At 71.3% G+C, this 55658-nt stretch carries 58 protein-coding genes and 3 pseudogenes (1 of these 61 running past the window's edge); 31 read left to right on the top strand and 30 right to left on the bottom strand.

The annotated features are described in order from the left end of the window. The 3 genes in view from ALI22I_RS12855 to ALI22I_RS12845 are tightly spaced (at most 29 nt apart) and all read left to right on the top strand, a layout consistent with a single transcriptional unit that may run on beyond the window. On the top strand, positions 1-175 hold the 3' end of the coding sequence (locus ALI22I_RS12855) for a GntR family transcriptional regulator (RefSeq protein WP_077005709.1). The gene continues 596 nt to the left of window position 1, outside the view; the window shows 175 of its 771 coding nt (coding positions 597-771); its start codon lies off the left edge, out of view; it ends in the stop codon at positions 173-175. Next, the gene (locus ALI22I_RS12850) at positions 172-1473 is read left to right on the top strand and encodes a PTS transporter subunit EIIC (protein ID WP_077005708.1); all 1302 of its coding nucleotides are present in this window, start codon (positions 172-174) and stop codon (positions 1471-1473) included. Before ALI22I_RS12855 ends, ALI22I_RS12850 begins: the two co-directional genes overlap by 4 nt. A gap of 29 nt (positions 1474-1502) precedes the next feature. Next, on the top strand, positions 1503-1772 hold the full coding sequence (locus ALI22I_RS12845) for an HPr family phosphocarrier protein (protein ID WP_077005707.1): 270 nt from the start codon (positions 1503-1505) through the stop codon (positions 1770-1772). 187 nt (positions 1773-1959) lie between these two features. On the opposite strand, the gene ALI22I_RS12840 is transcribed toward ALI22I_RS12845, so the two are convergent. The 6 genes from ALI22I_RS12840 to ALI22I_RS12815 are packed head-to-tail and all read right to left on the bottom strand — an operon-like array spanning position 1960 to position 7922. Further along, positions 1960-2811, bottom strand: a complete 852-nt coding sequence (locus ALI22I_RS12840) for a shikimate dehydrogenase (RefSeq protein WP_077005706.1) — start codon at positions 2809-2811, stop codon at positions 1960-1962. 2 nt (positions 2812-2813) lie between these two features. Further along, positions 2814-4037 (bottom strand): endolytic transglycosylase MltG, encoded by a 1224-nt coding sequence (mltG, locus tag ALI22I_RS12835; RefSeq protein WP_077005705.1) that lies wholly within the window; start codon positions 4035-4037, stop codon positions 2814-2816. Further along, positions 4034-4546, bottom strand: coding sequence for a Holliday junction resolvase RuvX (ruvX, locus tag ALI22I_RS12830; protein WP_077005704.1), 513 nt, complete (start codon positions 4544-4546; stop codon positions 4034-4036). Before ruvX ends, mltG begins: the two co-directional genes overlap by 4 nt. Continuing rightward, positions 4533-7205 (bottom strand): alanine--tRNA ligase, encoded by a 2673-nt coding sequence (gene alaS, locus ALI22I_RS12825; RefSeq protein ID WP_077005703.1) that lies wholly within the window; start codon positions 7203-7205, stop codon positions 4533-4535. Before alaS ends, ruvX begins: the two co-directional genes overlap by 14 nt. 55 nt (positions 7206-7260) lie before the next feature. Further along, entirely contained in the window at positions 7261-7530 is a 270-nt protein-coding gene (locus ALI22I_RS12820) for a hypothetical protein (RefSeq protein ID WP_077005702.1), read from the bottom strand. Continuing rightward, positions 7527-7922 carry a DUF948 domain-containing protein gene (locus tag ALI22I_RS12815; RefSeq protein WP_077005701.1) on the bottom strand — a complete coding sequence of 132 codons (396 nt, stop codon included), beginning with the start codon at positions 7920-7922 and terminating at the stop codon, positions 7527-7529. Before ALI22I_RS12815 ends, ALI22I_RS12820 begins: the two co-directional genes overlap by 4 nt. Positions 7923-8235: 313 nt before the next feature. Between ALI22I_RS12815 and ALI22I_RS12810 the strand changes: the two genes are divergently transcribed. From ALI22I_RS12810 to ALI22I_RS12790, 5 genes are read left to right on the top strand one after another with little or no spacing between them, the layout of a single operon-like run. Continuing rightward, positions 8236-9618, top strand: coding sequence for a pyridoxal phosphate-dependent decarboxylase family protein (locus ALI22I_RS12810; protein WP_077005700.1), 1383 nt, complete (start codon positions 8236-8238; stop codon positions 9616-9618). Continuing rightward, positions 9615-11291 carry an IucA/IucC family protein gene (locus tag ALI22I_RS12805; RefSeq protein WP_077005699.1) on the top strand — a complete coding sequence of 559 codons (1677 nt, stop codon included), beginning with the start codon at positions 9615-9617 and terminating at the stop codon, positions 11289-11291. The genes ALI22I_RS12810 and ALI22I_RS12805 overlap by 4 nt, the downstream gene beginning before the upstream one ends. Continuing rightward, positions 11288-11866 (top strand): GNAT family N-acetyltransferase, encoded by a 579-nt coding sequence (locus ALI22I_RS12800; RefSeq protein ID WP_077005809.1) that lies wholly within the window; start codon positions 11288-11290, stop codon positions 11864-11866. The genes ALI22I_RS12805 and ALI22I_RS12800 overlap by 4 nt, the downstream gene beginning before the upstream one ends. Then, the gene (locus tag ALI22I_RS12795; RefSeq protein WP_077005808.1) at positions 11863-13143 is read left to right on the top strand and encodes a lysine N(6)-hydroxylase/L-ornithine N(5)-oxygenase family protein; all 1281 of its coding nucleotides are present in this window, start codon (positions 11863-11865) and stop codon (positions 13141-13143) included. Before ALI22I_RS12800 ends, ALI22I_RS12795 begins: the two co-directional genes overlap by 4 nt. Next, positions 13136-14881, top strand: coding sequence for an IucA/IucC family protein (locus ALI22I_RS12790; RefSeq protein ID WP_077005698.1), 1746 nt, complete (start codon positions 13136-13138; stop codon positions 14879-14881). The genes ALI22I_RS12795 and ALI22I_RS12790 overlap by 8 nt, the downstream gene beginning before the upstream one ends. Positions 14882-14931: 50 nt before the next feature. On the opposite strand, the gene ALI22I_RS12785 is transcribed toward ALI22I_RS12790, so the two are convergent. Continuing rightward, the gene (locus ALI22I_RS12785) at positions 14932-15657 is read right to left on the bottom strand and encodes an SAM-dependent methyltransferase (protein ID WP_238598333.1); all 726 of its coding nucleotides are present in this window, start codon (positions 15655-15657) and stop codon (positions 14932-14934) included. 44 nt (positions 15658-15701) lie between these two features. Further along, positions 15702-17048 carry a replication-associated recombination protein A gene (locus tag ALI22I_RS12780; protein ID WP_077005696.1) on the bottom strand — a complete coding sequence of 449 codons (1347 nt, stop codon included), beginning with the start codon at positions 17046-17048 and terminating at the stop codon, positions 15702-15704. Between the two features lie 90 nt (positions 17049-17138). On the opposite strand from ALI22I_RS12780, the gene ALI22I_RS12775 reads away from it, so the two are divergent. Genes ALI22I_RS12775 through ALI22I_RS12760 form a run of 4 tightly spaced genes read left to right on the top strand, consistent with a single transcriptional unit; the run spans position 17139 to position 19393 of the window. Further along, positions 17139-17867 carry a type VII secretion target gene (locus ALI22I_RS12775; protein WP_077005807.1) on the top strand — a complete coding sequence of 243 codons (729 nt, stop codon included), beginning with the start codon at positions 17139-17141 and terminating at the stop codon, positions 17865-17867. Then, a complete protein-coding gene (locus ALI22I_RS12770; RefSeq protein WP_077005695.1) occupies positions 17867-18871 on the top strand; it encodes a CHAP domain-containing protein in 1005 nt (334 codons plus the stop codon). Before ALI22I_RS12775 ends, ALI22I_RS12770 begins: the two co-directional genes overlap by 1 nt. Next, complete coding sequence (locus ALI22I_RS12765) at positions 18868-19146, top strand: YbaB/EbfC family DNA-binding protein (RefSeq protein ID WP_238598332.1); 279 nt, start codon at positions 18868-18870, stop codon at positions 19144-19146. Before ALI22I_RS12770 ends, ALI22I_RS12765 begins: the two co-directional genes overlap by 4 nt. 1 nt (position 19147) lies before the next feature. Next, positions 19148-19393 carry a hypothetical protein gene (locus ALI22I_RS12760; protein WP_077005694.1) on the top strand — a complete coding sequence of 82 codons (246 nt, stop codon included), beginning with the start codon at positions 19148-19150 and terminating at the stop codon, positions 19391-19393. Positions 19394-19433: 40 nt separating this feature from the next. Here ALI22I_RS12760 and ALI22I_RS12755 read toward each other — a convergent pair whose 3' ends face one another. After that, on the bottom strand, positions 19434-20192 hold the full coding sequence (locus tag ALI22I_RS12755) for an ESX secretion-associated protein EspG (protein WP_077005693.1): 759 nt from the start codon (positions 20190-20192) through the stop codon (positions 19434-19436). A 54-nt stretch (positions 20193-20246) separates the two neighbouring features. Between ALI22I_RS12755 and ALI22I_RS12750 the strand changes: the two genes are divergently transcribed. Then, positions 20247-21014: a helix-turn-helix transcriptional regulator gene (locus ALI22I_RS12750; protein ID WP_077005692.1), complete on the top strand. Its 768-nt coding sequence runs from the start codon at positions 20247-20249 to the stop codon at positions 21012-21014. Here ALI22I_RS12750 and ALI22I_RS12745 read toward each other — a convergent pair. From ALI22I_RS12745 to ALI22I_RS12725, 5 genes are read right to left on the bottom strand one after another with little or no spacing between them, the layout of a single operon-like run. Then, on the bottom strand, positions 20941-21504 hold the full coding sequence (locus tag ALI22I_RS12745) for a hypothetical protein (RefSeq protein WP_077005691.1): 564 nt from the start codon (positions 21502-21504) through the stop codon (positions 20941-20943). The genes ALI22I_RS12750 and ALI22I_RS12745 overlap by 74 nt on opposite strands. A gap of 11 nt (positions 21505-21515) precedes the next feature. Next, on the bottom strand, positions 21516-22154 hold the full coding sequence (locus ALI22I_RS12740; RefSeq protein WP_077005690.1) for a hypothetical protein: 639 nt from the start codon (positions 22152-22154) through the stop codon (positions 21516-21518). Further along, positions 22147-22413, bottom strand: a complete 267-nt coding sequence (locus ALI22I_RS12735) for a WXG100 family type VII secretion target (protein ID WP_077005689.1) — start codon at positions 22411-22413, stop codon at positions 22147-22149. The genes ALI22I_RS12740 and ALI22I_RS12735 overlap by 8 nt, the downstream gene beginning before the upstream one ends. Next, positions 22410-23576: a PPE domain-containing protein gene (locus tag ALI22I_RS54630; RefSeq protein ID WP_077005688.1), complete on the bottom strand. Its 1167-nt coding sequence runs from the start codon at positions 23574-23576 to the stop codon at positions 22410-22412. The genes ALI22I_RS12735 and ALI22I_RS54630 overlap by 4 nt, the downstream gene beginning before the upstream one ends. Then, positions 23573-24031 (bottom strand): hypothetical protein, encoded by a 459-nt coding sequence (locus ALI22I_RS12725; RefSeq protein ID WP_077005687.1) that lies wholly within the window; start codon positions 24029-24031, stop codon positions 23573-23575. The genes ALI22I_RS54630 and ALI22I_RS12725 overlap by 4 nt, the downstream gene beginning before the upstream one ends. A 102-nt stretch (positions 24032-24133) precedes the next feature. Between ALI22I_RS12725 and ALI22I_RS12720 the strand changes: the two genes are divergently transcribed. The 4 genes from ALI22I_RS12720 (at position 24134) to ALI22I_RS12705 (ending at position 27881) form a co-directional block, all read left to right on the top strand. After that, positions 24134-24739 carry a uridine kinase gene (locus tag ALI22I_RS12720; protein WP_238598331.1) on the top strand — a complete coding sequence of 202 codons (606 nt, stop codon included), beginning with the start codon at positions 24134-24136 and terminating at the stop codon, positions 24737-24739. A 30-nt stretch (positions 24740-24769) separates the two neighbouring features. After that, the gene (locus tag ALI22I_RS12715; protein ID WP_077005685.1) at positions 24770-25207 is read left to right on the top strand and encodes an SRPBCC family protein; all 438 of its coding nucleotides are present in this window, start codon (positions 24770-24772) and stop codon (positions 25205-25207) included. Between the two features lie 113 nt (positions 25208-25320). Further along, positions 25321-26628, top strand: a complete 1308-nt coding sequence (locus ALI22I_RS12710) for an MFS transporter (RefSeq protein ID WP_077005684.1) — start codon at positions 25321-25323, stop codon at positions 26626-26628. Between the two features lie 137 nt (positions 26629-26765). Continuing rightward, positions 26766-27881, top strand: a complete 1116-nt coding sequence (locus ALI22I_RS12705) for a lytic polysaccharide monooxygenase (protein ID WP_077005805.1) — start codon at positions 26766-26768, stop codon at positions 27879-27881. 27 nt (positions 27882-27908) lie between these two features. Here ALI22I_RS12705 and ALI22I_RS53560 read toward each other — a convergent pair whose 3' ends face one another. From ALI22I_RS53560 to ALI22I_RS12685, 4 genes and pseudogenes are all read right to left on the bottom strand, one after another. After that, positions 27909-28685: an energy-coupling factor ABC transporter ATP-binding protein gene (locus ALI22I_RS53560; protein WP_077005804.1), complete on the bottom strand. Its 777-nt coding sequence runs from the start codon at positions 28683-28685 to the stop codon at positions 27909-27911. Positions 28686-28700: 15 nt separating this feature from the next. Further along, positions 28701-29294: pseudogene (gene cbiQ / locus ALI22I_RS53555) on the bottom strand (cobalt ECF transporter T component CbiQ); the annotation flags it as partial. Positions 29295-29341: 47 nt separating this feature from the next. Then, complete coding sequence (locus ALI22I_RS12690; RefSeq protein WP_077005683.1) at positions 29342-29659, bottom strand: PDGLE domain-containing protein; 318 nt, start codon at positions 29657-29659, stop codon at positions 29342-29344. Then, entirely contained in the window at positions 29656-30345 is a 690-nt protein-coding gene (locus ALI22I_RS12685) for an energy-coupling factor ABC transporter permease (RefSeq protein ID WP_077005682.1), read from the bottom strand. Before ALI22I_RS12685 ends, ALI22I_RS12690 begins: the two co-directional genes overlap by 4 nt. Before the next feature lie 140 nt (positions 30346-30485). Between ALI22I_RS12685 and ALI22I_RS12680 the strand changes: the two genes are divergently transcribed. The 9 genes from ALI22I_RS12680 to ALI22I_RS12640 all read left to right on the top strand — a co-directional run bounded on the left by ALI22I_RS12680 (position 30486) and on the right by ALI22I_RS12640 (position 41312). Then, positions 30486-30824: a DUF6247 family protein gene (locus ALI22I_RS12680; protein ID WP_077005681.1), complete on the top strand. Its 339-nt coding sequence runs from the start codon at positions 30486-30488 to the stop codon at positions 30822-30824. Positions 30825-30826: 2 nt separating this feature from the next. After that, positions 30827-31081, top strand: a complete 255-nt coding sequence (locus tag ALI22I_RS12675; protein ID WP_077005680.1) for a hypothetical protein — start codon at positions 30827-30829, stop codon at positions 31079-31081. 57 nt (positions 31082-31138) lie between these two features. Beyond that, a complete protein-coding gene (locus ALI22I_RS12670; RefSeq protein WP_077005679.1) occupies positions 31139-33622 on the top strand; it encodes a DEAD/DEAH box helicase in 2484 nt (827 codons plus the stop codon). 94 nt (positions 33623-33716) lie between these two features. Continuing rightward, entirely contained in the window at positions 33717-36665 is a 2949-nt protein-coding gene (locus tag ALI22I_RS12665; protein ID WP_077005678.1) for an AfsR/SARP family transcriptional regulator, read from the top strand. Between the two features lie 177 nt (positions 36666-36842). Then, entirely contained in the window at positions 36843-37151 is a 309-nt protein-coding gene (locus tag ALI22I_RS12660) for a hypothetical protein (RefSeq protein ID WP_077005677.1), read from the top strand. A 36-nt stretch (positions 37152-37187) separates the two neighbouring features. Then, positions 37188-38027 carry a LytR/AlgR family response regulator transcription factor gene (locus tag ALI22I_RS12655; RefSeq protein WP_202970945.1) on the top strand — a complete coding sequence of 280 codons (840 nt, stop codon included), beginning with the start codon at positions 37188-37190 and terminating at the stop codon, positions 38025-38027. Then, positions 38024-38425, top strand: coding sequence for a DUF485 domain-containing protein (locus tag ALI22I_RS12650; RefSeq protein ID WP_077005676.1), 402 nt, complete (start codon positions 38024-38026; stop codon positions 38423-38425). The genes ALI22I_RS12655 and ALI22I_RS12650 overlap by 4 nt, the downstream gene beginning before the upstream one ends. Next, positions 38422-40143 carry a sodium/solute symporter gene (locus ALI22I_RS12645; protein WP_077005675.1) on the top strand — a complete coding sequence of 574 codons (1722 nt, stop codon included), beginning with the start codon at positions 38422-38424 and terminating at the stop codon, positions 40141-40143. The genes ALI22I_RS12650 and ALI22I_RS12645 overlap by 4 nt, the downstream gene beginning before the upstream one ends. Before the next feature lie 5 nt (positions 40144-40148). Beyond that, the gene (locus ALI22I_RS12640) at positions 40149-41312 is read left to right on the top strand and encodes a histidine kinase (RefSeq protein ID WP_077005803.1); all 1164 of its coding nucleotides are present in this window, start codon (positions 40149-40151) and stop codon (positions 41310-41312) included. 16 nt (positions 41313-41328) lie between these two features. Here the strand turns inward: ALI22I_RS12640 and ALI22I_RS12635 are convergent, their stop codons facing one another. Both ALI22I_RS12635 and ALI22I_RS53550 read right to left on the bottom strand, forming a co-directional pair. After that, positions 41329-41583, bottom strand: a complete 255-nt coding sequence (locus ALI22I_RS12635) for a hypothetical protein (RefSeq protein ID WP_083751673.1) — start codon at positions 41581-41583, stop codon at positions 41329-41331. A gap of 103 nt (positions 41584-41686) precedes the next feature. Then, positions 41687-42028, bottom strand: a pseudogene (locus ALI22I_RS53550) (transposase); the annotation flags it as partial. A 418-nt stretch (positions 42029-42446) separates the two neighbouring features. On the opposite strand from ALI22I_RS53550, the gene ALI22I_RS12625 reads away from it, so the two are divergent. The 3 genes from ALI22I_RS12625 to ALI22I_RS12615 are packed head-to-tail and all read left to right on the top strand — an operon-like array spanning position 42447 to position 45451. Next, entirely contained in the window at positions 42447-43292 is an 846-nt protein-coding gene (locus tag ALI22I_RS12625) for a metallophosphoesterase family protein (protein WP_077005673.1), read from the top strand. Further along, complete coding sequence (locus ALI22I_RS12620; RefSeq protein ID WP_077005672.1) at positions 43289-43948, top strand: 4'-phosphopantetheinyl transferase family protein; 660 nt, start codon at positions 43289-43291, stop codon at positions 43946-43948. Before ALI22I_RS12625 ends, ALI22I_RS12620 begins: the two co-directional genes overlap by 4 nt. A gap of 24 nt (positions 43949-43972) precedes the next feature. After that, positions 43973-45451, top strand: coding sequence for a glutamate-cysteine ligase family protein (locus ALI22I_RS12615; RefSeq protein WP_077005671.1), 1479 nt, complete (start codon positions 43973-43975; stop codon positions 45449-45451). A gap of 23 nt (positions 45452-45474) precedes the next feature. On the opposite strand, the gene ALI22I_RS12610 is transcribed toward ALI22I_RS12615, so the two are convergent. Genes ALI22I_RS12610 through ALI22I_RS12600 form a run of 3 tightly spaced genes read right to left on the bottom strand, consistent with a single transcriptional unit; the run spans position 45475 to position 46878 of the window. Next, on the bottom strand, positions 45475-45876 hold the full coding sequence (locus tag ALI22I_RS12610) for a hypothetical protein (protein WP_077005670.1): 402 nt from the start codon (positions 45874-45876) through the stop codon (positions 45475-45477). A gap of 41 nt (positions 45877-45917) precedes the next feature. Beyond that, positions 45918-46325, bottom strand: a complete 408-nt coding sequence (locus ALI22I_RS12605; protein ID WP_077005669.1) for a hypothetical protein — start codon at positions 46323-46325, stop codon at positions 45918-45920. Between the two features lie 4 nt (positions 46326-46329). After that, complete coding sequence (locus ALI22I_RS12600) at positions 46330-46878, bottom strand: TetR/AcrR family transcriptional regulator (RefSeq protein ID WP_179118209.1); 549 nt, start codon at positions 46876-46878, stop codon at positions 46330-46332. A 46-nt stretch (positions 46879-46924) separates the two neighbouring features. On the opposite strand from ALI22I_RS12600, the gene ALI22I_RS12595 reads away from it, so the two are divergent. After that, the gene (locus tag ALI22I_RS12595) at positions 46925-48556 is read left to right on the top strand and encodes an AMP-dependent synthetase/ligase (protein WP_077005667.1); all 1632 of its coding nucleotides are present in this window, start codon (positions 46925-46927) and stop codon (positions 48554-48556) included. On the opposite strand, the gene ALI22I_RS12590 is transcribed toward ALI22I_RS12595, so the two are convergent. The 5 genes and pseudogenes from ALI22I_RS12590 to ALI22I_RS12565 form a co-directional block, all read right to left on the bottom strand. Continuing rightward, a complete protein-coding gene (locus ALI22I_RS12590; RefSeq protein WP_077005666.1) occupies positions 48520-49284 on the bottom strand; it encodes a DUF998 domain-containing protein in 765 nt (254 codons plus the stop codon). The two genes, ALI22I_RS12595 and ALI22I_RS12590, sit on opposite strands and share 37 nt — an antisense overlap. Before the next feature lie 72 nt (positions 49285-49356). Beyond that, complete coding sequence (gene idi, locus ALI22I_RS53545) at positions 49357-49935, bottom strand: isopentenyl-diphosphate Delta-isomerase (protein WP_077005800.1); 579 nt, start codon at positions 49933-49935, stop codon at positions 49357-49359. A gap of 75 nt (positions 49936-50010) precedes the next feature. Continuing rightward, positions 50011-50217 (bottom strand): annotated as a pseudogene (locus ALI22I_RS54625) (AMP-binding enzyme); the annotation flags it as partial. 292 nt (positions 50218-50509) lie between these two features. After that, positions 50510-51583 (bottom strand): 3-dehydroquinate synthase II family protein, encoded by a 1074-nt coding sequence (locus ALI22I_RS12570; RefSeq protein ID WP_077005665.1) that lies wholly within the window; start codon positions 51581-51583, stop codon positions 50510-50512. A 31-nt stretch (positions 51584-51614) separates the two neighbouring features. Beyond that, positions 51615-52412, bottom strand: coding sequence for a 2-amino-3,7-dideoxy-D-threo-hept-6-ulosonate synthase (locus ALI22I_RS12565; protein ID WP_077005664.1), 798 nt, complete (start codon positions 52410-52412; stop codon positions 51615-51617). Between the two features lie 247 nt (positions 52413-52659). On the opposite strand from ALI22I_RS12565, the gene ALI22I_RS12560 reads away from it, so the two are divergent. Beyond that, a complete protein-coding gene (locus ALI22I_RS12560) occupies positions 52660-53616 on the top strand; it encodes a LysR family transcriptional regulator (protein ID WP_238598338.1) in 957 nt (318 codons plus the stop codon). Between the two features lie 30 nt (positions 53617-53646). Here the strand turns inward: ALI22I_RS12560 and ALI22I_RS12555 are convergent, their stop codons facing one another. Together ALI22I_RS12555 and ALI22I_RS53535 are read right to left on the bottom strand one after the other, a co-directional pair. Further along, a complete protein-coding gene (locus tag ALI22I_RS12555; protein ID WP_077005662.1) occupies positions 53647-54087 on the bottom strand; it encodes a hypothetical protein in 441 nt (146 codons plus the stop codon). Continuing rightward, complete coding sequence (locus ALI22I_RS53535; RefSeq protein ID WP_238598330.1) at positions 54084-55544, bottom strand: hypothetical protein; 1461 nt, start codon at positions 55542-55544, stop codon at positions 54084-54086. The genes ALI22I_RS12555 and ALI22I_RS53535 overlap by 4 nt, the downstream gene beginning before the upstream one ends. Between the last annotated feature and the right edge of the window lie 114 nt (positions 55545-55658).

Below are 55658 nucleotides of genomic sequence, written 5' to 3'. Positions count from 1 at the left end.
CGTTCGGACCGGCAGCCCGCTCCTCGTCTTCCGCCGGGTCTCCAGCTCGCAGAGCAGGCCCGTCGAGGACATGACGTCCTGGTACCGGGGCGATCTCTACCAGGTGACCATGCAATTGGACCGGACCGTCCCGGATTCCGGCCCACACCACTCCGCCAAGGGAGGTACCACATGAGCGCCAGCGCACCTCAGGCGACCGGCGGTCGTGAGATCAAGGGACTGGCCGGTCTCCAGCGCTTCGGTCGCAGCCTGATGCTGCCGATCGCCGCGCTGCCCGTCGCCGCTCTCCTGCTGCGACTCGGCCAGGACGACATCCTCGGCAAGGACTTGCTGGGCTGGAACGCGGTCGCCAGTGTCGTCGGCGGGGCGGGCAACGCGCTGTTCGCGAACCTGCCGCTGCTGTTCGCCGTCGGTGTGGCCATCGGCTTCGCCAGGCGCGGTGACGGTTCCACCGCGCTGGCCGCCGTGGTCGGCTTCGTGGTGACGGAGGCCGTGTTCAAGGCGATGTCGCCGCTCGTGCTGCCGCTGCCGGCCGACGCGGCCGCCGACGCCAAGCAGGAGATGATCAACTACTCGGTGCTGACCGGCATCGTGGTCGGTCTGATCACGGCCGTGCTGTGGCAGAAGTACCACCGCATCAAGCTGCCCGCGTACCTGGCCTTCTTCGGCGGCCGGCGGTTCGTGCCGATCATGGTCGCGGGCGTGATGATCCCGGTCGGCGTGGTCATGGGCCTGATCTACCCGTGGTTCGACGCGGGCCTGACCTCGGTCGGCGAGGCGATCTCCGGCAGCACGATCATCGGCGCGGGTCTCTACGGCACGATCAACCGCCTGCTGATCCCGCTGGGCCTGCACCACATCCCGAACACGTTCATGTGGCAGGTCTTCGGCGAGTACGAGGGCAAGACCGGCGACATCCAGCGGTTCTTCGCCGGCGACCCGACCGCGGGCACGTTCATGACCGGCTTCTTCCCGATCTTCATGTTCGCGCTGCCGGCGGCGGCGCTGGCCATCGTGCACACCGCCCGGCCCGCGCAGAAGAAGATCGTCGCGGGCATCATGGGCTCGGCGGCGCTGACCTCGTTCATCACGGGTGTGACCGAACCGCTGGAGTTCGCGTTCATGTTCGTGGCGTGGCCGCTGTACGTGATCCACGCGGTGCTCACCGGCACCTCGCTGGCCATCAGCAACGCGTTGGGCATCCACGACGGGTTCGGGTTCTCCGCCGGTGCCATCGACTACGCCCTCAACTTCGGCATCGCGACCAAGCCCCTGCTGCTCCTGGTGCTCGGCGTGATCTACGCGTTCATCTACTACTTCCTGTTCCGCTTCGTCATCACCAAGTGGAACCTGAAGACTCCGGGACGCGACGCGGACGACGACCCGGAAGCCGACCCGAGCGTGGTCGAGAGCAACGTCGAAGAGAGCGACAAGGGCGACAAGGAAGACCGACAGGGCGCGACGGCGTCCTGACGGCGGACTGAAGGACGAGAGGACGGATCATGCCTGAGCGACGGGTCACCGTGGCGAGCAAGGTCGGACTGCACGCACGCCCTGCCGCACTCCTGGCGAAGGCGGCGGCCGGGCAGCCGGTGAAGATCACCATCCGCAAGGACGACGGCCAACCGGTCGAGGCGGCGAGCGTGCTGGGGCTGATGACGCTCGGCGCGATGCACGGCGACGAGGTCGTCCTGGCCGCGGACGGCGACGGCGCGGACGCCGCGCTGGAGGCGATCGCGGAGATCATCGCCACCGACCTCGACGGGGGCTGATCCCCTCAGCACGACGGCTGGGCCCTGCTCGCACTTCCGCGAGCAGGGCCCAGTGACGTGCACGGGGTTGCCCGAACGCGGGACTCACGCGTTCTGAGCGTTCAACTCGGGTGTTCTGAACGTTGGACACGCGTGTTCTGGGCGTTGGACACGCGCGTTCCCAACGTTGGACACGCGCGGGGTGGGGCTAGATGGGGAGGGGGAGGAGGTTGTTGGTGGCGGTGCGGAGGGCTTGGCGCATCGCTTCGCGGGGGGCCGGGTGGCCGGTGAACTGCTCGGACTGGCCGAAGGCCTGGTGCAGGAGCATGTCCAGGCCTGTGGCGAGGGTGCGGCCCTGTTTTTCCACCGCGTAGGCGAGTGGCGTCGGCCAGGGGTGGTAGATGACGTCCAGCACGCACGGGGCCTCGGCCAGGGCCGCGGCGATGGGCTCGGTGGCGGCCGGTGGCACGGTGCTGACCAGGACGTCCGACGACGCGGCGAGAGCGGCGAAGTCGGCGGTGTCCCACGTGACGACGTCCAGGGCCAGGCCGAGGCGGAACGCGCACGAGTCGGCCTCGGCGGCATGCGACACCGAACGCACCACCAGGGACACCTCGCGAACGCCGACCGACGCGAGGGCCACCAGTGCCGCCGTGGCGGTACCGCCGGCGCCCAGCAGAACGGCATGGGTGCCCGAGGTGAAGCCGCAGGAGGCGCGGAGTGCTCCCAGGATGCCGTCCACGTCGGTGTTGTCGGCCCGCCAGCCGTCGGCCGTCGGCACCAAAGTGTTCGCGGCGCCCACCTCGACGGCGCGCGAGGTCGCGGTGGTGGCGACGGCCAGTGCCGCGCGCTTGTTCGGCATGGTCACCGACAAACCCGCCCACGACGGGTCCAGGCCCGCGACCAGCCCGGCGACACCGGACGCCTCGCACTCGACCCGCGTGTAGGTCCAGTCGGACAGGCCCAGTGCCGCGAACGCGGCGTTGTGCAGCACGGGCGACAGGGAGTGGGCCACCGGCGAGCCGATGACCGCCGCACGGCGCGGCGCGGTCGGCGTCACGGTCAGAAGACGCCTTCCGCCCGAGCCTTGTCCACCGCGGCGTTGTGCTCCGGGAACGTGTTGTTGAAGCACGTCGTGCCGTCCTTGTTGCACTTCACGAAGTACAACCACGCACCGGCTTCGGGGTTGATCGCGGCGGTGATCGCCTCACGGCCGGGCGAGCCGATCGGCGTCGGTGTCAGGCCCCGCACGCCCGCGCTGTAGGTGTTGTACGGCCCGGACCTCTGCCGGTCCTCGTCGTCGGTGGTGATCCTCGGCCGGTCCAGCTTGTAGTTGACCGTGGAGTCCAGCTCCAGCAGTTGCCCCACCGCGAGCCGGTTGTAGATCACCCGGGCGATCTTGCCGAAGTCCTTGGTCAGGCCTTCCTTCTCGACCAGGGAGGCGACGACCAGCACCTCGTACGGCCGGAAACCGGTCTTGCCCGAACCGCTCGGGATGCCGTAGCCCTGCAACCGGGTCAGCGAGGTGGCGATCACGCTCTTGAGCAGCTCGGCGGCGTTCGCGCCCGGTTTGAGGTGGTACAGGCCCGGCACGATGAAGCCTTCGAGCCGGTTCTCCTTGGGCGCGCCGGTCACGTCCGCCAGCGCCCAGTCCGGGATGCCGAGGGCGGCCGGGTCGGCATTCTCCGCCGCGTCGCGCAGCTCCTGCGGCGTCACGCACTTCTTCGCGCCGTCCAGCTCCACGCACGACGCGTCGGACAGCATCGACAGGATGCCCTTGGTGATGCTGCCGTCCAACGCGGTGATGTCGTGCAGCACGTTGCCGCCCTTGACCTCCAGCGGCACCACCTTGGCCGCCGGGTCCACCATCCGCGTCACCGCGGCCGCACCGGACATCTTGGTCTTCATCAGGTAGAAGCCGGGCTGGATGGCGGTGACCCGCGCGTCCTCCGCGCCCGCCTCGGTGAACGCCCGCGCGCTGGCCACCACGCCCTGGTCGTACAGCGTGGTCGCGATCGAGGACACCAGGTCGCCGTCCTTGACCTCGACCACCACGTCGGTCTCGCCCGCGCCCGCGAAGTCGTCGTACGAGCCGATACCGCTCAACGTCCGGTACCCGTAGTACGCGCCGACGCCGCCACCGGTCAGCACCAGCGCCACGACGACCCACAGGATCGTCCGCTTGCGTCTGCGCTTGGCCCGACGGGCCGCGGCGTCGCTCTTGCCGCGCGCACGCTCGTCGTGGCGTGCGTCGGGGTCGGCGAACAACCCGAGGTCGTCGTTCACGAGCCGTCCTTAGCTCCGGGGGCTCGCTCCGCTGCGGATCGAGCCACTTGTCGCGCCCGTGCGTCCAGCCAGGATTGCAGGATCTCGACCGCTGCGGCCTGGTCGACGACGGCGCGTTGCTTCTTGCCTCGCACACCCCGCTCGGCGAGCACCCGGCTCGCGGTCACGGTGGTCAGCCGCTCGTCGGTGAGCCGCACGGGAACCGGGGCGACGAGCTCGGCCAACGCCGCAGCGTACGCCGCCGCCGCCTCCGCCGCCGGCCCGTGTTTCCCGGCCAGCGTCCGCGGCAGGCCGACCACGACCTCGACCACGTCGTGCTCGGTGACCAGACCGGTCAGGTCCGCCAGGTCCCGACCGTTCTTCACGTCACGCGCCAGGGTAACCAGTGGCGTCGCGAGAAACGCCCCCGGATCGCTCAAGGCGACCCCTACCCGCACCGCGCCGACGTCGACGCCCAGCCTCCGACCGAGGCCGGGATCGTCGACGCCGGCACGATCAGCGCTGCTCAACGGCGCGGTCCACCTCGTTGCGCAGGGCGGTGATGGCGTCACCGACACCGCTCGGGTTCGTGCCGCCACCCTGGGCGAGGTCCGGCTTGCCGCCGCCACGACCGCCCACGGCCGGGGCGAAGGCGGGCACCAGCTTGCCGGCGGCCAGCCCCAGGTCGCGGGCGGCGGCGGTGGTGGCCACCACGAAGCTGACCTTGTCGCCGTCCGGGGCGAACAGGCCGACCACGCCCGGCTTGGCGCCGAGCCGGTTGCGCACCTCGCCGGCGATGGTCCGCACGTCGGCGCCCGACGTGCCCTCCGGCAGCACCAGGGCCACCAGGGACACGCCGCGCACGTCCAAGGCCTGGTCGGCCAGCGAGCCGGCGTTGGCGACGAGCTGGGCGGACTTGACCTTCTCCAGCTCCTTCTCGGCCACCCGCAACCGCTCCACCAGGGCCTCGACCCGGGCGGGCACCTCGGCGTCGGGCACCTTCAGCATGGCGGCGACGTTCTGCACCAGGGCCCGTTCCTGGGCCAGGTACTTGAAGGCCTCGATGCCGACGTAGGCCTCCAGCCGGCGCACGCCGGAGCCGACGGACGACTCGCCGATCACCGTGATCGGGCCGATCTGGGACGAGTGCTCGACGTGCGTGCCACCGCACAACTCGCGCGACCACGGCCCGCCGATCTCGACCACGCGCACGGTCTCGTCGTAGGTCTCGCCGAACAGGGCGACGGCGCCCATCTCCTGGGCACCGCCCATGTCGGTGTAGACGACCTTGACCGGCAGGTCCTTGCGCACGGCCAGGTTGGAGACCTCTTCGATCTCGCTGCGGGTCTCCTCGGACAGGCCGCCGGTCCAGGCGAAGTCCAGCCGCAGGTAGCCCGGCTTGTTGTACGAGCCGCTCTGCAGGGCGGACGGGCCGAGCACCTGGCGCAGGGCGGCGTGCACGACGTGCGTGCCCGAGTGGCCCTGGCGGGCGCCGACGCGCCACTCCGGATCGACCCTGGCCTCGACGTGCTCGCCCTCGGCGATCTCGCCGCTGACCACGCGCACCTGGTGCACCCACAGCTTGCGGGACACCTTCTGGACGTCCACGACCTCCAGCTCGGCGCTACCGGAGACGATCACGCCGGCGTCGCTCTCCTGGCCGCCGGACTCGGCGTACAGCGGCGTGCGGTCGAGCACGACCTCGACGATGTCGCCCTCACGAGCCGACTTGACCCGCTTGCCGTTGCTGACGATGCCGCGCAGGGTGGCCTCGCTGGCCAGCTCCTGGTAGCCGGTGAACTCGGTGGCTCCGAGTTCCAGCAGCTCCCGGTACACGGTCTGGTCGCCGTGGCCGGTCTTCTTGCCGGCGGCGTCGGCCTTGGCCCGGGCGCGCTGCTCGGCCATCAGCTTGCGGAAGCCGTCCTCGTCCACGGTCAGGCCGGCCTCGGCGGCCATCTCCAGGGTGAGGTCGAGCGGGAAGCCGTAGGTGTCGTGCAGCTGGAAGGCCTTGTCACCGGGCAGGGTGGCCCGGCCGTCGGCCTTGACCTCGGTGGCGGCGCTCTCGAAGATCCGCGATCCGGCGTCGAGCGTGCGCAGGAACGTGTCCTCCTCGGCCTTGAGCACCTGGGCGATCCGGTCGAAGCCCTTGACCAGGTCCGGGTAGGCCGGGCCCATGGCGTCCCGGACGACCTCGGCGAACTGCACCAGCACCGGCTCGGTCACGCCGAGCAGGCGGGCCGAGCGGACGATGCGGCGCAGCAGGCGGCGCAGCACGTAGCCGCGGGCCTCGTTGCCCGGCGTGACGCCGTCGCCGACGATCAGCACGCCGCTGCGGGCGTGGTCGGCGATCACGCGGAAGCGGACGTCGTCGGTCTCGTCGGCGCCGTACTTGCGGCCGGACAGCTCCTCGGCCTTCTGGATCACCGGGCGGACCAGGTCGGTCTCGTAGACGTTGTCCACGTCCTGGAGCAGCACGGCCACCCGCTCGACGCCCATGCCGGTGTCGATGTTCTTGGCGGGCAGGTCCCCGACGATCGGGAACTCCTCCTTGCCGCCGCCCTCGCCGCGGACGTTCTGCATGAAGACGAGGTTCCAGATCTCCAGGTACCGGTTCTCGTCGGCGACGGGGCCGCCCTCGGCGCCGTACTGCGGGCCCCGGTCGTAGTAGATCTCCGAGCACGGGCCGCACGGGCCGGGCACGCCCATCGACCAGAAGTTGTCGGCCATGCCGCGCCGCTGGATGCGCTCCAGCGGGAGGCCGGCGACCTTCTGCCACAGCTCGATGGCCTCGTCGTCGTCGAGGTAGACGGTCACCCACAGGCGCTCGGGGTCGAAGCCGTAGCCGCCCTCGTCCTGGGACCTGGTGATCAGCTCCCAGGCGAAGCGGATGGCGTCTTCCTTGAAGTAGTCGCCGAACGAGAAGTTGCCGGCCATCTGGAAGAACGTGTTGTGCCGGGCGGTCTTGCCGACCTCGTCGATGTCGCCGGTGCGCACGACCTTCTGGATGCTCGTGGCGCGCTTGTACGGCGGCGGGGCCTCGCCGAGGAAGTACGGCTTGAACGGCACCATGCCGGCGTTGACGAACAGCAGGTTCGGGTCGTCCAGGATGAGCGAGGCGCTGGGCACGTACTTGTGGCCGGCGTTCTCGAAGTGCTCGCGGAATCGCTTGATGATCTCGTGGGTCTGCACGGGTCTTGTCCTTCGGAAGTGTGGAAGTCAGGGCGCGACGAGGCGAACGAACGACCTACCTGCCGTCGTTCGCCCCGCGCGCTCGCCGACCCGGCGTGAAGCCCGTCTGACGTTCCACGGTCTCTTGCAACTCCTGTTCGCGCTCCGACATTCCGGCGCGCACCTCGGCGCCGAAGGAGCCCAGGGCGCCGGCCAGCTCGCGCAGGCCCTGGCCCACGTTCTCGCCGATGCCCGCGGGCGTGGCGGCGTGCGCGGCCTGTCCCGCCTTGCGGGTGGCGAACACGCCCGCGGCGATGCCGAGTCCGAACCAGAACAGCCGCCTCATCGCCTGCCCCTGCGTCGAGTGTGCTTGCTGGGAGCTTCCTTCGCCGTGCGCCGGGCGCGGATGGCCTTGCTCACGCCGTAGGACAGCGCGGCGGCCTTGACCAGCGGCCCGCCGAGCGTGGCGGTGAACAGGGAGGTCAGCGCGGAGACGTTGCCGGTGACCGCGCGGGCGTTGGCGGTGATCCCGTCCACCCGCTCCAACTGCGTGTTCACGTGCGAGATCGTCGTGTTCGCGCCGGTGAAGATCGGGTCGCTGTTCTGGTGCGCCTTGCGGATGGCGATCGTGGCCTCGTCCAGCGTGCGGCCCAGCTTGATCAACGGGATCGCCAGCAGCAGCACAAGCAGCACGAACGCGCCGGCGGCGACCAGCGCGGCGATCTGCCCTGGCGACACGGATCCTCCTGGTGGATTTTGCGAGTGCCCGGATTCACCGGGATTGCAGCTCGCCTGCACTACAGCGGGTGGCCAAGGTTACCGCGACCTGTTTGACGGGTTCGAACGAGATCAGCGGTGCGGGCGCGCCGGCTCGTGCCACGGGTTGGGACGGCAGGCCAAGACCCCCCATTTGGCGTCAATGAGATCGCGGTTTCGGCGGCTAGCGTTGGTCTGGCGGTGATCGTCACACCGGTGATGATCGCTCCGGCTTGACACGTGCGACACGGAATAGATGAGGTAAGCCTAACCTTATTCAATCGTCGGAGGTGCCGTGTTCGCCGTCAGTTCCTCCGGACGACCGATTCCACCGGGCCGGCCCGCCGACGTGCTGGCCGAGGCCCGGCGGGTGCTCGGCGACCTGCCGGAGCGGGGCATCGGCGCGGACGCCGCGCTGGCCCGCGTCACGACGGTGCTCGCCGACTGGGGAGTAGACCTGACCAGCCCTTTCGCCGCCGCCCACCTGCAACCGCCGCCACTGGCCGTGGCCGTCGCGGCGGACACGCTGGCCAGCGCCGGCAACGCCTCGCTGGACACCTACGACTCCGGTCCGGCCGCCATCGCGGTCGAACGGTGGGTGGTGGCGGCGCTCGCCCGGCTGGCCGGGTTCGACGCGGACGCCGACGGCGTGTTCACGCCCGGCGGCACGCTGTCCAACCTGACCGCGTTGCTGCTGGCGCGGGACGCGGCGGCGGCCCGGCTGGGCATCGACGTGCGGTCCGACGGCGTGGCCGCGCTGCCCGACCCGGTGGTGTTCTGCTCGGAGCTGGCGCACTTCTCGGTGGCACGGGCGTGCGCGGCGCTGGGCATCGGCGAGCACGCGGTGCGGACGGTGTCGGTGGACTCGGACCGGCGGATGCGGCCGGACGCGCTGGCGGCGATGCTGCGGGCGGGCGGCACACCGGTGGCGGTCGTGGCGACCGCGGGCACCACGGACTTCGGCTCGGTGGACCCGTTGCCCGAGCTGGCCGCGCTCGCCCGCGCGCACGGCGCGTGGCTGCACGTGGACGCCGCCTACGGCTTCGGCGCGGTGTTCTCGGCGAAGCTCGCCGGGCTGGTGGACGGGCTGGCCCTGGCCGACTCGGTGACCGCGGACCTGCACAAGATCGGCTGGCAGCCGGCGGCGGCGAGCGTGCTGCTGGTGCGCTCGGCGTCGTTGTTCGCGCCGCTGGAGCGGTCGGTGGCGTACCTGAACCCGGAGGACGACCGGACCGAGGGCTACGACGGCACGCTGGGCCGCTCGTTGCAGACCACGCGCCGACCGGACGCGGTGAAGGTGGCCGCGACCCTGCTCGCGCTGGGCCGTGACGGTCTGGGCGCGCTGGTGGACCGGTGCCACGAGCTGGCCGGGCACGCCGCCGCGCTGATCGCCGCCGACCCGGCGTTCGAGCTGGTCGGCGGGGTGACGTTGACCACGGTGGTGTTCCGGTACCGGCCCGCGGACGACGCGCTGGCCGACGAGGTGAACGCGCGGCTGCGCCGGGCGTTGCTGCGCGCGGGCGAGGCGCTGATCGGCCGCACCGAGGTGGACAAGGTGACGTGCCTGAAGTTGACCCTGCTCAACCCGAACGCCCGCGAGGCGGACCTGGCCGCGCTGTTGACGCTGGTCCGCGAGGCCGGATCGGCCGCCGAACGACTCGTGGAAGGAGCGGCGTGAAACCAGATCCGTTGGAGGGCGATCCGCGGGCGACCGCGGAGCACGCCCACCTGGAGGCGTTGCTGCGCTGTTGGGTGCGGGAGCGGAACGTGCCGGTAGGTAGCCATCCGGGGACCGGAGAACCAGACAACAGAGTGCGGATCGACGTGCTCGGGCTGCTGTTGGAGGCCGAGGTCCGGTACGCGTCGCCGACCGGGCGGCACCGGTTCGGGCCGGTGACGTTGGCGGGCAAGCCGGTCGACCCGGTGGTGGCGGTGGCGCTGGTCGGCGCGGAGTTGGGTGGTGACACAGCCGACCTGGTGGAGCGCACGGCGGAGTCGGTGCGGCGGGTGACCGAATTCGTGGCCTACCGCCGCCGTGAGCCGGTGGGTCCGGCGGATCGGTTCCTGGACAGCGAGCAGCGGTTGATGCTCGGCCACCTGCACCACCCGGCGCCCAAGAGCCGCGACGGCCTGTCGGACGCGGACAACGCCCGGTACGCGCCGGAGCTGCGCGGGTCGTTCCCGCTGTTCTGGTTCTCGGCGGCCGAGGAGGTCGTGTCGCACGGCTCGGTGGCCGGTCCGGACGCGGTGACGCTGATGTCCTCGCTGGCCGGGCGCAGTCCGGAGCCGGGCCGGGTGCTGGTGCCCGCGCACCCGTGGCAGGCGCACGACCTGCTGCACCGGCCCCGGATCGCGTCGCTGATCTCACGCGGGCTGCTGGAGCCGCTGGGCGAGTTCGGGCCCGCGTGGTCGCCGACGTCGAGCCTGCGCACGGTGTACCGGACCGGCGCGCCGGTGATGCTGAAGCTGTCGCTGGGCCTGCGGATCACCAACTCGCGGCGCGAGTCCACGTCGACCGAGCTGCGCCGGGGTTCGGAGATCCACCTGCTGCTGGAGTCCGGCTACGCGTCCGGCACGGAGAAGGCGCACCCGGAGTTCAGCATCGTGCGCGACCCGTCGTGGATCGCGGTGGACGAGGGCGGCGAGGTCACCGGGCTGGACGTGGCCGTGCGCGAGGTGCCGGACGGCATCGGCGACTCGCGGTGCCTGGCCGGGCTGGTCGCGCCGCGTCCCGGCATCGGCCGCACCCTGCTGGGTGAGCTGGTGCTGCGGCTCGACGCCGCCGCGTGGGTCGCCGACTACACCGACCGCGTGCTGGTGCCGATGCTGCGGCTGTACGCGGAGACCGGCATCGGGCTGGAGGCGCACCAGCAGAACACGCTGGTGCGGCTGGACCCGGCGGGCCGGGTGGTCGGCGGCCGGTACCGGGACAACCAGGGCTACTACCTGGCGTCCTCGCACCTGCCGAGGGTGCTGGAGCGGCTGGGTGTCGAGGAGTCGACGCTGGCCGTGGTGGACGACGCGATCGTGGACGACCGGCTCACCTACTACCTGCTGCGCAACCAGGCGCTGGCGGTGATCGGCTGCATCGGGGTGGAGGGGCTGGCCGACGAACGGGACCTGCTCGGCGTGATGGCCGCCCGGCTGGAGGCGGCGCTGCCCGCGCTGGCCGAGGCCGGCCCGGACGGCGACCGGCTGGCCCGGCGCTGGTTGGAGGCGGACGTGCTGCCGTGCAAGGCGAACCTGCTGACCCGTTTGGAGGGCATCGACGAGGTATTGGCGCCGCTGGACGCCCAGTCGGTGTACTTCGACGCGCCGAACCCGTTGCGGGAGGGCAGGTGCGCCCGGTGACCCACCTCGACGCCTACCGGCCCACCGACGACCTGTCCGGCGTGCCCGGTCCGCCGCTGCCGGTGCTCACCGACGGCTGGCACGCCCGCGTGGTCGATCCGGACACCCGTGACCTCGACCTCGTGCACCGCTGGATGCAGGCGCCGCACGTGGTCGCGTTCTGGCACCAGGCGTGGCCCCGCGAGAAGTGGGACGAGGAGCTGCGCCGGCAGCTGTCCGGACTGCACTCGCTGCCGGTGCTGGTCAGCCAGGGCGACGACCCGGTGATCTACCTGGAGGTGTACCGGGCGGCACGGGACGTCGTGGCGGAGGTCTACCAGGCCCGGCCGCACGACGTCGGGCTGCACATCGCCGTCGGCGACTTGGGGATGACGGATCGTGGGCTGGTGCGCGGCCTGCTGCCGGTGCTGACCGCGGCCCTGTTCGACGCCGATCCGCGGTGCACGCGGGTGCTGCTGGAGCCGGACGTGCGCAACCGGCGGGCCATCGCCTCGTTCACGGCGGGCGGGTTCGAGCCGGTCGGTGAGGTGCTGTTGCCGGACAAAGTGGCTTTGCTGATGGTGTGCACACGATGACAGTCGATGTGGTGGCGATCGGGTGCGGTCCGTTCAACCTCGGTCTGGCCGCGCTGGCGTCCACCGTGGACGACCTGGACGTGGTGGTGCTGGAGGAGCGGCCCGAGCTGCGTTGGCACAGCGGGATGATGTTCCCGGACGCGGTGTTGCAGGTCAGCTTCCTGGCCGACCTGGTGACGTTGGTCGACCCGACGCACCCGCTGTCGTTCCTGGCCTACCTGCGCGACGCGGACCGGCTGTACCCGTTCTACGTGCGCGAGAAGTTCCACCCGACCCGGCGCGAGTACGAGGACTACCTGCGGTGGGCGGCGTCCCGGCTGCCGGTGCGGTTCTCGCATCCGGTGACGTCCGTGCGGTGGGCCGACGACCGGTTCGTGGTGTCGGGGGCGCGGTTCTCGTTGGAAGCCCGGCATCTGGTGCTCGGGGTCGGCACCACGCCGTCCGTGCCGCCCGCGTTGGTCGGGCTCGGTGAACGGCTGGTGCACAGCTCCGACTACCTGCACCGGGCCGTTCCGGCCGACCGGGTGACGGTGGTGGGTTCGGGGCAGTCCGGGGCGGAGATCGTGCTGGACCTGTTGCGGCGCAACCTGGACGGCGGGCCGGCGGTGACGTGGCTGACCCGCACGCCGGTGTTCGCGCCGCTGGACTACACCAAGCTGGTGCTGGAGATGACCACGCCCTCGTACGTGCGGCACTTCCACTCGTTGCCGCAGGAGCGGCGCGACGCGTTGCGGGCCGAGCACTGGCGGCACTACCGGGCGATCTCGGCGGAGACGTTGGAGGAGCTGCACGACCTGCTGTACCGACGGGAGTGGGAGCACGGACTGGCGCCGGTCGAACTGCGACCGGGCGTGGCCGTGGTGTCGTCAGACGTCGTCGCGGACGAGGTGGTGCTGAAGTGCGCGCACCGGGACACCGGTCGGACGTTCCGGCACCACACCGATCTCGTCGTCGCGGCCACCGGGTACGGGCAGGCGCCGACGCCGTTCCTCGCACCGCTGGAACCGTTGGTGCACCGGGACTCCCAGGGCCGGTACGTCGTCGCGCTGGACCACTCGATCGCGCTGGACCCGTCCGTCACCGGCCGCGTGTTCGTGGCCAACGCGGACCTGCACAGCCACGGCGTGGCCGCGCCCGACCTCGGCATCGGGGCCGTGCGCAACGCCACCATCGTCAACGCGGTGACCGGCCGCGAGGTCTACCCGCTGCCCAAGCACACCGCCTACACCAGCTTCAGCGCCCCGAACGACGGGCAACCGGGAGACGACGTTGACTGATCTGTGGCGCGAGTGCTCGGCGGCGTTGCTGGCCAAGGCGATCGGCGAGTTGTGCTTCGAAGGTCTGCTGACCCCGACCGGGGGTTACGAGCTGCGGTTCGACGACGCGGTCTACACGTTCTCGGCGACGCGGACGGCGTTCGGCGGGTGGGCGGTGCGGCCGGGGTCGGTGCGCCGGGCGGCGGCGGGCATCCTCGGTGACGACGTGGTCGAGCCGTGCGACGACGTGCAGCGGTTCGTGGTGGACGCGTTCCGGTTCCTGCGGGTGGAACCCGCCACCACCGCCGGTTTCCTGGCCGAGGTGACCGCGACCCTGGCCGCCGACGTGGCCCTGGCCGCGACCGCGCGGCCGGCGGCGGAGCTGGCGTCGTTGCCGCAGGCGGAGCTGGACGGTCACCTGACCGGGCACCCGTGGCTGATCGCGAACAAAGGCCGGGTCGGGTTCTCGGCGGACGACCTGGCCCGGCACAGCCCGGAGGCGCGGACGCCCGTGCGGCTGCCGTGGGTGGCCGTGCACCGGGGGTTGGCGGAGTTCCGCGGCACGTCCGAGCTGTCGGAGGAGGGCGTGCGGGCACGGGAGCTGGACCCGATGACGGTCGAGCGGTTCACCGAGTCGTTGCGGGAGGCCGGGGTCGATCCGGCGGCGTACGTGTGGCTGCCGGTGCACCCGTGGCAGCTGGACCACGTCGTGCGCACCCTGTGGGCGCCGGAACTCGCCACTGGCCGGATGGTCGAACTAGGCGAGGCGCCCGACTGGTACCTGCCGACGCAGGCGATCCGCACCATGTCCAATGTGGACTCACCGGCGCGGTACCAGGTCAAGCTGCCGCTGCGGGTGCTGAACACGTCGGTGTACCGGGGCATCCCGCCGCACTGCACGCAGGCCGCGCCCGTCGTCACGCAGTGGCTCTCCGGTCTGTGGCAGGCGGACAAGCTCATCGGCGAGTGGGGCACGCAACTGCTCGGCGAAGTCGCCTCGGTGACCGTCCGGCACCCGCAGCTGTCACGGGCGGGCGATGTGCCGTACCAGTGGCTGGAGACGATGGGGTGCATCTGGCGCGCCCCGGTGACGCTCCAGCCCGGTGAACGCTCGTGGTCCCTGGCGGCCCTGCTGCACGTGGACCGCTCCGGCCGGCCGCTGGTCCTGGAGTACATCGGCGACACCGACCCGGCGGCGTGGTTCGCCGCCCTGCTCCGAGCCCTGTTCCGGCCGCTGCTGCACGTGCTCTACACGTACGGCATCACGTTCAACCCGCACGGCGAGAACGTCGTGGTGATCACCGATCAGGACAACACGCCGGTGCGCGTGGCGCTGCTGGACCTGGTGGACGACGTGAACGTCTCCGTGGACCGCATCCCCGCCCGCGGCCTGGAACCGGACACCCACGACCCCGTGCTGCCGCGCAAACCGTGGCCGATCCTGCGCCAGTACATCGTGGACGCCCTCCTGGTCGGCGTCTTCCGCCCGCTGTCCACCCTGCTCCCCCTGACCCCCGACCGCTTCTGGGGCATGGTCCGGGGCGAGGTGGAGGCCTACCGCGACCACTTCCCCACCCTCGCCCCCCGCATGGACGAAGGCGCCCTGACCGCCCCGGACTTCCTCCGCTACCCGCTGAACAGCTACCGGATCACCCTGGGCTACCAGGACCTGACCGCCCGCCCCCCGGTACCGAAGACCGGCACCCTCCCCAACCCGCTGCACGACGCCACACCCATCCCGCCGCTCGACGGGTGGTGAGGGTCGGCTGCCTCGTCCGGTATCCCCGACCGGACGAGGCAGCCGGTATCTCAGGGGCGCACCAGGGTCAGGTAGGCAAAGCCCAGTTGGCCCCGGTAGCCCTTGAGCCAGCCCTCGCGGTGGTCGTCGACTATCGCGCGGACCTCTGCGGTCTGCGGGTGGTCCGGGTGCTCCAGCAGCCACCGTTCCCTGGCCGCACACCAGCGGGACTCGAAGCTGTCCCACTCGTCCAGGGTAGCGGTGGTGAGGGACAACAGCCGGTAGCCACAGCTCATGGCCAGGTCGACCAGCTCGGCGAGGGTGCCGAACCCCTCGCCGATGATCTCGACCGACCGCGGGCTGGGCGGCCGCTCCCAGAAGGCGTCGCCCAGCAGGAGCCTGCCACCAGGGCGGATGCGGGCGTGCATGGCCTCCAGGGTCTGCTTCGTGCCGCCCCACGCGTGCGACGCGCCGATCGAGATCGCCACGTCCGCCGGCTCGGTCTCCCAGGTGGTGACGTCCGCCAAGTTCAGCCGAACGTGTGACGTCAGGCCGCGAGCCTCGATGTTCTCCCGACCGCGGGTGATGGCGTGGTCGTCGCTGTCGACGCCCAGGCCCCGGGCGGCCGGCTCGTGCTCCAGGGCCCTGAGCAGCAGTTCCGCCCAGCCGCAGCCGTAGTCGACCACCGTCGCCCCGGCCAACGGCTGCAAAGTGGTGATCAGGTCGTACGCCTTCGTGTCCGAGAGCGGCGCGTTGAAGTCGAGATAGGTGTGGCCGTTCTGCGGGACGTCTGTCACGGGCGTCACCGTGTCAGACGGCGCGGAGATCGGAAACGGAATTTCTACTCCTCGCCCCTGACCACCCTGCGGAGCTTCGGCAGGCGTTCGGCGAGCACGCGTTCGGCTCCCCGACCGGTCGGCTCGTAGTAGTCGCGGCCGACCAGGTCGTCCGGCGGGTACTGCTGGGTCAGCACGCCCTCCGGCACGTCGTGCGGGTACCGGTAGCCCTGGGCGTTGCCGAGCTTGGCCGCACCCGCGTAGTGGCCGTCGCGCAGGTGCGCGGGCACGGACCCGATCGCGCCCTTGCGCACGTCCGCCATGGCTTGGGCGATCGCGGTCGTCACGGCGTTCGACTTGGGCGCGGTGGCGAGGTGGACGGTGGCCTGGGCGAGGTTCAACGCGCACTCGGGCAGCCCGATCAGCTGCACCGCCTGGGCGGCGGCCACGCAGGTCTGCAACGCGGTCGGGTCGGCCATGCCGACGTCCTCGCTGGCGTGGATCACCAGCCGCCGCGCGATGAACCTCGGGTCCTCCCCCGCCTCGATCATCCGGGCCAGGTAGTGCAGCGCGGCGTCCACGTCCGAACCGCGGATCGACTTGATGAACGCGCTGGTCACGTCGTAGTGCTGGTCGCCCTGCCGGTCGTAGCGCACGGCCGCCTTGTCGACCGTCGCCTCCAGCGTCGCCAGGTCGAGCACGCCACCGGGCCCGACGGAGTCCGCCGCCGCCTCCAGCGCCGTCAACGCGCGCCGGGCGTCACCGCCGGCCAGCCGCACCAGGTGGTCCTCGGCGTCCGGCTCGACGGTGACCGAGCCGTTGAGGCCGCGGGCGTCCTCGATCGCCCGTTTGACCAGCACGCGCACCGCGTCGTCGGTCAACGGCCGCAACTGGAGCACCAGCGACCGGGACAGCAGCGGCGAGACGACGGAGAAGAACGGGTTCTCCGTGGTCGCCGCGACCAGCAGCACGATCCGGTCCTCGACCGCGCCGAGCAGGGCGTCCTGCTGGGTCTTGGAGAACCGGTGCACCTCGTCGATGAACAGCACGGTCGACTCGCCGGACCGGACCAGGCGGCGCCGCGCCTCGTCGATCACCGCGCGCACCTCCTTCACCCCCGCCGACAGCGCGGACAGGGCGGCGAACCGCCGGCCGGTGGCCTGGGAGACGAGCGTGGCGAGGGTCGTCTTACCGGTGCCCGGCGGGCCGTAGAGCATCACCGACGCGGGCGAGGAGCCCTCGACCAGCCGGCGCAGCGGCGCACCCGGACCGAGCAGGTGGTCCTGGCCGACGACCTCGTCGAGGGTGCGCGGGCGCATCCGCACGGCCAGCGGCGCGTTGGCGGCGATGCGGGCCGCTTTCTCCTCCGGGTCGACGCCGAACAAGCCCTGGTCGAACAGCCCTTCGTTCACGTGTTCGACTGTAGCTGTCCTGTGCACAGCCGCTGTCCGAGCGTGCAACGCCGGTTCCGCCGCGGCTCGTGGCCGGTGCAGGGTGGCGGTATGACCACGTTGAGCCCGGAGCGGATCGCCCGGTACGCCCACGATGCGGGGTTCCGCGGGCAGGACCTGACGATCGCGGTGGCGGTCGCGCTGGCCGAGTCCGGTGGCGACACCCGTGCGCACAACGCCACGCCGCCGGACGACTCGTACGGGCTGTGGCAGATCAACATGCTGGGCTCGCTGGGGCCGGCCCGGCGGCGCGAGTTCGGGCTGGAGTCGAACCGGGAGCTGTTCGACCCGGTGGAGAACGCGCGTGCGGCGAACAAGATCTCCGGTGACGGGCGGTCCTGGACGCCTTGGACGACTTACACGAGTGGGGCATACCGGCGTTACCTGGACGAGGCGCGGCAGGGCGTCGAGGCGATGAAGCGGGGCGGTTCCGGTGGTGGCTCCGGTAGCGGTGGTTCTGGTCGTGACGGCGGGTTCTCCGTCGACGTGGGGGTGCTGCGCGACTACGCGCGTCGCACGCAGAACGCGGCCGACGACCTGACCGCGCTCGGTCGGCGGCACGTGCGCGAGGTGCGGGAGATCGCCGAGGACAGCTTCGGGCGCATCGGCAGGCAGTCCGGGTTCGCCGAGGCGTTGGACGACTTCGGCGCGGCACTGCGGAAGCAGGTCAAGGCGGTCGCGCGCAACACCGACGCACTGGCCACGTCCGCCGCCCGTTCCGCCCGGTCCTACCAGGAGCAGGACGACGATGTCGCCGTCACGTTGAAGAGGATCATGTGATGGACACCCGTGCGATGGCCCGGCACTTCGCCGAGAGCATGATCGGCCACCGGAACTCGTTGGCGGGCAAGGCCGAGGACGCGGTGAAGGTGCAGTACGCGCTGCACCGGACCGCGTCCGGTCTCACCGATCAGCACGAGGACCAGCGCAAGGCCGCCGGGACCGTGCTGGAGCACTGGAAGGGCGACAACTCGGCGGGGTTCGAGAAGCGTTCCGGCAGGCTCGGCAGGCAGTTGCGGGTGACCGCGGACGCGGCGCGTGACGCCGAGAAGATCGTGGCCGGGGTGTCGAGCGCGTTGACGACCGGGCACGCCCGGGCGCGGCAGGCCGTCGAGGAGTACCTGGCGCAGGCCGTGCGGCTGCTCGACGCGGGGGTGGCGGTCGGCACGCGGGCCGCGTTGCTGAAGGCCGTCGCGTCGGCCGCGGACCTGGAACCCCAGTACACCAAGGAGACCACGGCGGCTGTGCGGCACGTGCGCGGCGAGTTGGAGGACGCCGCACGCAAGCTGCGGGCGTTGGAGAAGGAGGTCGAGCACGACGGCGTCGCGGATGGTCGTGGCCGCACCCGGCCTTCGGGCGCTCGTGACCGCGGTCGTTCGCGGACGATCATCTCGGCGGCGCGGCGTGAGCTGGGCACTCGGGAGAGCCCGCCGGGCAGCAACCGCAACCCGTACGGGCCGACGGCGGCGTGGTGTTCGTCGTTCGCGACGGCGATGTGGCGCAAGGCCGGGGTGGACATCCCGATCCTGCCGTTCACCGGTGACGTGTTCCGGTGGGGGCAGCGGCACGGGAAGGCGTACACGAATTTGAACGCCGTGCGGCCGGGGGACGTGTTGTTGTTCGGAAGCGGACCCGGTAGTCCGGCGACCAGCACGCACATCGGGATCGTGGAGAAGGTGTCCGGCGGGACTGTGACGCTGATCGAGGGCAACTCCGGTGACAGCGTGCGGCGGAACACGCACAGGCTCGGTTCGGCGACGTTCTACGGAGGGGTGCACCCGTGATCACGGCGCACGCGCACGACCCGGACACGGGGATCTCGGTCGAGGTCGGTCCCGGCGGCGGGCTACGGGACCTGGCGTTGGACCCCCGGTCGTTGCGGCTGGGGCGGTCGGAGTTGGCCCGGGCGATCCTGGCGCTGGTCGACACGGCGACGGCGCGGGCGAACGCCCGGGCTCGGCACGTGGTGGGTGACGCCGTGCCGGCGTTGGGGCTGGGTGTGGAGACTCGGCTGATGGCGTCGGTGGAGGACACGACGCCCGAGACCTGGCGGGTGTGACGTGACGGGACTCGGGGAGCGGTTGGACGCCGTTCGGCGGGAGACTTCGGCGTCGGGCGTGACGGTGGTGGTCGACCTGCACGGGAAGCTCGTGGACCTGTCGTTCACGCGGGAGGCACTGGACCTGCGGCCCACCGAGCTGGCCGGGATCGTTCGGCGGCTGACCGACGAGGCCGCGGACGCGGCCCTGGCCGAGGGGATGGCCGTCCTCGCCGACGTCGTGCCGGCGAACCTGCACGCGTTCTGAACGTTGAATTCGCGCGTTCCGAACGCAGGACACGCGCGTTCTAGGTCGGGTGGGTCAGCAGGGCGGTCAGGTGGCGGGCCAGCCAAGGGGTGTCGGCCGGGGAGAGGTGGACCCACTCGGTGTCCAGGGACTGGGCGCTGGTGAGGGCGTAGCGGCCGGCCGCGGTGTCGGTCCAGCTCAGCGTTCGGGAGCGGCCGGACGGGCCGGTGGCGGCCAGTTGGCCGGTCGCCTTGCGCGGGGAGTCCACCAGGGTGGTGATCGCTCGGGTGGCGCGGCCGGTGATGTCGGCTTGCGCGAGGGTGCGTTCCATGGCCGCGTGGCCGGATTTGGCGTAGGCGTCCATCGCGGCGGAGAAGACCGACCTGGGCATCCGGACCTGTTCGCCCGGGCCCGGTGAGGCGTCACCGATGACCCGTGTGATCGCGGACGTCAGGTCGGCGATGGGTTCCAGGGCTACTTCGCGGTCGTTCAGGACGGCCAAGACGCCGCGTCGGCCGCGGGTGGTGGCCAGGACGCGCCAAGGGGTGGGACGGAAGATCAGGGCGTCCACGGAGAACTCGCCGTGGGAGAGCAGGGTGAAGAGGTCCTCCAGTTCCGGGGAGATGTCCTCGCCATCCGCCAGACCGGCCTCGGTCAGGGTGCGGAGGACTTCGGCGCCCAGGGCGTCCCGGTCGTCCATCGTCTCGCCGTGCGACGGCACTTCGAGGGGGTAGGGCAACTCGCCGGTGCCCAAGTCCTCCCACAACAGGTCGAACTCCAGGTGGGACAGGACGACCGCGGTCGCCGAACGTCGCGCCATGAGGCACAAAGGTAGTGGGTGGCGACGCCTTTTGCGGAGGGTTGGGCGACACCGGTGGCTACGCTGCTCACCGTGGACGTCGCCGGCGGGTTCCTCACTGTGCGGGCTTCCGGCGCGGCAGCGGCCAAAGCCGCGCTCAGCGGGGGTGCGTCCACTCCTGAGCACATCCAGTTGCTGGTGGGCTGCGCGGTGCCCCGAGGCGCGGGCGGCAACGGGACCGCACTTCGGTTTCCCGATTGCGCCCTGCACGTCCTGCCCAGCGTGGTGATGCTGACCGTCACCGAGACGCGACTGACCCTCGGGTTCGGCGAGCTGAAACCGCTGATGTTCCAACAGGTCCCGGTCGACGCGGCGCTGCGGTCGGTGTTCTCCGGCGCGGTCGCGCACGTGCTCGCCGCCGCGCACGTCCTCGACCCGCACGGCCTCTCGCACCACCTGCTCGGCCTGGCCGAACTGGTGCTGCGCAGCGCGCTGCGCGCCGAGTTGGAGCGGGTGGACTCGTTGGTCGCACGGCGGCGCGAGGCGTTGGAGTACATGCGTGAGCACCTGTCGGACCCGAGCCTGAGCGCGGACCGGGTCGCCGAGGCGTTGTTCATCTCCCGCCGCCGCCTCTACCAGCTCTTCGACGACGGGCAGGGCGTGTCCGAACGCATCCGCGGCCTGCGGATCGACCGGGCCAGGGCGTTGCTGGCCGATCCGGCGAAGGCGGCACGCGGTATCGGCGAGATCGCCAAGGACTGCGGCTTCGTCAGCGCCGCGCACTTCTCCCGGACGTTCCGCCAGGTCGTCGGGCGGACGCCGAGTGAGTTCCGGGGTCGTTGACGTCGGCGAACACCACGCCGGACACGAAGCGGCCCGCGATGCCGACCACGTCGAGCCAGCCGCGCCCGGTCGGCGAGTGCAGGGTGAACACCGCGATCCGCGGGTGGTCCGGGTCGGTCACCACGACCTGCAACTGGGTGCCCGACCCGGTCGCCGGGATGCGTTCCACGATCACCACCGGGTAGCCGGTCGCCGTCTCACCGCGGGTGACCTCGCGGATCGCCGGGCCGTCCAGGTGGAAGCCCAGCTCGCCCGGATCGGTCGGCCGGTCGACCGGCACCACGCCCGCCATCAGCAACGCCGGGTCCGCGTCCGGGTGCTCGACCACGGCCAGCAGCCCCGCGCCGTGCTGGTGCGCCAGCTCCGCGGCCTGCGTCGCGGACACTTCGAGACCGGGGTCCAGGGTGCCTTTGAGTCGGCGCAGCACGGCTAAGAGTTCCGCCGCGGTGCGCTCGGGGGTGCCGAGTGCCACCGGGGTCACCCCCGGCACGGGAGCCAGTCTCACCCCAGACCCGCCCGGAACGCCGCCGCCGCGCCCCTGGTGGACGCCGGGCGAGGTGGACCGAGCAGCACGGACGCCAGCTCGGCGGCGATCGACGAGAAGCCCGCCAACGTGTCCGCGATCGCGGTCGACGGCTCCTCGGCGCGCAACCGTTCGGCGACCCGCCGCGCCTCGGCACGGTGGTCGCGCTCCACCAGCCGGGCCTCCTCCAGCACCTCGTCCAGCTGCCGACGCAGCTCGTCGTGCCGCGTCACGGCCCGCTCGTGCGCCTCGCCGTCGGCGGCGGTGAAGGCGGCCATCGCCCCGGTCCGGTCGACCTCGTCGGCGGCGTCGGCGAGCGCACGGCGCAACCCGAGCGCACGCCGGTCCAGCTCCTCGGCCCGCCGCTGGTTGCCCAGCAACGCGGTGGCCCAGCCGTCGAGCACCTCGGCCGCCGCCCGCATCGCGCGGCGCACCGCCGTCAGCTCTGACACCACAGCCTCCCACCGCGTCGTGAACCCGTCCGCCGCCGCACCCGTCCACTCCCCCGGTGGCGCACCGGGGATCGTGAACGCGACCGCGCACCGCTCGCTCGCCGCCGCCACCGCGCCCGCGTTGCCCGGCGCGGGGTCGAACCCGAGGCCCCGGTAGTCAGTCATGGCGCAGTTCGTCGGCCTGTCGGTACGTATCGCCGGCCGAGCGCAGTTCATCAGCCACCGCGTCCAACTCCACGCCGCGCAACGTCCGCGCCCACCCGGCCACCAGCTGCTCCACCGCCTCGGTGACGCCCTCCGGACCGAGGTCGCCCACCGGTTCCTCCAGGGTGGACGCGGCGGCACGGGCTTCGTCGGCGGCCTCGTCCAGCCGACCCGCGAACGCGGTCAACGCGTCCGGGTCGACCCGGTAGCCGTCGCTCATTCGCCGAGCACCGGCGGGAACGCGGGCGGCAGGTCGTCCAGCAGGTCCAGGCCGTTGTCGTAGCGGTTGCGGTGCTCGACGTCGTCCTCGCGGTTGCCGGGCGCCACCGGCGGGTACATGCCGAAGCCCTGCGGGCCGCCCGCGCCGACGACCGGTCCGACGCCGCCCCGTGCCGACGCACCGCCGGGCACCGCGCCCAGCACACCGGACGCGCCGCCCGAGCCGAGCGGGCCGAACCCACCCTGACCGCCGCCGGGGCCGAACGAGCCGCCCGGACCGAATCCGGCGTGCGAGCCGAATCCGCCGTGACCGCCGGGCACCCCGTGACCGCCCGCGCCGACCGGTCCACCGACCGAGGCGACGGAAGTGGTGTCCTCCGGTCGCCTGCCGGGCTGGTGGGGCGGCTGGGCCACGGGTCCGCCGGGGCCGGGAGTTCCCGAGTGCTGCGGCGGCCCGGACCAGGGCATCGGCGCGGGCCGGTGGTCCGCCGTCGGCTGCGCACCTGCCGGGGCGTCGTCGAACACCGGCAGCTTCCCGCCGATCCCCCTGCTGGCCGCCTCGTACTGCTCCATCACCCGGACGGCCTGGTCCATGGCCTCCTGCTGCTCGCGCTTGCTCGGCATGTGGTCGTCCAAGAGCTGCTTGAGCATGTACGCGCCCTGCGGCCCGTCGAGAACGGTCACGTCGTACCCGTCGCGGAACCACCGCTCCGCGTCGGGGTGCACCGGCTCGGGCATCGCCTTGGCGGCCTCCACCACCGCCGAGGTGTAGCCGTCGAGTCCGTCGCCCACCTGGAACGCGCGGTCCGAGGCGTCCGCCGCCCATCTGGTGAGCTGCGACACCGAGTCGGCCGCCGTGACGGCCGACGGCCCGCGCCACGACAACACGAGGGTCTGCACGATCTTCTGCACGTCCGCGGTCGCCTGGTCGATATCGGCGGCCAGCCGCTGCCACTCGTACGTGCGCGTGGCCATCTGCGCGGCGTCCGCCGACTTCACCATGTCCCAGAGCTGCCGGTGCGTGTAGGCCCGCCAGTTGATCTTGCCGAAGTTCTCCGGCTTCCGGTTGGACTCGCGTTGCCGCACCCGCCGCTGGTTCCGCCGCCGCGTCGCGGGCGAGGCGTCGTGGAAGTCGGAGAAGAACCCGCCCTTGCGCTCGCTCACAGCCGCCTCAGCATCCGCTCCACCTGCTCGTCCTCGGCCCGGTGGGTCTCACCCACCTGGTGCAGCGCCTCGCGCAACTCGGTCAGCTCCTTCACGTACGACCGCAGCGCCGCGCGCACACCGCCGCCCACCACGTCGCCGCGCAGCCCGAACGCCTTGCGCATGTTCAGCGCGACCGGGCCCTTCCCGTCGCCCAGCGGTTGGTCCATCTCCCGGTCCGACCGTGCCAGCAGCTCGGTCAGCACCGCGTGGAGCCGGTCGAGGTCGGACACCGCCCTGGTGAAGGAGTCCAGGTCCAGTTCGATGCGGTCACCGCCCTCGGCGACCACCCCCGCCGCACCCGCACCGGTCGGCGCCGCGACCGCGGGCGTCACGGCGGCCTCCCCGTGCCGCTCGTCCCGCAGCTCTTCGCGCATCCGCCTGGCGTCCTCGACGCCGCGCACCCTGACGACCATGCCCCACATCGTGGTGCCCCCACGCGCGGGTGACCAGAACGGGTGCACAGCGGAGCAGCGGTGGTGCACGATCGGACAAGGGCTGTGCGAAAATCGACACCCGTGCCGTCACCTGCCGTTCACGCGCGCGCCGTGCTGCTCGCCGGTCCTTCCGGTTCGGGCAAGTCCACCCTCGCCGCCCACCTCGGTCTGCCCGTGCTGCGGCTGGACGACTTCTACCGCGAGGGTGACGACCCGCTGCTCCCGCGTGACGAGCAGGGCCGCCCGGACTGGGACGCCGAAGGCTCGTGGAACACCGCCGACGCGCTCGGAGCCGTGGTCGGGTTGGCCACCACGGGCACGGTGGAGGCCCCGGTGTACGCGATCGGCGAGGACCGGCGGGTGGGCTGCCACACGGTGACCGCGCCGGGCCTGTTCATCGCCGAGGGCCTGTTCGCCGACCGGCTGGTGGCGGGGTGCCGTGAGGCGGGCGTGCTGGCGGACGCGATCGTGCTCGCGCCGAACGCGGTGGTGACCTTCGCCCGCCGGTTCGCCCGGGACGTGGCCGAGGCGCGCAAGCCGGTGCCGTTCCTGGCGCGCCGCGGCCTGCGGCTGCTGCGTGAGCACTCCGGTGTGGTGCGCCGTTGCGTGGACGCGGGTATGCGGCCGATGCCGCCGCACCGCGTGGAACTCGCCACGATCGGGGACATGGCGCCCGCGGCGGTGTAGTCCGGACGTGCCGGGGGTACTGCTGCCGGCATGGCTGAGTTCGAGCGTGAGCAGAGGATCCCGGTGGACGCGCAGGTGGTGTTCGACTTGGCTCGGGACATGACCTCGATGGAGGCCTGGCTGCCGGACGGGCTCCAGGTCGAGCCGAGCGGTCCGGAGCAGGCCAACGGCACGCAGCAGGTCACCGGTCGGGTGTCGATGGGCGACGAGGTCGACGAGGCCGAGGGCTACTTCGCCGCGGACGCCGAGCAGCGCCGGCTGGAGTGGGGCGACCTGGAAGGCGGCGGCTACTCGGGGTGGCTCCAGGTGGACGACGAGGGTCCGGGGCGCAGCCGCGTGGTGCTGCACCTGGACGTGACCGGCGAGCACCCGGAGGCGCTGGGCGGCGAGGCCCACGAGATCACCGACGAGTACCTCGCCCAGGCGCTGGACCGACTCGCGTCTCTCGCGACCCAAACCACTACGTGACTGTTTTCACTGATCAACAACTTCTTTCACGATAAAGCGCCGCCTAGGGTGAACGTCGTTCACACGGGCACGTCCAAGCGTCGAGGCCCCGGATCGTCTTCGAGGGAGCTTCGATGTTCCGCGCTTTGCGCGGCCGCAACTACCGCCGCTGGGCGTTCGCCGACCTGATTTCGGTGACCGGCTCGTGGATGCAGTTGATCGGCCTCAACTGGGTTGTCCTGGAAAGTACCGGCTCGGCCACCTCGGTCGGCCTTTCGGTTTTGCTGGGAACGCTCCCGTCAGTGCTGCTCGGCCCGTGGGCGGGCTCGCTCGCCGACCGGCTGCCGGTACGCCGGATCATCCTGATCTGCCAGACCCTGCACGCCTTGCTGGCCGCGTTGCTGGCACTGGTGGTGTGGCAGGGCGCGCCGATCACGGCGGTGTTCGCGCTGACGTTCGCGTCCGGTCTGGTGGCGGTGTTCGACGGGCCGGCGCTGGGCCGGTTCGGCGGGCAGGTGGTGTCCCGCGAGGACCTGGGCAACGCGGTCGCGCTCGGCTCGGTGCTCAGCTCCACCGGCCGCATCCTGGGCATGAGCAGCGCCGCCGTGCTCGCCGCCGCGTTCGGCTCGCCCACGCTGTTCCTGATCAACGCGGTGAGCTTCCTGGCCGTCATCGTCTCTGTGCTCACCATCCGCCGCGACCAGCTGCACCCGTTGGCGAGCAGCCCGCCGGAACGCGCCGGTGTCACCGCGGGCCTGCGGTACGTCGCGGCCAGCGGACGGCTGCTCCTGCTGTTCGCGCTCGGTTTCACGCTGTCCAGCCTGGGCCGCAACTACCAGGTCACGATGGCCGCGATGAGCCCGGACGCGACCACGTACGGCCTGCTGTCGACGGTGTTCGCGATCGGCACGGTGCTCGGCGGACTCGCCGCGGCGGCGCGCAAGACGTTGACCGTGCGACTGCTGCTCGTGGTGGCCTGTGCGACGAGCCTGCTCCAGGTGGCCGGCGGGCTGGTGCCGGGAATGCTCGGGTTCGCCATCGTGCTGCTGCCGATCGCGGCGGGCGCGGTGGTCATCGACACGACCATGAGCACCCGCATCCAGCTGGACACCGCGGACGGCATGCGCGGCCGGCTGCTGGCGGTCAACTCGGCCGTCGGCGCGGCGGCGGGCGCGGTCGGCGCTCCCCTGCTGGGCTGGCTGTGCGAGTCGATCGGCGCGCCGGAGACGTTGGTGCTCGCGGGTGCGCTCACCCTGCTGATGACGGCGTTCGCCGCCTCCGTGCTGGCCGCTCCGCCGCACCGCCGGACCGCGTTGGCGCACCGCGTGCTGCGCCGTCCCCACCAGACCCGCTCCCACCAGGCCGCCACGCCCGCCGGACACCCGCACGGACCAGTGCGACCTGGGAACCGTCCCAGGCGGCGTGCCCGCGTCCGGGTGTAGCACCGCACCCCCAGAGAGGCGCTGACCTGCGGCCACGCGGCCGCAGTGGGTAGCCGACCATTCACAGAACGATATGGCCGAAGTTACAGTCGTTCCTCTGGGAGCGTTCCCAGAACCTCAACGAGGAGGTGAACGACGTGACGGCCCGACGATGGATCGCGCTGGCCGCGGCCGGTGTGGCCGGCCTGCTGATCGCGACGCTCGTGAACGTGATCAGCCCCACCACGGCGTCCGCGCACGGCGCCATGATGACGCCGGGCAGCCGGACCTTCCTGTGCTGGAAAGACGGCCTGAGCCCGACCGGCGAGATCAAGCCGCAGAACCCGGCGTGCTCCGCCGCGGTGGCGGCGGGTGGCGCCAACGCGCTCTACAACTGGTTCGGTGTGCTGCGCTCGGACGGCGCCGGCCGCACCCGCGGCTTCATCCCCGACGGCAAGCTGTGCAGCGGCGGCAACGCGACGTACTCCGGATTCGACCTCGCCCGCAACGACTACCCGTTGACCCACCTGACCTCGGGCGCGAACTTCGCCTGGACGTACAACAAGTGGGCCGCCCACCCCGGCACGTTCCACCTGTACATCACCAAGGACAGCTGGAGCCCGACCCGCGCGCTGGCCTGGGACGACCTGGAGAGCACGCCGTTCCACAGCGTCACGGACCCGGCGAACAGCGGGCCGGTGGGCAGCGTCGAGGGCAAGTACTACTGGAACGCGAACCTGCCGTCCGGCAAGTCCGGGCGCCACATCATCTACTCGGTGTGGACCCGGTCGGACAGCAACGAGACGTTCTACAACTGCTCCGACGTGGTGTTCGACGGCGGCAACGGCGAGGTGACCGGTATCGGCGGCGGCACCGGTCCGACCACGACCACGACCACCACGACCACCAGGCCGAGCACCAGCCCCAGCACCACGACCCCGACCACCACCACGTCGAACCCGCCGGGCGACTCGCACTGCATGGCGATCTACAAGATCACCAGCGCGTGGTCGGGCGGTTTCCAGGGCGAGGTCGAGCTGATGAACCACAGCACCAGCCCGTACAACGGCTGGACCGCGACGTGGAACTACGCCAACGGTCAGACGATCAACAGCCTGTGGAACGGCGTCAAGTCCGGCTCCGGCTCACAGGTGGTCGTCAAGAACGCCGACTGGAACAAGACGGTGGGCGTCGAGCAGTCGGTGACGTTCGGCTTCACGGCGAGCCACACCGGCACCAACTCGCTGCCCACGGTCACCTGCACCAGCCCCTAGCCCCTGCCGGGCTGATCCGGGGACTTCTCACTCCAGCCGGAAGCCGAACGGGAGCTCCAGCCGGTGCCGCGAGAGCAGCGCGGTGTCGGCCAGGAGCTCCCGGGTCGGTCCGTCGGCCACCACGACCCCGCCGTCGATCAGCACGCTGCGCGGGCACAACTGCAAGGCGTAGGGCAGGTCGTGGGTGACCATCAGCATGGTGCGGTCCAACCCCAGCAGCACCTCGGCCAGCTCTCGGCGGGCCACCGGTTCCAGGTTCGCCGAGGGCTCGTCGAGCACCAGGATCTCCGGGGCGCAGGCCAGCACGGTGGCCAGCGCGACCCGGCGGCGCTGCCCGCCGGACAGGTGCAGCGGCGACCGGTCGGCGAACGCGGCCATGCCGACCGACGCCAACGCGCGCTCCACGCGTTCGTCCAGTTCCGCGCCGCGCAGCCCGAAGTTCGCCGGGCCGAACGCCACGTCCTGCCGCGCGGTGGGCAGGAACAGCTGGTCGTCGGGGTCCTGGAAGACCACGCCGACGCGCCGGCGGATCTCCTTGAGGTGCGCCTTCTCCACCGGCAGCCCGGCCACCTCGACCCGGCCGGAGCCACCGCCGAGCACGCCGTTGAGGTGCAGCACGAACGTCGTCTTGCCGGCGCCGTTGGGGCCCAGGACGGCGACGCGCTCACCGCGTTCCACCCGCAGGTTCACCCCGAACAGGGCCTGGTGGCCGTCCGGGTAGGCGTAGGCCAGCTTCTCCACCACGAGCGCGGGGGCCGACCGCTGCGGCTCGATCACGGCGCTCCCCCCGGCACCGTCGGGCATCCGGCCCGTCCAGCCGCGCGACACCATAGCCAGGTGCACCCTTTCGCCGCGTTCGTAGGAGCGGATGAACAGGCTGCCGACGCCGCGGGCGGTCGCGCCGACCTGCCACAGGAACCTGGGGTCGTCGCCGCGGGAGATCCGGGCCACCCGCATCCGCTTGGCCTCGCCCACGATCACCTCGGCGTAGCGCAGCATCAGCGTGGCGATGGTGATCAGCACCGACGGCATGCGCAGCCGTTGCAGGCCGAGCAGCAGGTCCTGCGGCGCGGTGGTGGCGGCGAGCGTCAGCGAGGTGAACAGGCCGAGCGTGCCCTTGGCCAGGATGTTCCACCCGGCCAGCGCGCCCTCTTCCGACACGGACACGCCCAGCACGTCGATCCGGTCCCCCGCGCCGGTGAACGGCAGCACCAGGGCCAGCAGCACGAACGGCAGCTCGATCACCGACCGGGCGGCGAACCAGCGCACCGGGATGCGTGCCACCGCCCAGACTGCGGTGAGCGCGAGCAGGTAGAGGCCGAACGCCCAGAACGCGTCGCGTGGCGTGGCCACCACGCACAGCACCGCCACCACCGTGGCGACGATCTTGGTCTGCGGCGCGAGGCGGTGCACCGGCGAGTCGCCGGGCCGGTGCAGGAAGCCGTGCCCGTGTCCGGCGCTCACCTCACGTCGGACTTCTCATCGGCCTTCAGGCCCGTGCCGGAACGCTTGCGCAGCAACCAGAACAGCCCGCCCGCGACGGCCAGCGTGACCACCACGCCGACCACGCCCGCCACGCCGGTGAACCGGTCGTCGCCGCCCACCGCGTAGTCCGCCAGCAGCCCCCCGGACAGCGGGTGGTCCTGCGCGTGCTCGGCGATGCCCTGCTGCTCGGTGACGTGGTCCAGCCCGTCGGGGTTCGAGTCGGCGAAGTAGGAGACGACGCCCGCCAGCACCAAGCTGACCAGCGCGAACCCCAGGAAGAAACGCTTCTTCACGCCTTCAGCTCCAGCTTCTGCGGCACGCCGCGCAGCAGGTACACCAGGTCCGGCCGGGCCGTCGCGACCGCGGTCACGGTAACCGCGGTGATCACGCCCTCGCCGATGCCGATCAGCACGTGCACGCCGAGCACGGCGGTGGCGACCGTGCCGAACGCGACACCGCCCTGGCCGCCGATCGCGTACTCCAGCACGAAGCCGAACGACGCCAGTACCGTGTTGACCAGCGCGGACACGAACGCGACCGCGGCCAGGCCGCCCTTGTTGCGGGTGGCGAGCCGCCGCAGCGCGACGGCGGTCAGGTAGCCGATCGCGGTGCCGATCAGGGCCATGTTGGTGACGTTCGCGCCGAGCGCGGTGACACCGCCGTCGGCGAAGAAGAGGGACTGGACGACCAGCACGATCGTCACGCACAGCGCGCCGACCCACGGCCCGACCAGGATCGCGGCCAGCGCACCGCCGAGCAGGTGACCGCTGACGCCGGGCAGCACCGGGAAGTTCAGCATCTGGGTGGCGAACACGAACGCCGCGACGAGACCGGCCATCGGCGCGGTCCGGTCGTCGAGGTCGCCGCGCGCCTTGGCCAGCGCCACCCCCACCCCGACCACCGCGACCGCCACGAACAGCAGCGACGTCGGCGCGTTCAGCAGGCCGTCGCTCATGTGCATTGCTACCGGATCGGACACACACCACACGCTAGTTGCACATAGCCCGCAATGGCCAGCTCTATGCAACAACCGGACCAGTCACACAGCCGCCGACCACGACCGCCGCCGCCGGTTCGGCGAGATCGCGTCGGAAAGAGTCGAAAGAGTAAGGTGTCCGCATGGCATCCCCCGCTGAGCCGATCCGGTCGGAGGGCGAGCCGGTTGCTCCGTCTGCGGACCCGGTGTCGATCCGGGCTTGCCTCACCCCCATGCTGGTCGCCGAGTTCGACCGCGAATGGGAACTCGTGCTCGACCAGGCCAAGGCCTCGAAAGACCTCGCAGGTGTGCGGACGCTGTTGACCAAGTGGCGCCACATCACCTACGGCGAACTGCGTGACCCGGGCTCCTATTACCGCATGCTGGCCAAGGCAGAACAGCTCCAGCGCTTGGGCACCAACCCCGGTGCGGGGTCACTCGAAGACATGAAGGCGCTGATCCGGGAGCGGCAGGCCGACTGATCGTGTACCGCGTCGTACCGGACGCTGAGACGTTCGAGCAGGTCGCAGCACTACCCGTCGAAGCCCTGCATCATTACGCCGAGGTGCTCGCGGTCCTGGAGTTGCAGCCGTGGAGCGGGCGTCCCCAGCACGAGTCGAACCCCGGTGCGGCGGTGCGCTACTGGAACTTCGGTCCGGATGGCGCCGGACAGGCCGTGTACCTGATCCTGGAAGAGCAACGCGAGGTTCACCTGCTGTTGGTGCAGTGGCTCGCCTGACCAGCGGAGATCGGGGGAGGGGTCTTCACCGGGGGTAAGCACTATGCTCTGCCTGCGATGACTCTCACCGACCGGTTGCCGGCTACCCCTGATCCCGACCTCCTCTACGACACCTTCGCCGAGTGGGCGCAGGAGCGGGGGCTGTCGCTGTACCCGGCGCAGCAGGAGGCGTTGATCGAGATCGTCTCCGGCTCGAACGTCATCCTCAGCACACCCACCGGGTCCGGTAAGTCGCTCGTCGCGATCGGCGCGCACTTCGCGGCTCTCGCCGAGGGCAAGCGGACCTTCTACACCGCGCCGATCAAGGCCCTGGTGTCGGAGAAGTTCTTCGCCCTCATCGAGACGTTCGGCGCGGAGAACGTCGGCATGATGACCGGTGACGCGAGTGTCAACGAGACCGCGCCGATCATCTGCTGCACCGCCGAGATCCTGGCCAACATCGCGCTGCGCGACGGGACGCAGGCCGACGTCGGCCAGGTCGTGATGGACGAGTTCCACTTCTACTCCGAGCCGGACCGCGGCTGGGCGTGGCAGGTGCCGCTGATCGAACTGCCGCAGGCGCAGTTCCTGCTGATGTCGGCGACGCTGGGCGACGTCACGTTCTTCGAGAAGGACCTGGCCCGCCGCACCGACCGCACCACGACGGTGGTCCGCTCCGCCGAACGCCCGGTCCCGCTGCACTTCCAGTACGTCACCACGCCGCTGCACGAGACGATCGAAGAACTGCTGCACGGCCGCGAAGCCCCGATCTACGTCGTCCACTTCACCCAGGCCTCCGCCCTCGAACGCGCCCAGTCGCTGATGAGCGTGAACGTCGCCACCCGCGCCGAGAAGGACGCCATCGCGTCGATGATCGGCCGGTTCCGGTTCACGTCCGGATTCGGCAAGACGCTGTCCCGCCTGGTCCGGCACGGTATCGGTGTGCATCACGCGGGCATGTTGCCGAAGTACCGGCGGTTGGTGGAGCAGCTGGCGCAGGCCGGCCTGCTCAAGGTCATCTGCGGCACGGACACGCTCGGCGTCGGCATCAACGTGCCGATCCGCACGGTCGTGTTCACCGCGCTGTCGAAGTACGACGGCCAGCGCACCCGCCACCTCAAGGCGCGCGAGTTCCACCAGATCGCGGGCCGGGCGGGCCGCGCGGGCTACGACACCGTCGGCACGGTCGTGGTGCAGGCGCCTGACCACGTGGTGGAGAACGAGAAAGCGCTGGCCAAGGCGGGTGACGACCCGAAGAAGCGGCGCAAGGTGGTGCGCAAGAAGGCGCCCGAGGGTTTCGTGTCGTGGAGCGACCAGACCTTCGAGCGGCTGAAGAACGCCGAGCCGGAGGCGCTGACCTCCAGCTTCCAGGTCAGCCACGCCATGCTGCTCAACGTGATCGGCCGGCCGGGCGACGCGTTCGGCGCGATGCGGCACCTGCTGGAGGACAACCACGAGGACCGGCCCGCGCAGCGCCGGCACATCCTGCGCGCCATCCAGATGTACCGGGGCCTGCTGGCCGCGGGCGTGGTGGAGCGGCAGAACGGCGACATCCGGCTCACCGTGGACCTCCAGGTGAACTTCGCGCTCAACCAGCCGCTGTCGCCGTTCGCGCTGGCCGCGATCGAGCTGCTGGACCGCGAGTCGCCGAGCTACCCGCTGGACGTGCTGTCGGTGATCGAGTCCACTCTGGACGATCCGCGCCAGGTGCTGTCCGCGCAGGAGCACAAGGCGCGCGGCGAGGCCATCGGCGCGATGAAGTCCGAGGGCATCGAGTACGACGAGCGGATGGCGCTGCTGGACGAGGTGACGTACCCGAAGCCGCTGGCCGAGCTGCTGGAGGCGGCGTTCACCACCTACCGGCGCGGGCACCCGTGGGTCGCCGACCACCACCTGTCGCCGAAGTCCGTGGTGCGGGACATGTTCGAGCGGGCGATGACGTTCGCCGAGTACGTCTCGTACTACCAGCTGGCGCGCTCCGAGGGCCTGGTGCTGCGGTACCTGGCCGACGCGTACAAGGCGTTGCGGCAGACCGTGCCCGAGGACGCCAAGACCGAGGAGCTCAGTGACCTGCAGGAATGGCTGGGCGAGCTGGTCCGCCAGGTCGACTCCAGCCTGCTCGACGAGTGGGAGAAGCTGCGCAACCCCGGCGAGGAGACAGCGGAGACCTCCCTCAGCGACACGCCGCCGGCGGTCACCGGCAACGTGCGGGCGTTCCGGGTGCTGGTGCGCAACGCGTTGTTCCGGCGGGTGGAGCTGGCGGCGCGGCGCAACTACTACGAGCTGGGTCAGCTGGACAGCGAGGCGGGCTGGACCGCCGAGGAGTGGCAGGACGCGCTCGACCCGTACTTCGAGGAGCACGACGAGATCGGCATGGGCCCGGACGCGCGCGGCCCGGCGCTGCTGGTGATCAGCCAGGAGCCGGGGCTGTGGCGGGTGCGGCAGATCTTCGACGACCCGGCCGAGGACCACGACTGGGGCATCACCGCGGAGATCGACCTGGCCGAGTCCGACGAGATCGGCACGGCCGCGGTGCGGATCACCGAAGTCGGCAGGCTCTAGGACGCATCAGCCCCGGTGGCCGCGGAATCCATCCGGTGGTACTCCGGTGCGAACCGGGTACCGGCATGTCAAGGTCGGGAGAGATCGGAGGCGGTTGACCCTGTCGCAGGACGAGTTCGGCGTGCTGGGGTCCCTCGTGGTCCGCCGCAACGGCCACTCAGTCCCGGTGACCGCCGCCAAGCACCGCATCGTCCTGGCGACCCTGCTGCTGGGCGCGAACCGCCCGGTGCCCGCGAGCGACCTGATCCGCCGGGTGTGGGGCGACATGCCGCCCGACCGCGCCGCGCAGACGCTGCCGGTGTACGTGATGCGGTTGCGGCGCACGCTGGGCGACCCGCAGCTCATCCACACCACGCCCACCGGCTACCGGATCGACCTGCCGCCCGACTCGCTGGACCTGCACCGGTTCGAGGCGCTGGCCGAACAGGGCGCGGCGCTGGCCGAGGCCGAGGACTTCCGGGCCGCCTGCTCGGTGTACGAACAGGCGCTGGCCTGCTGGCACGGGCCGCCGCTGGCGGACGTGCCGTCGGAGTCGCTGCACGAGACGGAGGTGCCGACCCTCGCCGAGCAGCGGCTGCGGGTGATCTCCGAACTGGTGGACGTGAAGCTGCGACTGGGCCGCTGCGACGAGGTGATCGCCGACCTGCGCCGGCTGACCGCGCAGCACCCGTTGCGGGAACGGTTCTGGTCGCAGCTGATGGTGGCGCTGTACCGGGCGGACCGGCAGGCCGACGCGCTGGACGCCTACCGGCAGGCGTCGACCGCGTTGGCGCGGGAGCTGGGAGTGGACCCCAGCGACTCGCTGCGCGCGGTGCACCACTCGATCCTCACCGGCGACCCGGCGCTGCACGAGCCGGCCGCGAGCGCGTGGGCGCCGGTGTCGCAGCTGCCCGCGCCGGTGGGCAACTTCGTCGGGCGCGCCACCGAGCTGACCCGGGTGACCGGGCTGCTGACCCGTTCGGCGGGGACCGTGGTGGTGTGCGGGCCGCCGGGGGTGGGCAAGACGGCGTTCGCCATCTCGGTGGGGCACGCGGTGCGCGACCGCTACCCCGACGGCCAGCTGTACGTGAACCTGCGCGGGCACTCCACCTCGCCGCCGCTGTCGACGTCGGCCGTGCTGGCGCGGTTCCTGCGGGCGATGGACGTGCGGGCCGACCACATCCCGGTGGACGAGGAGGAGCTGGTCCGCGGCTACCGGGCCCGGCTGCGCGGCCGGCGGGTGCTGATCACCCTGGACAACGCCGCGTCGGTGGAGCAGGTGCTGCCGCTGCTGCCCGGCGACCCCGGCTGCTCGGTGGTGATCACCAGCCGCAACGAGCTGCGGTTGGGTGCCACGACGGTGCGGCTGGACGTGCTGCGCGACGACGAGGCGTGGAAGCTGCTGGCCCGGTCGCTCGGGCCGGAGGCTGCGGTGGCGGAGTTCGACGCGCTCAGCGAGCTGGCCCGGCTGTGCGGGTACCTGCCGTTGGCGTTGCGGATCGCGCTGGGCAACCTGGTCGGCTCACCGCACGCCGACATCGCGTCGTACGTGGACGAGCTGCGCGGCGGCGACCGGCTGACCGCGTTGGCGGTGGACAACGACGACACGGCGGCGGTGCGGCGGGCGTTCGACCTGTCGTACGCGGCGTTGACGCCGGACGCGGCGCGGCTGTTCCGGTTGACCGGGCTGCTGCCGGGACCGGACTTCAGCGTGTTCGGCGCGGCGGCGCTGCTGGACGCGCCGGAGGCGGTGGCGCGCGGGCTGCTGGAGGACCTGGCGTCGGCGCACCTGGTGCAGCGGGTCGGGGTGGACCGGTTCGCGCTGCACGACCTGCTGCACGACTACGCGGCCGACCGCGCCGCGTCGGCGGGCGAGGACCTGGGGGCGGCGCGGCAGCGGCTGTTCGACTGGTACCTGCGCACCGCGATCGAGGTCGGCGACGTGCTGTACCCGGAGCTGGGCTCCTCCGGGCCGCCCCGGATGAGCCCGGACGTGGCCCGGGCGTGGCTGAACGCTGAGCGGGCCAGCGTGCTGGCGGCCACCGAGCACTGCGCGGCGCACGGGCCGTTGCCGATGGCCTGGCAGCTGATCAACTCGGTGAGCGGGTACCTCGGGTCGCACGGACACCACGTGGAGTTCCTCAACGCCATCGACGCGGCGCTGGGCGCGGCCCGGACCGTCGGCGACCGCGACGCGGAGACGTTGATGCTGATGTGGCTGGCCTCGGAGCACCGGAACCTGGGCAACCTGCGGGCGGCGCAGCGGTACCTGCGGTCCGTCCGGCCCGCCGAGCGGACGGAGTGGCTGCACGCCGGGCTGGCCGGGATCGTGGACATGGAACTGGCCGAGTTCCCGACCGCGCACGCCTCGTTCCAGCGGATGATGGAGCTGGGCGAGGCCGACGGGGCCCTGCCGCACGTGCGGATCTCGGCGCTGGCCGGGCTCGGCGCGTTGTGGGTGATGCGCGGCGAGCTGGCGTTGGCCGAGTCGCTCCTGACCGAAGGGCTCGACCTCGCGCGGGCGGCCGACGGGGTGAACATCGAGGCCGCGTGCGCCGCGTTGCTCGGGCGGTGCAGCACGGCGTCCGGTGACTACCCGCGGGCGGTCGAGCTGCTGCGCCACGCGCTGGCGGCCTGGTACCGGAGCGGGGTGCGGCACTCGCGCGCCGAGAACATGGCCCACCTGGCCGCGGCGCTGTGCCTGAACGGGGAGCACGCGGAGGCACTGCGGACGGCCCAGCGGGCGTTGGCGCTGGTGCAGGAGCTGGGCGGCAGTCCCCGGATCGAGTCCGAGGTGCACAACGCCCTGGGCCTGGTCCTGCGCCACCTGGGCGAACCCGCCCGTGCCGTCGCCGCACACCTGCGCGCGCTCGAACTGGCCACGTCGTCGGAGTACCGCTACGGCGTGGCCCGATCGCACGTGCACCTGGTCCGCGCCCTGGCCGCCGAAGGCCGCCACGACGAAGCCCTCCACCACGCCCGAGTGGGCCACGACCTCGCCTCCGACAGCGGTTTCGGCGAGTTCGAACACATGGCCGCCACCGCGCTCACCGAGCTCACCTGACCCGGTACCGCGCGTGTCCGCGGAATTGGGTCAAAAGTCGGCGGTGACCAGACGGTGTCGCGGGTGTTTCGGTTTCGGCTGCCAATTGAGACCACCCCTCCGGGTCGTTGACCCGGCCCCCGGAGAACGAGAGCATCGGGTTTCGATACTTCGGCAGCAGGAGTTGTGGGGGATGTCATGGAATCCGATCCGCACGTCGGCTTGGCGCGGATCGCGGACGTGACGCCCCGCACTTCCGCCGAATTGGTCTCCGCGCTCACCAGGTTGGCCCGCATGGCCGACGAGTGGTCCGACGTGGTGCGCGGGTTGCAGGAACCGACCCGTCGGCTGGTCGGCAGCGCGGCGGCGGCGTCGGTGTCGATGGCGGCCCGGCGGGCCGAAGAGGCGTTCCTCGAACTGGAGATGACCCTGGGTGACGCGCAGGCGGCGCGCAGGTCATTGCCCTTGGCCACCCCGAAGGGTGAGGATAGGCGTCCGGTGGTCTAATCGCCGACGCTGCCGACCACACCGCATTGGAACTCCATGACCTCAGGACTTCCCTGCCCTCTCTGCGAGGGCCCGGAGCGCCGTGGGGCGCTTGAGCGAACCCTGCGGGTGCTCGCCGTGGACGACGAGGCGCCCGCCCTCGACGACCTCGTCTACCTGCTGCGCTCCGACCCGCGTGTCGCCCACGTCGAGGGCGTCACGGACGCGACCAAGGCGTTGCGGACCCTGCACCGCGCCATGGACGCCGGCCAGCCGGTCGACGCGGTGTTCCTGGACATCCGGATGCCCGGCCTGGACGGGCTGGATCTGGCCCGCGTGCTGTCCCGGTTCGCCCAGCCGCCGCGCATTGTTTTCGTCACCGCGCACCAGGAACCGGCGGTCGAGGCTTTTGAACTGAAAGCGCTCGATTACCTGCTCAAGCCCGTTCGGGCGGAGCGGTTGGCCGAGTCGGTGCACCGGATCGTGCACGAAGTGCTCGATTCGAAGGCGGCGGAACCGGCCGCCACCGCACCGGCGGAGAAAAACCCCGATGTGGGTGACGAGGTCATTCCGGTCGAACTCGGCGGCATCACCAGGTTCATCCGGCTGGCCGACATCCGGTACGTCGAGGCGCACGGTGATTACGCCCGCCTGCACACCGCCACCGGGAGTGGATTGGTACGCGCCGCGCTCAACGGGCTGGAAGAGCGGTGGCGGTCCGCCGGATTCGTGCGCATCCACCGCAGTCACCTCGTGTCACTCGGGCACATCGACGAACTGCGGCTGGAGGACGGCCACCTGAGCGTGAACATCGGCGGCGCGGTGCTGCCGGTCAGCCGGCGGCACGCCCGGCACCTGCGGCAACTGCTGGTGCGCCGCAACCGGCAGCCGTCGTGACCTCCCCCCAACGGCCGCCCAACCAGCGCCCGCACACCCAGCGGGTCGTGGTCACCAGCCCGCGCACCCGCGCGCCGCGCGCTCCCCGCCCGTACCCGGCCTCGCGGGAGATCGACGAGCAGAGCGAACTCGGCGCGGTCTACATGCGCTCGCTGATCCGCACCCAACGGCGGCTCGGCCTGCTGCTGTGCGCGGTGGTCTGCGGCAGCGTCGCGGCACTGCCGCTGGTGTTCACACTCGCGCCGTCGGTAGCCGCGCAGCGGCTGTTGGGCCTGCCGCTGCCGTGGCTGCTGCTCGGTGTGCTGGTGTTCCCCGTGTTCGTGCTCGCGGGCTGGTTCTACGTGCGCCAGGCCGAGCGCAGCGAGCGGGAGTTCGCCGAACTGGTGGAGCGCTCGTGAGCAGTGGGTACGGCATCGTCGCGGTGTTGGTCGTCGCGGTCGGCACGATGTTGGTGGGCACGTACGGGCTGCGGATCTCGCGGACGACGTCGGACTTCTTCGTCGCCTCGCGGACCGTGTCGCCGTGGTGGAACGCGTCGGCCATCGGCGGCGAGTACCTGTCCGCGGCGTCGTTCGTCGGCATCGCCGGGCTGATCTTCGCGCACGGGCCGGACATGCTGTGGTTCCCGGTCGGCTACACGGCGGGCTACCTGGTGCTGCTCGCGCTGGTCGCGGCTCCCCTGCGGCGCAGCGGCGCGTACACGTTGCCGGACTTCGCCGAGGCGCGGTTCGCGTCGCCGTCGGTGCGGGCGGTGGCGAGCGTGTTCGCGCTGGCCATCGGGTGGCTGTACCTGTTGCCGCAGTTGCAGGGCGCCGGGCTGACGTTGAACACGGTGACCGGCGCGCCGAACTGGGTGGGCGCGCTGGTGGTCGCGGTCGTGGTGACCACGAACGTGATCTCCGGCGGGATGCGCAGCATCACGTTCGTGCAGGCGTTCCAGTACTGGCTCAAGCTGACCGCGATCGCGGTGCCGGTGGTGTTCCTGGTGCTGGCCTGGCACGCGCACGGCGCGCGTGACCTGACCGGGCCGCAGTTCCCCGAGTTCCCGAAGCAGACCACGGTCACCTTCGACAGCGACACGAAGTTCCAGGTGTCCGAGTACACGCCCTACACCGGCTCCGGTCTGGTGGACGGGCAGCGGGTCGACGGCGACGCCGAGCTGACCACGGGCGATCACATCGTGGCCGCCGGGTCACGGCTCACGTTCCCCGAGGGCGCGATCGTGCCGCACGTGCTGTCGATCCCGTCGAACACCAACGACGTGTGGGCGCTGCCCATGCGCGGCGGCGAGCGGTTCCCGTTGTACGCGGTGTACTCGCTGATCATCGCCACGTTCCTGGGCACCATGGGATTGCCGCACGTGATCGTGCGCTTCTACACCAACCCGAACGGCCGCGCGGCGCGCCGGACCACGTTGATAGTGCTGGGGCTGCTGGGCGTCTTCTACCTGATGCCACCGATCTACGGTGCGCTCGGTCGGCTGTACACGCCCGAGCTGCTGATGACCGGTGACACGGACGCGGTGGTGCTGGTGCTGCCCAGCCGGATGATCGACGGGCTGGGCGGGCAGCTGCTGGGCGCGCTGGTGGCCGGTGGGGCGTTCGCCGCGTTCCTGTCCACGTCGTCCGGGCTGATGGTGTCGCTGGCGGGCGTGCTGAGCCGGGACGTGCTGCGGTTCCGCGGTGTGCGCGGGTTCCGGCTGTCCACGGTGCTGGCCGTGCTGGTGCCGTTGGGCATGACGTTGCTGGTGGGCCGGGTGCCGGTGGCGGACATGGTCGGTCTGGCGTTCGCGGTGGCCGCGTCGTCGCTGTGCCCGCTGCTGGTGCTGGGGATCTGGAGCAACCGGATCACCACGGTCGGCGCGGTCGCCGGGATGCTGGCCGGTGGCCTGCCCGCGCTGGTGGCCGGGATGGTGACGATCAGCGCCGGTGGCGGCGGCGCGTGGTACCACGTGTTCCTGACCCGGCCCGCCGCGTGGACCGTGCCGTTGGGCTTCGTCGTGATGTACGTGGTGTCGCTGCTGACACCGCGCAAGGTGCCGCCGGGGGTGAACCACGTCATGGTGCGCTTGCACGCGCCGGAGAACCTGGGTCTGCGCAGTCAGGACCGGTTGTGACCGCGATGTGGACGGCGGGCGCGATACTGCTCGTCGGCCTGGCCGTGGTGATCACGCTGTGGCGGACTTCCCACTCCCGCAACGATTTCCTCACCAACGAGCAGCGGATCACGTTCGAGACGCTGCACACCGCGTGGTCCGCCGCTCCCCCGCTGCGCGCCGGGCTGGTGCCGGAGGCGGCGAAGAAGTCGGCCAAGCACCTGCGGACGTTGCTGGGCACGCCCGCGCTGGCGTTGACCGACGAGACCGAGGTGGTGGCGTGGGAGGGCGACGGCAGCCACCACGCGTCCGAGGCGATGGGCCTGGCGGCCGACGTGTTCGACACCGGCCGCACGCGCGCGTTCGACATCACCTGCTCCGCGCCCGACTGCCCCGTGCACACGGCCGTCCTCGCGCCGCTGACCGTGGAGGGACGGGTGGTCGGCGTGCTCGCGGCGTACAGCCGGGAGGCGTCGGCGGGGCTGGTGCGGGCGACGAACGAGGTGGCGCGGTGGGCGTCGGGCCAGTTGGAGCTGGCCGAACTGGACCGGTCGCGGACCAGGTTGGTGGAGGCGGAGGTGCGGGCGCTGCGGGCGCAGATCTCGCCGCACTTCATCTACAACTCGCTGTCCGCCATCGCGTCCTACGTGCGCACGGACCCTGAGCGCGCTCGCACCCTGTTGCTGGACTTCGCCGACTTCACCCGCTACTCGTTCCGCCGGGCGGGCGACTTCACCACGTTGTCGGAGGAGCTGAAGTCGATCGACCAGTACCTGGCCCTGGAACGGGCCCGGTTCGGCGAACGGCTCAAGGTGACGTTGCAGATCGCGCCCGAGGTGCTGCCGGTGACCGTGCCGTTCCTGTGCCTGCAACCGCTGGTGGAGAACGCGGTGCGGCACGGCATGGAGGGCAAGGTCGGGCCGGGGCACATCTCGATCCTGGCGGCGGACGCGGGCGAAGAAGCGCACATCACCATCGAGGACGACGGCATCGGCATGGACCCGGACGCCCTGCGCCGCACCCTGGCGGGCCAGGTCGGCGAGACGGCCGGCATCGGGTTGGGGAACATCGACGAGCGGCTGCGGCGCTGCTACGGCGACGACTACGGCCTCGTCGTGGAAACCGCACAGGGCCTCGGCACGAAGATCAGCGTGCGGGTGCCGAAGTACCAGGCAGGCGTGCACGCCTAGCCGCGCGAACGGAACCTCAGGCCGCTGCCACCACGTCCAGGCCCAGGACCGCGACACCGGCGGCGGTGAGACGGGCGGGCGCTCGGTGACCGGGCGCGACAGGGGTTGCCGCTTCGATGAAGCCCGCGTGCACGAGGGCGCGCGCCGTGGTCGGGTCGCAGAACGGCAGGCCGTCCACCCGCACGTCCGGTTCGGTGCTGCGGGTCAGGTCGACCCGGTTCGCGGCGGTCGCCTTGAGCAGTGCGATCTCGCGTCTGGACAGTTCTTCCATGACAAACACCTCCATTGGGACAAACGGTGGAGCGGACGTCCCGGTTCACAAACAGGGACGTCCGTGGCCCCACCGCCGTTCCACGTTCCGTTCAGCCCGCGGCCCGTGCGCCGCGCCGTTCCGCCGCTTCGAGCACCAGCCGCAGCCACTCCGCGTCGTCCGCCGCGCCTTCCATCGCCACCCGCCGCAGCCGCAGCCACAGCCCGGCCTCGCTCCACTCCTGGAACCGCCGGTGCACGGTCGGCACGGTCACGCCGAACGTCGGCGGCAGGTGCCGCCACGCGCAACCACTGGTCAGCACGAACACGATCGCGGTGAAGATGGCCCGGTCCGACACCCGGCCCCGGCCGCCGCCCTGGCGGCGCACCTTCGCGGGCGGGATCAGCGGCTCGACCACGGCCCACAGCGACGGCGGCACCAGGCGCACGGCCAGTTGCTCGATCACGTCGGCGTGCGGCGGTCGGGGAGGTGTCTCCGGCGCACGGCGCACCCACGGCTCCTGCCGCTGGGCGTCACCGCGCTGGCGGGCGCGCAGCAACATGGCCAGTGCGGCGTCGTCGGTGCGCCGGGGCGCGACCGCCGGGTGTGTGTGCTGCTGAACCTGGCGGGCGATCTCCGCACCCACCGTTCGGCCGAACGGCTGTGCTGGTCGTACGTAGTTGGTCATCAGGTCCTCCGCCCAGGACTAGCGTGATGCCCATCACGCTAGGAACCCGGACGCCCGCTGGTAAGAGAACGCGCGACGAACGGGAGTGGTCCAGCGTCACGCGGCCCCCCACGCTCCGCCGAACGGTGCCACAGGCGCGATGAGCGGATGAGCGGTCACTCCCCGAAACTGTGAACTCACGGATACGCTCGGAGGTGTGACCACCCCGCCGCGACTCCTCGCCACCAGCGACCTGCACGTGACCTACCAGCAGAACCGCGACATCGTCGAGGCCATCCGGCCGCGCTCCCCCGACGACTGGCTGATCGTCGCGGGCGACGTGGCGGAGAAGTTCGACGACATCGAGTGGGCGCTGGGCGTGCTGCGCGGCCGGTTCGCCAAGGTGGTCTGGTCGCCGGGCAACCACGAGCTGTGGACCACGAAGGACGACGGCGCGCAGGCGCGCGGCGAGGTGCGCTACAAGCAACTCGTGGAGCTGTGCCGGAGCATCGACGTGCTCACGCCGGAGGACGAGTTCGCGGTGTTCGAGGGCGCCGGCGGGCCGGTGGCGGTGGCGCCGCTGTTCACACTGTACGACTACACGTTCCGGCCGACGGGGACGACGGACAAGGCGTCCGCGATGAACGCCGCCCAGGAGGCCGGTGTCATCTGCACCGACGAGTACTTCCTGCACCCGGACCCGTACCCGAGCCGTGAGGCGTGGTGCGCGGCGCGGATCGAGGAGACCGAGCGGCGGTTGCGCGCGGTCGACCCTTCGCTGCGGACCGTGCTGATCAACCACTGGCCGCTCGTGCGCGACCCCACGTTCGTGCTGCGGTACCCCGAATTCGCGTTGTGGTGCGGCACCGAGCGCACCGCGGACTGGCACCTGCGGTTCCGCGCGGCGGTGATGGTCTACGGGCACCTGCACATCCCGCGCACGATCCGCAAGGACGGCGTCCGCTTCGACGAGGTGTCGCTCGGTTACCCGCGGGAGTGGGTGCCGCGCGGCTGGACCACGGCGCCGCTGCTGGACGTGCTGCGCGAGGGGGACGCCCGGTGATCACCGACCTGCTCGCGCCCCCGATTTCGGCGTTCGAGGCCTTCGACGATCCCGACGGGGTGGTGTTGTTCCCCGAAGAGGAGGAGCACATCGCCCGTTCGGTGGACAAAAGGCGCAAGGAGTTCACCACCGGGCGGCACTGCGCGCGCACGGCGCTGGCCGGGCTCGGGTTCCCGCCCGTGCCGCTGCTGCCCGGCCCGAAGCGGGAGCCGACGTGGCCTTCGGGAGTGGTCGGCAGCATCACGCACTGCAAGGGCTACCGCGCGGCGGCCGCGGGCCGGGTCTCCGACGTGTGGACCATCGGCATCGACGCCGAGCCGAACGAGCCGACGCCGTCGGGGGTGCTGGAGGCCATCGCGGTGCCCGGCGAACTGGCCCGGATGGGCGAGCTGAGGGCGGCCGGCGACAAGGTGGCGTGGGACCGACTGCTGTTCAGCGCGAAGGAAACGGTCTACAAAGCGTGGTTCCCACTGGCGCGGACGTGGCTGGGGTTCGAGGATGCGGAGGTGACCATCAACCCGGACGACGGCACTTTCACCGCGCGCATCCTCATCGATGCCCCCATCGTGGACGGTGTGGCGTTGGACGGGTTCACCGGTCGCTGGCTGGCACGGGAGGGGTTTGTGGTGACCGCGATCGCGGTACCCGCGCGCTGATGATCAAGGCTGGAAGGCGGCGGTATGGGCGACGAGGTCGGACCTCAGCAGTTCACCCGCGATGACCGCACGCGGTACCGCACGAAGGTGCGTCGCTGCCTGGACGTGTTCGCCCGGATGCTGAAGGAGTCGCGGTTCGAGTTCGACCGGCCGACGACCGGGCTGGAGATCGAGCTCAACCTGGTCGACGACGTCGGTGACCCGGCGATGCGCAACGCCGAGGCGTTGGCGGCCATCGCCGACCCGGACTTCGTGACCGAACTCGGCCAGTGGAACCTGGAGATCAACGTCGCGCCCCGGCTGTTGACCGGCGGCGGGATCTCGGCGTTCGAGGAGGTCGTGCGGAGGTCGTTGAACGAGGCCGAGCACAAGGCGCGGGGCGTGGACGCGCACATGGTGATGATCGGCATCCTGCCGACGTTGCAGCCCAAGCACCTGGCCGTGACCGCGCTGTCCGGGAACCCGCGGTACGCGTTGCTCAACGAGCAGGTGCTGGCGGCGCGGGGCGAGGACATCCAGATCGCGATCAGCGGGGTCGAGCGGTTGCAGATGACCGCGGACTCGATCGTGCCGGAGGGCGCGTGCACGAGCACGCAGTTCCACCTCCAGGTGTCGCCGGAGGCGTTCCCGGCGCACTGGAACGCGGCCCAGGCGATCGCCGGCGTGCAGGTCGCGGTGGGCGCGAACTCGCCGTTTTTACTGGGCAAGGAGCTGTGGCGGGAGACCCGGATCGCGCTGTTCCAGCAGGCCACGGACACGCGCAGCGACGAGCTGAAGGAACAGGGCGTCCGGCCGCGGGTGTGGTTCGGGGAGCGGTGGATCACGTCGATCTTCGACCTGTTCGAGGAGAACGTGCGGTACTTCCCGGCGTTGCTGCCGATCTGCGACCAGGAGGACCCGTTGCAGGTGTTGGAGCACGGCGACACGCCGTCACTGGCGGAACTGCGGCTGCACAACGGCACCATCTACCGCTGGAACCGCCCGGTCTACGACGTCGTGCGCGACCAACCGCACCTGCGAGTGGAGAACCGCACGCTGCCGGCCGGGCCGACGGTGGTCGACATGCTGGCCAACGGGGCGTTCTACTACGGCTTGGTGCGGATGCTGGCCGAGGAGGAACGGCCGGTGTGGTCCCAGATGTCGTTCAGCGCCGCGGAGGAGAACTTCACCTCCGGCGCACGGGACGGCATCGACGCCCAGGTCTACTGGCCGGGGCTAGGAACGGTCCCAGTCGTCGAGCTCGTCCTACGACGTCTGCTGCCCCTGGCACACGAGGGCTTGGTACGTCTGAAGGTGGAGGCCGCGGAACGCGACCGGCTCCTCGGGGTGATCGAACAACGCTGCCTGACCGGCGTGAACGGCGCAACCTGGCAAGCCCGCTCCTTCCACCACCACTACGACCACACCGCCCTCGACCGACCCGAGGCCCTACGCCGAATGCTCCGCACCTACCGGGACCTCATGCACACCAACGAGCCCGTACACACCTGGCCGGTGACCTGAGTCTCCCGGAACCGTCAACGGGCTCAGGTCGCCGAGATCCACACCCGCCTGGTGCGCAGGTGGATGCTCGCCGTCCACGCCGACACCAGGCCGGGCAGCAGCACGTGCCACGGCAGGCGGGCCAGGACGTCACGGCGGACGGCCAGCACGATCCGGCCGACCGCGCCGCCGTCGAACCACACCACCCGCAGCGGTCCGGTGCCCGGCATGTCCTCGACCGGCACCGAGGCGGCGTGCGGGACCATCTCCGGCAGCAGCACGACCCGGTGGACGCACGAGTCGGCGGTGACGCCGTCGGCCCGCAGCACCTCGTGCCGCACCAACAGGGACCGGACGGCGGCGACCAGCCTTCGCTCACCCAGACCCGCACGGACCTGGATGGTCATGGACTCGTACCCGGCGATCGAGACAGGCCGTGTGGACACGCGTGCGCCTTCCCTCTTAGTTAGGTAAGGCTAAGTTAGCACTAGTAGTTGTCGCCCCCGAAGAACGTTTCCTCCAACCGGTCCGCCGTGCCCGCGAGCAGCGCCAGCGGTTCGGTGAACTCGTGGATGTCCAGGTTGATCAACGGCAACGAGTGCCGCAGCACGACGTGGTCCCCCATGACCGCCGCGCCGCAGGCGATGGTCGAGTTGCCGACCTCGGACAGGAACGCGTGCAGGTCCACGTTCGCCGCCAGCCCGATCGGCGAGGCGATCTGCACCCACTCGTGCAGCTTGTCGAGCACTTCGCGGACCAGGATGACCACCTGGGTCCGCTCGTCGTCCTCGTCGAACTGCTCGAAGTTGAACAGGATCCGGATCTCGTCCTCGTTCTCCGAGATCACGTCATAGGTGTCGTGCACGTATGCGGCGAGGTCGCCCCAAGTGGCCATGCGATCACCCTACGGGCGCGACGGCCGCCCACACCGCATCACCGACAAGATCACCCGCCACGGTCAGGTCGAGGCCACCCGTCAGGTACCGCCGGGCGCACTCGTGCGCGGGTCCCATCACCACGGGGTCCAGCGCCCACAACGGGATCTCGCGCACCTCGCCCGCCGCCATCCGGGCCGCGAACCAGCGCGCGACCGGCTCGAACAGCGCCGCTTTCACCTCGGGATCGGCGGTCGACGGCGCGGTGTACAGCAACCGGGCCCGGCCGGGGTGCGCGGCGACCCACTCCAGGTACCGCGCCACCACCGCCCGCACGGCCTTCTCCGCGTCGCCGACGTCCAGCGCCGGGGTCATCGCGGCGACGCAGTGCGCGAAGCTCTCCCCGTACAGCACGGCGAACAGGCCGGCCCGGCTGCCGAAGTGGTGGTAGACGCTGCCGTTGGAGACACCGGAACGGGCGGTCAACGCGCTGATCGTGACCGCGTCCAGCCCTCCCTCGTCGACCAGCGCGAGCGCCGCGTCCAGCACGGCCCGCTGACTAGTCGATCTCACCGCGTTAGAGTACCGCTCTAGAGCGCCGCTCCCCCAGGAGGTCACCGTGGCCCGTTCCATTCCCGATCTGCTGCGCGAACGGGTGCGCGCCACCCCGGACGCCGAGGCGCTGCGCTACCGGGCCGGCGCCGGTGCCGCGTGGACATCGATGACGTGGGCCGAGGTCGGCGAGCACGTGCGCAGGCGCGCGCTGGGCTTCCGCGAGCTGGGCGTGCGGGACGAGGCACGCGTCGCGATCATGGCCGCGACCAGCGTGGACTGGATCCTCACCGACCTGGCCGTGCTGGCGGCGGGCGGCGTGACGACGACGATCTACCCCAGCAGCACGCCGGACGTCGTCGCGCACATCATCCGCGACTCCGAGAGCATCTTCGTGGTCGCCGACCCCGACCTCGCGGGCAAGGTGGACGCGAAGGTGATCACGCCGGACTGGGAGCCGAAACCGGTGGCCGCTTCGACGGCAAAGGCCGTCTACGACGCGATGGTGGACGAGCTGACGCCGGACCGGCTGGCCACGCTGATCTACACGTCCGGCACCACGGGCACGCCCAAGGGCGTCGAGCTCACCCACGACAACTGGCTGCACACGGCGGACGCGATCACGGACCTCGGCGTGCTGACCCTGGACGACCTGCACTTCCTGTGGCTGCCGATGTCCCACGCGTTCGGCAAGGTGCTGGAGGTGGCGATGATCGCGACCGGCGTGCCCACCGCCGTGGACGGCGACGTGGACCGGATCGCGGCCAACCTGCTGGAGCTGCGCCCGACCGTGGTGGCCGCCGCGCCGCGCATCTTCGAGAAGATCCACCAGCGGGTCGTCGCTTCGATGCGCGAGGCGGGCGGGGTGAAGGCGAAGCTGTTCGACTGGGCGTTGGCCGTGGCCGAGCACCCGGAGTGGCGCGTCCGCCGCCGGATCGCGGACAAGCTGGTGTTCAGCAAGCTGCGGGACCGGGTCGGCGGCCGGATCAAGTACTTCGTGTCCGGCTCGGCGCCGCTGTCCCGGCCGGTCGGCGAGTTCTTCGACCGGGCGGGCATCACGATCCTGGAGGGCTACGGCCTGACCGAGTCCTCGGCGGCGTCGTTCGTGAACCGGCCCGGCGCGAACAAGCTGGGTACGGTCGGCAAGCCGTTGCTCGGCACCGAGGTGCGCATCGCCGACGACGGCGAGGTGCTGATCGGCGGGCGCGGCATCATGCGCGGCTACCACGGGCTGCCCGAGGAGACCGCCGAGGCGTTGCGCGACGGCTGGCTGCACACCGGCGACATCGGCGAGTTGGACGAGGCCGGCCGGCTGCGCATCACCGACCGGAAGAAGGAGCTGATCAAGACCTCCGGCGGCAAGTACGTCGCGCCGCAGGCGGTGGAGGGGCTGGTCAAGTCCAACAGCCCGTACATCGGGAACGTGCTGGTGCACGGCGACCGGCGCAACTACTGCGTCGCGCTGGTCACCATCGACCCCGATCTCGCGCCCGCCGACCTCGACGCGGACGCCGAGGTCGGCCGGGCCGTCAAGGCCGCCAACGACAAGCTGGCGCGGCACGAGACGATCAAGAAGTTCGTCGTGCTGCCGAAGGACTTCACGGTCGCCGACGGCACCCTCACGGCCAGCCTGAAGATGCGCCGCAACGTGATCGAGACCCGCTACAGCGACGTGTTGGACAGCTTGTACTCGGACTGAGCCTCTTCAACGGGAACGGACGCGGGCACAGGCGCGGGCTCGGCCCGGTGCGTGTGCCGGGACACCGCGATCGCCCACACACTGGTCACCAGCACGGCCACCACCTCGGTGAACACCAGCAGCCGCTCGATGTAGCCGAGGGGCAGCACACGCCACCACGACGTGCCGACGACCACGTTCACCAGGATGGCGTACAGGATCGGCATGAAGGCCAGCGCGGACAGCACACCCAGCCGGAACGTCCAGCGCGCGTGGCCACCCCACACCGGGTCCCGCCGCCACGGGCGGGCCAGCAGCATCGCCGCGATCGGCAGGGCGATGAACGCCAGCAGGCTGCCGAAGCGGTGGATGCTGCCGCTGACGCTCGGGCCGATGGCCCAGTTGTTCTTGGGGAAGATCACCACCAGGGCGAGCCCGACCGACCACGCGGCGAACGCGATCGCGCCCACCGAGTTCCACTTGGCCATCCCCCGGCGCACCAGCACGGTGAGGATCGCGGCCGAGCCGAGCACGAGCAGCACCACGCCCGAGTCGAACACCCAGCGGTACGGCCCGAGGGCGTACTCGCTGATGGTGCGGCGCAGGTGCCTGGTGGACTCGGTGAGCCCGTACAGGTCGAGTCCCCCGATGAGGGCGACGGTCAGCAGGACGGCGACAGCGCCCCCGAGGGCGACGAAGCGGGCCGGGGAACGGGTCGGAGCGAGTTCAGCGGTCAGCACACCCGGCATAACGGACGGTCACCGGAGTGTTGTTCCGCCGTTCAGGGAACCGACAGCTGTGCGACAGGTTGTCGGTAGCTTTCAGGAGAGGTGGGCGGCGGCGGGCAGGCCCGAGGTGGGGCCGGTGGGCCAGGCCAGCGGGTCGGGGCCCAGTTCCCACAGCTCCGCCACCTGCAACGCGCACCACGGCGACACGGGACGGGCGCCGGCCAGCACCGCCGGAGCGAACTCGGCCCACGGCACCCACTCGAACGAGTCGACCTCGTCCGGGTTGGGCGTCGGGTCGCCGGTGACCAGGCCGCGGAAGACCGGGCACATCTCGTTCTCGATGATCCCGTTCTCCATCACCGCCCGGTAGCGGAACGCGGGCAGCACCAGGTCGAGCGTGACGCCCTCCAGCCCCAGCTCGTCGGCCAGCCGCCGCGACACCGCCGGGATCATCGGCTCGTCCGGCGCGGGGTGGCCGCAGCACGAGTTCGTCCACACGCCCGGCCACGTCTTCTTGTGCAGGGCGCGCCTGGTCAGCAGCAGCCGGCCGGCCGCGTCGAACAGGTACGACGAGAACGCCAGGTGCAGCGGGGTTGACGCGTGGTGCACGGAGGCCTTGTCGGCCACACCGATACCGGCACCGGACTCGTCCAGGAGCACGACTTGTTCCACACGCCCACCCTTCCACACCAACGATCGCCGCGCGTCGGCAAGACGCCTAGGGTTTCGCACCAGCTTGCCGCTCGACGTCCGCGGCAGCGCCCGCAGCACGCGGACCCGCCGCGGCTGCTTGAAGTCGGCCAACCGCTCGGCGCACCACGCGGCGACGTCGTGCGGGGTCAGCGCGTCCGACTCGGTCGCCACGTACGCCTCGATGGCCTTGTCGTGCACCACGATCGCCTCGGTGACCAGCGGGTGGGCCCGCAGCGCCGACTCGACCTGGGTCAGGTCCACCTTGCTGCCCCGCACCACGACCAGCGAGTCCGCCCGACCCAGCAGCCGCAGGTTGCCGTGCGCGTCGAACTCGCCCCGGTCACCCGTCCGGAACCACCCGTCCAGGTAACGGGAGGAGTCGTCGTCGCGCAGGTACGGCGACTCGTCCAGCGCCACCTCGACCAGCCGTCCCGCACCCGGATCGTGGTGTCGATCAGCGGCCTGCCCACCGACCGCCGGGTCACGCCGGCCGCGTCCATGGTCAGCGCGCCGTGGCGGCGCAGCAGTTCGGTGACGAACTCGCGCATCTGGCTCAGGTCTCCTTGCAGAACTCGCCGATGGGGATGCCCACGTGCCGCTGCTCGGTCGCGATGTAGCCGAGCAGTTCGTCGCCGCGTCGCAGCTCGGTGACGTTGCGGACCTTCCCGCCGGGGCCGAGCACCCGCACGTGCCAGTCGTCCTGCACGGTGAGGCTCACCTCGACGCCCTCGGGCGAGTGCGCGGTGATGGTCAGGATCGGGCGCGATTCGAGCTTGGCCCGGCCGACGGTGAGCTTGCGGGTGCGGCCCTCGGAGTTGACGGCGAGCACCGTGCTGCCGGAGCGCAGCTCGGACAGGTAGTTGGTGCGGTTGTCCGGGCCGAGCACGTAGGAGTGCAGGGCGCCGGCGTTGACCCGGAACGGCCGGGTCGGCATGTAGGGCAGCGGGTGGGTCTCGCTGCAGCAGAGGATGAAACCGGAGGAGAACGAGCCGACGAGGATGCCCTCGTCCTCCTGGAAGTGCGAGGCGGTGTCCACGCAGACCCGGTCGCCCAGGCCGTTGTGGGTGATGCCCTCGACGGTGAGCGTGGTGAGGGTCAACGGCGGGGTGGTGGCTTCCAGCAGTCGCGCCAGCTTGAACACGTCGGTGGCGTCGCGCGGGGCCATGAGCACGCCGTCCGAGCCGTGCTCCAGCACGTCCAGCACGATCGCGGCCTCTTCGAGGTCGGCCACGACGGTGACCAGCTTGCCGGGCGCGCCGTCGGCGGCCGCGATGACGATCTCCAGCGGGATCTTCGTCGGGTCGGTGAACGCGACCACGGTGTGCCCCAGCCGCACCGCCGCCGCGCACGCCAGCTTGAGCGTGCGGTCATCGCGGACCTGCACGAACGCCGCGTCGGTGGTGAGCCGGTCCAGCCGGTCCTGGTCGTCCACCACCACGGTGACCAGGTGCGGGCTCTCGACCGCCGCGTCGGCGACGAGCACGCGGGTGATCGTCGGCGGCAGCGTGTCCAGCAGCGCCGGGTCGTCGGAGACGATGCCCGCGATGCGGGCGTGCACGGCGGCGTCCACGACGGCTTCGCGGTGCGCTTCGGGGACGGTTCGGAGGTCGATCCAGGCGAACTTCAACGGTTCTCCAATGGGTGAGAGCGCGACGTGGTCATGACGAGGCCACGACGCCCGTCATCGCGCGGACCAGGTCCGCCTCGGTGTCGTCGTGGACGATCGACGCCAGTTCCGCGACCAGCGACATCGGTGCGGCCGCGGTGAACACCCGGCGGCCGACGGCGAGGCCGGCGCAGCCGACCGCCATCGCGGCGCGGGCGTGCTCGACCACGCTGCCGCCGGTCGCCGGGCCGCCCGCGACCAGCACCGGGATCGGGCAGGTGGCGATGACCTCGGCCATCCGCTCGGCGGGCAGGGCGAGGTTGGTCTTGACGATGTCGGCGCCGAGGTCGACCGCGATGTTGACCACGTGCGCGAGCAGCGTGGCGTCGGTCTGGTCGGCGATGCGCGGCCCGCGCGGGTAGACCATGGCGATCAGCGGCACGTTCCAGTCGTCGCACGCCTTGGCCACCACGCCGAAGTCGGCCAGTTGGCGCCCCTCGGTGTCCGAGCCGATGTTGACGTGCACGCTCACCGCGTCGGCGCCCAGCCGCAGCGCCTCGTCGACGTCGCCGACGAGGACCTTGGCGTTGGCGTCGGCGGCGTGCGCGGTGCCCGCGCTCAGGTGGACGACCAGCGCGCACCCGGCCAGCACGTCCGGGTCGATGGTGCGCACTCGTCCTTTGTGGACGATCACCGCGTCGGCGCCGCCGACGACCACGGAGTCGATGAGTTCGTGCCACCGGTCGCGCGTTACCACTGGACCATCGGAAACGCTGTGGTCGAGCGGGACGAAGAGGTACCTGTCGTCGCGCGGACGGGAAAGGCGTCGCAGCCGCAACGCTTTCCTCATGTCGCTCACACCTTCCCAAGACTGGGCGAACACAGAACTGGGCGAACACAGAACTTTTCGGCGATAGCCATCCAGCAGAGTGGTCGAACCAGTGAGCGCGGCGGTAGGTGTGACGTGGCGATAACTCGTCAGTTATGCACCTGTTGGAGCAACGGACCCCGATCTTCTCGACGCAGTGTCAACCCCTCACCCACTCTCGCGGTCGGTGTTTGGCGTGTGCCGGTTGCCCTAGGCTGCCGCAGTGAACATGGAGCTACGGCACCTGCACGTCGTGCTGACCGTGGCGGACGCGGGCAGCATCAGCCGAGCCGCCTCACTGTTGAAGATCGCGCAGGCCGGTCTGACCGCGCAGTTGCGCCGGATCGAGCGCGGATTCGGCGGTCCGCTGTTCCTGCGGCGCACGGACGGCGTCGAGTTGACCGAACTGGGCCGCCACGTCGTGCTGCGGTCCCGTGACCTGGTGGAACGGTTCGACGATCTGCTCGTCACGGCGCGCAAGCTGGCCGCCGGGAACGACGTGACGGGCATCCGGCTCGGCGGTGTCGCCGGTTCCCTGACGCCGTTGCTGGTCGGCGTGGTGCGCGCGTTGCTGCCCACGTACCCGCAGACCACCCACATCGAGCGCAACGGCGACGCGGTGCTGGAACTGGTCCGCACGGCGAAGTTGGACATGGCCCTGGTGACCGAATTCCCGCAGAGTCCACTGCGGATTCCCGAAGAGGTCGATTACCGGACCGTCATAACGGAACCGATGCTGGTCGGAATCGCCACCGGACACCGGTTGTCCGGCCGCGGTGAGATTCGGCTGTCCGAACTGTCCGATGAGGAATGGGCGGTGCCGGACGAGAGCCACGGCGGCGGACGGCTGAACCTGCACCTGGCCTGCGAGGCGGCCGGATTCACACCGCGTTGCACGCATTTCGGCGTCGATCCCGCCGCGGCGGCGGAACTGGTGCGTTCCGCGCACACCGTGGCGTGTTTCTTCCCGACCGGACACGACTTGCCCGGTGTGCTGTTGAAACCGATCGTGGGCAACCCGGTGCACCGGCGCGTCACATTGGTGTGGCGCCGGGATTGCGCGGCCGCGGAGTACGTGGACCAGGTCCACACGGCACTGTTGCGCGCTTACCAGGAACGGATCTGGGGCCACGGCCACCGCCCTGCGAAGCTGGCCGCGACCGGGTTGACCGCGGCGGCCAGCTGACGTCCCACCCGGACACCTCCGATTACCGGATCACTGGTCCGAGTGCCGCAGCACGCTCTCCACCTCGGTGCGGAACGCGTTGACGCCGTCCTCGCCCTCCGGCGCGCCGTGCGCTTGGAGCAGGTGCAGCAACGCCACGCCGTTCGCGGACCGGCGGGACTGGGCGCGGAACGAGAACGCGGCCTCGTAGACGGTGATCCCGGTGGCCAGCGCCGCCGCCACCGTGGCCAGGAACGCCCACAGCGCACGCCGCTGGTCGTCGGCCATCGCCACCGCGCCCAACGCCGCCGCCGCGGTGAACAGCAGCACGGTGAGGGCCGTCGCCCAGCGCCGCGCCGACGTGTAGCGGGTCTGGGCCTGCTCGAACCCGGCGAGCCGTTCGCCCACCCGGTGCCGCAGGTAGGCGCGGAGGAACTGTTCGCGGTGGTCGTCGACCACCGTCGACGAAGCGGACGATCCGACCGGGGTCATGTGCGGCTCACCGATTCGTGGCGGTACCGCGCCACCGCCGTGGCCAACTCGCGGGAACGCTCATCGCGCTCCGCGTCGTCGGCCGCGGGTGGTGCGGCGAGGTGGTCGAAGTACAGGGCGCGCAACTGCTCGGCACGAACGCGCGCGTCCGGGTCCTCACCGCCCCGGGCCACGGCCGCGAGCACCGCCGCGGCCGCGCCGGAGACGGCGAGCAGCACACCGGGCCACGGCGAGTCCCGCAGCCAGATCTGCAACGCGGCGGACACCGTGGTGCCGAACCCGGCCGCGATGGCGAGCACCACCAGCAGCCGCGCGCGTTCGCGTGCCCGGAGGGCGGCGACCTCGCACTCGTGCAGCGCGGGTGCCACCACCTGGTTGGCCTCGTGGATCGCGTCGGCGAGCAGCGGGTAGTCCAGCACGTAGCCGGGATCGACCACGGGGTGCGGCTCGGGCGCCCGGAACCGCAGCGTCGGCCACACGGCGGGCGGCGGCACGTCGGCGTGCAGCTTGGCGCCGGGCCGGTTGCCCAACACCCGCCGCAACACCGCGACCACCTTGTCCGCGCCCTCGTCCAGGTGCACCACGGCCACCGGGCCACTGCGCACCAACACGGCGAGGTCGTCGTTCCGCGCACCCGCACCGGCCAGATCGCCGGCAACGCTCACGGTCGCGGTGTCGCCCGCGCCGCCAACGCCCGCCGGGTATCCGACACCGCCGGCAACCGCCGACTCGCCCACAGCATCGCCACCAACAGCACCGGCACCGACGAAAGCGTCAGCGCCAGGGTCGGGAGAGGCGGCGGGAGCACTGGTGGCTGGCGTAATGGCAGCGGTGGGGGCGATGGGGTCCGCGTCGGGGTCATCGAGCTTGCCGCCGGCGATCTCGTCGGCCAGCGCCCCGGTGCCCGCGAGCACGAGCAGCGGCCGGTCGCGGCCGAGGTGGTCGACGAGCGCGGCCCGTGCCACGGCGTCGCCACCGATCAGCAGCGCGAGCGCCGGGCGCTTGGACCCGGCGACGGCGTCCACCGCGCGGAACAGCGCGGGCACCTCCTCGCCCCACTGCGACCCCGGCACGAGCACCGCCGTGTCGTGGTTCACGTTGAGCCGTACCTCACCCGCGGCGGGCTCGGCGTCCTCCGTGGCCACCCGGCCCGACGGCGCGACACCGACCAACCGCGGCCACCGGCCCTCCAACGATTCGGCGGCCAACCCGATCAGGTGCGTGACACCGACATCGGCACCCGTCGTGATCACGACGGCGTCCGCCTTCGCGGCGGCGGCGAGTACCGCACGCAGCACCGGCAGCACTCTGGCGGCGAGTTCGGTGTCCAAGGCATCGGCCGAGCCGAACACCGCGAGAACGGGGCGACCGCGGGGCAGGCCGAGGGCGCGCGCCCGGATGTCGGCGTCGGGATGGGCCAGCCGGCGCACCCGTGGGCCGGTACCCGCTGTAGGCATGCCGGGCACCCTAGCGGTGCCTCACGCGAATTTCACCGGGCGGGGGCAAATTTCGCCGGAGGTAGAGTACTGAGCGTGTCGATTGACCCCGCCGAACTGGAAATCGCCCTACGG

The sequence above is a fragment of the Saccharothrix sp. ALI-22-I genome, from assembly GCF_001984175.1.
Lineage (GTDB): Bacteria > Actinomycetota > Actinomycetes > Mycobacteriales > Pseudonocardiaceae > Actinosynnema.
The sequence above is the reverse complement of the archived record's forward strand: the minus strand, read 5'-3'. Positions and strand labels throughout refer to the sequence as shown.

Coding starts and splice junctions, on each gene's coding strand:
- ALI22I_RS53535 (WP_238598330.1), bottom strand. CDS start 55,544: ATGCCTACAGCGGGTACCGGCCCACGGGTGCGCCGGCTGGCCCATCCC.
- ALI22I_RS12775 (WP_077005807.1), top strand. CDS start 17,139: ATGACCACGTTGAGCCCGGAGCGGATCGCCCGGTACGCCCACGATGCG.
- ALI22I_RS12605 (WP_077005669.1), bottom strand. CDS start 46,325: ATGGCCACTTGGGGCGACCTCGCCGCATACGTGCACGACACCTATGAC.
- ALI22I_RS12735 (WP_077005689.1), bottom strand. CDS start 22,413: ATGAGCGACGGCTACCGGGTCGACCCGGACGCGTTGACCGCGTTCGCG.
- ALI22I_RS12795 (WP_077005808.1), top strand. CDS start 11,863: ATGACAGTCGATGTGGTGGCGATCGGGTGCGGTCCGTTCAACCTCGGT.
- ALI22I_RS12740 (WP_077005690.1), bottom strand. CDS start 22,154: ATGACTGACTACCGGGGCCTCGGGTTCGACCCCGCGCCGGGCAACGCG.
- ALI22I_RS12710 (WP_077005684.1), top strand. CDS start 25,321: ATGTTCCGCGCTTTGCGCGGCCGCAACTACCGCCGCTGGGCGTTCGCC.
- ALI22I_RS12640 (WP_077005803.1), top strand. CDS start 40,149: ATGTGGACGGCGGGCGCGATACTGCTCGTCGGCCTGGCCGTGGTGATC.
- ALI22I_RS12845 (WP_077005707.1), top strand. CDS start 1,503: ATGCCTGAGCGACGGGTCACCGTGGCGAGCAAGGTCGGACTGCACGCA.
- ALI22I_RS12560 (WP_238598338.1), top strand. CDS start 52,660: ATGGAGCTACGGCACCTGCACGTCGTGCTGACCGTGGCGGACGCGGGC.
- ALI22I_RS12660 (WP_077005677.1), top strand. CDS start 36,843: ATGGAATCCGATCCGCACGTCGGCTTGGCGCGGATCGCGGACGTGACG.
- ALI22I_RS12820 (WP_077005702.1), bottom strand. CDS start 7,530: ATGAGGCGGCTGTTCTGGTTCGGACTCGGCATCGCCGCGGGCGTGTTC.
- ALI22I_RS12715 (WP_077005685.1), top strand. CDS start 24,770: ATGGCTGAGTTCGAGCGTGAGCAGAGGATCCCGGTGGACGCGCAGGTG.
- ALI22I_RS12770 (WP_077005695.1), top strand. CDS start 17,867: ATGGACACCCGTGCGATGGCCCGGCACTTCGCCGAGAGCATGATCGGC.
- ALI22I_RS12555 (WP_077005662.1), bottom strand. CDS start 54,087: ATGACCCCGGTCGGATCGTCCGCTTCGTCGACGGTGGTCGACGACCAC.
- ALI22I_RS12850 (WP_077005708.1), top strand. CDS start 172: ATGAGCGCCAGCGCACCTCAGGCGACCGGCGGTCGTGAGATCAAGGGA.
- ALI22I_RS12590 (WP_077005666.1), bottom strand. CDS start 49,284: ATGCCGGGTGTGCTGACCGCTGAACTCGCTCCGACCCGTTCCCCGGCC.
- ALI22I_RS12635 (WP_083751673.1), bottom strand. CDS start 41,583: ATGGAAGAACTGTCCAGACGCGAGATCGCACTGCTCAAGGCGACCGCC.
- ALI22I_RS12615 (WP_077005671.1), top strand. CDS start 43,973: ATGGGCGACGAGGTCGGACCTCAGCAGTTCACCCGCGATGACCGCACG.
- ALI22I_RS12655 (WP_202970945.1), top strand. CDS start 37,188: ATGACCTCAGGACTTCCCTGCCCTCTCTGCGAGGGCCCGGAGCGCCGT.
- ALI22I_RS12670 (WP_077005679.1), top strand. CDS start 31,139: ATGACTCTCACCGACCGGTTGCCGGCTACCCCTGATCCCGACCTCCTC.
- ALI22I_RS12725 (WP_077005687.1), bottom strand. CDS start 24,031: ATGGTCGTCAGGGTGCGCGGCGTCGAGGACGCCAGGCGGATGCGCGAA.
- ALI22I_RS12565 (WP_077005664.1), bottom strand. CDS start 52,412: ATGAGGAAAGCGTTGCGGCTGCGACGCCTTTCCCGTCCGCGCGACGAC.
- ALI22I_RS53560 (WP_077005804.1), bottom strand. CDS start 28,685: ATGCCCGACGGTGCCGGGGGGAGCGCCGTGATCGAGCCGCAGCGGTCG.
- ALI22I_RS12755 (WP_077005693.1), bottom strand. CDS start 20,192: ATGGCGCGACGTTCGGCGACCGCGGTCGTCCTGTCCCACCTGGAGTTC.
- ALI22I_RS12680 (WP_077005681.1), top strand. CDS start 30,486: ATGGCATCCCCCGCTGAGCCGATCCGGTCGGAGGGCGAGCCGGTTGCT.